Here is a 53,273-nt window from a genome sequence, read left to right on the forward strand (position 1 = left end):
TGTGCGCCAGGGCGGCCTCGCGGCAGATGCGGCTCGATCACCGCCCAAGCCTCGTCACTCAGCCACTCTGATCCGCTCATGCCACCTCCTCCGAAGAAGCACAGCGAATCAGAAGACCTACGACCAATCAAGAAGATGATCAGGTTCTCAGCCTAGGCTCAGGACCTATTAACGCTGCTCTTGCGCTTTGATCCTGTTGTGATTCCATGGTGTCCGGTGGTACTGCCATGGCCAACCTGTTCTGGCTCACGAAGGCACAGATCGAGCGGATCTCGCGCGACTTCCCGCTCTCGCATGGTGTGCCGCGGGTGGACGACCAGCGTGTCGTCAGCGGCATCATCCACGTCATCCGCAATGGCCTTCGCTGGCGCGATGCGCCTGCCGAATACGGCCCGCACAAGACCCTCTACAACCGCTTCGTCCGCTGGAGCCGCATGGGGGTCTTCAACCGCATCTTCGCGGGGCTGGCAGGGCGCAAAGGGCAGCCGGGTCGGCTGATGATCGATGCCACTCATCTCAAAGCTCACCGCACAGCAGCCAGCCTGCTCAAAAAGGGGCTGTTCCCCGCCCTATCGGGCGTACCAAAGGCGGCCTGAACTCCAAACTGCACGTTGTCTCGGATGGGGATGGCCGCCCATTGGTCATGCTGCTGTCCGAAGGCCAGATGAGCGATCACAAAGGGGCCGCGCTGATGCTCGACGCGCTGCCGCCCCCCCGCATCCTGATCGGCGACAAGGGCCATGACAGCAACCGCTTCCGCCAGGCCCTGACCGCTCGCGGCATCGAGCCCTGCATTCCGTCACACCGTGGCCGCAAACAGCGCATCGTGCATGACAGGAAGCTCTACCGCCAGCGGCACCGTATCGAGAACATGTTCGGCAGGCTCAAGGACTGGCGCCGCATCGTCATGCGTCATGACCGATGCGCTCACACCTTCATGTCCGCTATCTGCCTCGCCGCCGCCATCCTCTTCTGGATTAATGAGCCCTGAGCCTAGACGGCCTCGACCTTGAGCGCCTTCATGAAGCTCCCGGCTTTGGCATGATCGTATGGATTGCCCCGCCGGCTCATCGAGCCCGTCAGGCCGTGGGCGGCGAGCAGCTCGCAATACGCCTCGGATGCGGATTGCCACCCACGGTCGGAATGGTGGATGCGGCCCTTGGGTGGCGCGCGGTTCCGGATGGCCGCCTGCAGCGCCGCCACGGCGATCCGGACGTCCATGGAGCGGCTGATGGCGTGGCCGACCACCTTGCGCGACCAGGCGCCCAGGATGACAGCCAGGCAAACAAAGTCACCCGGGAGAGCCCCATCAGCTCGCATCCCCGGGCGGCGGAGATGCCGGGGAGCCGGTGACGACGGAGGTCGTCGCGCTTCTCGGCCGGGGACCATGCTTCAAAGCCCCCCTTAGCAGCTCGAGCTCCAGCGCCTGCCGTCCGGCCATCCGCTTCAGCGCCGCGATCTTGGCCTCGTACTCCTGGATCAGATCGGCCGCCTGCGCGTCCTCATCCAGGGCACCAGCCTCGAACTTGCCGACCCAGATCCGGATCAGCTGGCGCGAGATGTCGTGCCGCTTGGACAGGGCGTGCCGGGTCTCGCCCGCGATGAGCGCCTCGGCCATCTGCCGCTTGAACGCAACGCTGTGGGAACGGTGCCTTGCCATGACTTCCATCCTCCGGAAGCCCAGCCAGGAGGGGCAATGCATTTCGCCGAATCTGTCCACATACCGGGGCGCACTCCAAAACCGGGGCAGTTCTCAGCGGCAATCAACAGAGGCGGCGGAAGGCCCCTCCGGCATTGCCTAAGGCCCGGTCAGGACGGCAGCGGAAATTCCTGGAGGAAGGGCTGGTAGTCAGGCTCGACGTCCACCTCCAGCGTCGCCAGCAGCCGCACGACGCCGCAATAGAAAGCCACCACGACCGTCAGCTCCGTCAGCAGTTCTGCATCCAGATGCGGCCGCAGCGCGTCGAAGGTGGCGGCCGACATGCCGGGCCCATCCCACATCTCGCGGGCGCCACGCAGCACCAGGCGGGCGAGCGGGTCCAGCCCGGTCTCCTGGCCTTCGCTCTCTGGTCCGATGGCCGCGATGTCGCTGTCCGGCAGGCCGAAATCGCGGCTGATGCGGACATGGTGCGACCACTCATAGGGGCTGCGCGCCAGCCATCCCACCTGCAGGATGGCAAGCTGCCGCAGCCGCGGATCGAGCCGGCTGCGATGGCGGATGAACATGCCAAGGTTGTCGAAGGCGCGCGCGGCGCCGGGACTGTTCGCCAGGACGCGGTTCAGGGTGATATCGCGCGCCAGGATGTCCTTGTGCTCGGCCGGCAGGTCGTCGCGGCGCAGAAGCGGAACCCGTGCCATGGTGGCTCTCCCTGCTCAGTCCGCTTCGCCGAGGCGATAGAAGCGGGTGGCGTTGTCATGGAACAAGGCCGCGCGCTCTGCGGCCGGCCAGCCGGTGGTGATGCGCTTGAAGGCGTTCCACAGCGCGGTGTAGCCGCAACTCGCCTTGTCCACGGGGAAGTTGCTCTCGAACATGCAGCGCTCCGGGCCGAAAGCCTCGACGCAGGTTTCGATATAGGGGCGCCATGCCTCGGCGAGCCGGACGGAATCCGGCGGCTGATCGCCCTCGTGAAAGCCGAAGCCGAAGAGGCGCATGCCCAGGCCGCCAAGCTTCACGTGCAGGTTGGGGCAATGCGAGAGCTCGCGGATGGCGGCGCTCCAGGCCGCGAAGACATGGCGCCGCCGGCTGGCATAGGGGCCGATGCCGATGGCACCGCCCACATGGTTCAGCACGATGCGGGTGTCCGGGAAGGCGTCGGCGAGGTCGCGCAACTCGGCGAGCTGGGTGTGATAGGCCCAGGCATCGAAGCTCAGGCCGAGCGGCGCGAGCGGCGCGAAGCCTTCCCGGAAGGCGGGGTCCAGCAGCAGCATGGGCGGCGGCGTCGCCACGGAGCCGCGGGCCGCCGGGTCCGGGTGCCAGGCGGCGATCTGCCGGATGCCCCGGAAATGCCCGGCACCGGCCTCGACCTGCGCCTCCAGCACCGCGCGGATGGCCGCGCCGGCGCGGAGGTCCGCGAAGCCGACGATGCCGTCCGCGACGCGCGTGCCACCTGGCCGCGCCGCCGCGCGCATCGCGGCCCTGGCGACGAATTCGGTTTCGCCGAGCGGCTGGAACAGCGGATCGCCGCCGGGGCGGTAATGCGTGTGGCACTCGATGAAGACACTCGCCCGCACGTCGTGGCCGGTGCCGGCATCGGCGAGGAAGTCGTCAAGCAGATAGGAATCGTCCGGGCGTTCCCAGAGATGGTGGTGCGCGTCCACGATCGGCAGGTCCGGCTCCAGTGCCGGCTCCGCGTTGCGGGCAAGCCAGTCAGGACGGATGACGGGATGCCGCGCAGGCGCGGCCGCAGTCGTGCTCAGGATGTGTCCTCCGGCTTCTCTTGGGGCGGAGCTCGTCGACACTCGGCCCGCCGGCATCCTAGACCCTTGCTCCCGAGGCCGTCGACACCCGTTGCGGCGGCGACGCAAAATTTCCTGATCAGCACTCGATCGTCTTGCATGGCGGCGGGAATGGCGCCATCCACAAGCCGTCGGCACTAGGATGAAAGCGGAAGAAGTGTCGACAGCAGGGGAGAACGCCAGCATGAGCTGCCTGCCGGATGCCAGCCCGCGCCTGATGCGGCCAACCCGGCCGGGCCGGGGAGCTTGTTCATGACCGGCCTCGTCCTGGAGGGCCAGTTGGAGGGCGAAGGGCCGCCCGTCATCCTGCTGCATGCCGTCGGGCTCGACGGCCGCTTCTGGGGACCGCTGCCAGCGGCCCTGGCGGGGTCGCGCCGCGTGCTCAGCCTCGATCTCGCGGGCCATGGCCGCTCGCCGGCGGTTTCCCGCCCCCGCCCGATCGCCGACTATGCGGAGGACGTCGCCGCGACGATCCGCCAGCTCGGGGCGGGGCCGGCCGCCGTGCTGGGGTTGAGCTTCGGCGGCATGGTGGCGCAGGAGCTGACCCTGCGCCATCCGGAACTGGTTTCCGCCCTGATCGCCTGTGGCTGCGGCGGCGACTTCCCGGCGGAGCTGCGTCCCGTGCTGCGCGAGCGCGGCCATGCCGCCGAGAACGGCGGCATGGCGGCCGTGCTGCAACCGACCCTCGAACGCTGGTTCACGCCCGGCTTCCGCGCCGATCCGGCGGTGCAGAGGGTGCGCAACCGCCTGCTCTCCACCGATGCCGCGGGATGGTCGTGCGGGTGGCACGCCATCGCCGGCTTCTCGGCCACGCCACGGCTGGGCGGCGTGGCGGTCCCCACCCTGGTGATCGCCGGCGAGCAGGACGCCGCCGCCCCGCCCACGCTGGCGGAGAGGACCATCGTCCGCGCCGTGCCAGGCGCGCGGCTGGCGGTGTTGCCCGGCGCGCCGCACATGATGCAGATCGAGTGCGGCGAGGCCTTCACGGCGGCGGTCGCCGGCTTCCTGCGCGACGGCCCGACGTGAGGCGGCGATGGAACCCCTGCTGCACCACCGCCTGACCGGACGGCCTGCCGATGGGCGGCCGGCCCTGTTGCTGATCCATCCGCTCGGCGCCGCGCTGGACTTCTGGGACGCCTGCCTGCCCGACTGGCAGGCCACCCTGCCCTGCCTCGCGGTGGATCTCCGCTCCGCCGGCGCCTCGCCGCGCGCGGCGCAGCCGCCGGGCCTCGACCGCCATGTGGCGGATGTCGAGGCGCTGCGTGCCGCGCTGGGCCTGTCCGCCGTCATTCCGGTGGGCTGCGCCATGGGCAGCATGGTCGCCGCCGCCTATGCGGCGCGCCATCCTGAGCGCGTGCCGGCGCTGGTGCTCTCAAATCCCACGCCCCGCTGCGACGAAGCGGCCCGGGCGATGCTCCAGGCCCGCGCCCGAGCCGTCCAGGCCGGCGGCATGGCGGCCATCCTGCCCGACGCGGTGGAGCGCCCCTTCGCCGCGCAGCCACGCGGCGCTGCCTATGAACGCTACCGCGCCGCCTTCGCCGCGCAGGATGCGATGGCCTATGCCGATGCCGTGCTGGGCTTCGCCACGGCGGATGTCAGTGCCGAGTTGCCGCGCATCCAATGCCCGGTGCTCCTGGTCGCCGGCCGCCACGACCTGCTGCTGCCGCCGGCCCTGGCGGAGGAGGTGCGGCATCTGCTGCCCGGCGGCACGGCGCGGCTGGAGGTGGATGAGGAGGGCGCGCATTTCCTGCCGTTCCAGCAGCCGCGGCGCTTCGCCGCCCGGGTGCTGGACTTCCTCGGTTCGGCTTGCGGCAAGCCCCCGGAACAGAAAGGCCCGACGGCATGAGCAAGAAAGGCTTCCTCCTGGTGCTGATGCACCCGCCACCCGCCTTCGAGGAGGAGTTCAACGCCTGGTACGACGCCGAGCACGTTCCCGAGCGGCTGGCCGTGCCGGGCTTCGAGAGCGGCCTGCGCTTCCACAGCCTCGCCGGCGCGGCGCCGCGCTACCTCGCGCTCTACGACCTCGCTTCGCCGGCAGTGATCGAGGCGCCGGAATACCTGCGCGTGGCGCATGACCAGGCGAGCCCCTGGACCAGGCGGGTCACGGCCCGGGCGCGGGTGCAGCGCTTCACGGGCGAGCAGGTCTATCCCGGCGACCGCCTCACAAGCCGCGCCGCGCGCCTGCTGCTGCTGCGCTTCCGCGGGCTTTCTTCCGGTGACGCGCCGCGGGTGGTATCCGGGATGCGCGCCAGTTTCGAGGACCGGCCGGAGGTACGGCAGGTCCGCATCCTGGCGCATGATGCCGGGGCGGCCGGCACCGATTTCCTCGGCGTCGTCGAGGCGCGCGTGCCGTTGCCCGAGCATTTCGACCCCGCCCCCTTCGGCGCGGCGGCCGATGCGCTGGACCTCGTCGGGAGCTACACGCCCTTCTGACGGGGAGTGGCCACCCGGCTGCGGCATGACAAGGAGACAAGCATGAAGATCACCTGGTTCGGCCACTCGGCGTATCGGCTGGATTTCGGCGCCGCGGCGGTGCTGATCGATCCCTTCCTGAGCGGCAACGGCAGCTTCAGGGGCGACCCGGAAGCGGCCACCGCGGGTGCCACGCATATCGTGCTGACGCATGGCCATGCGGACCATGTCGGCGACACCGTGGCGATCGCGCAGCGCACCGGCGCCAAGCTGGTGGCGACCTTTGAGCTCTGTCAGTATCTCGGCGCCAAGGGCGTGGCCGCCACGGACCCCATGAACACCGGCGGCACCACCGACCAGGGCGAGTTCGCCCTCTCCCTGACCATCGCCTTCCACTCTTCCTCGGCCATGGACGAGAACGGCGTGCTGCACAATCTCGGCCTTCCGAACGGGGTGGTGATCAGCCCGAAGGACAAGGCGGAGCCGGTCGTCTACCACATGGGCGACACCGACATCTTCGCGGACATGGCGCTGATCGCCGAGATCTATCGGCCCAGCGTGGTCATGGTCCCGATCGGCGACCGCTTCACCATGGGCCCGCGCAGCGCCGCGCTGGCCGTCCGCCGCTTCCTGCCCGCTGCGAAGACCGTGCTGCCCTGCCACTACGCGACCTTCCCGCCCCTGCTGCAGACGCCCGAGCCCTTCCTGCGCGAGATGGGCGAGCAAGCCGGCCGTGTGCGCGTTCCCGTGGTGGGCGAAGCCTTCACCCCGTGAACGCGCCGCGTACGCGGCGCGGGACGGTGGGACGGGACGGCGCCGTCAGCCGCCCCGCCAGCGGGCGGAAGGCGCCGCCGCCGGCGAACCTGGAACGGTTCCGCGCGGTCATCCACCGTGTGCTGTCGCGCGGCGAGGAGCATCCCTCCCTGGTCACGGAGATCGCCTGCACGCTGGGCGCCGAAATCCTGGAGGGTCTCCTGCCGCCTGGCTGCGACCTGAACTCGGTGGAGCTGGCGCGCCGCTTCCGCACCAGCCGGACGCCGACGCGCGAGGCGCTGGCCATCCTGGAAAAGGAAGGGCTGGTGGAGATCCCGCCCCGGCGCCGCCCGCGGGTCGCCCGGCATGGGCGCGCCGAGATCCGCGAGATCTACCATGTGCGCGCCGCCATGCTGGCCCTGGTTGCGACGGAGGCGGGCGAGCACGCCGCGCCGGCGGAGATCGCGGAGCTGCGCGAGATCGCCGTGCGCATGGCCGCCGCCGCAGCGAAGGGCGACGCGAACGACTACTTCTGGAACAACGTCCGCTTCCACGAGCGCCTGGCCGAGCTGTCGCGCAACCGCACGCTGCAGCGCCTGCTCGACTCACTGATGCTGCGCAGCCTGCGCTTCCGCCGGCGCACCCTGTCACAGCCCGAGCGCATCCAGCGCTCGATCGCGGACCATGCCCGCCTGGTCGGCGCGCTGGAGGACCGCGACCTCGGCCTCGCCGCCGCTCTGGTGCGCTCCAACGTTCTAGGTGCGCTTCGCAGTCTCGAGGCCCTGCTGGAGGCCGAGGGCGGGGCGCGCGGCGCGGCGGGGTGACTTGCCGCCGGCGCCGGCCGCTTCCGCCGGGTGCTCCGCATGCAGCCCGGCCCAGCCGCTCTCGATGTGCTCGACCAGCGCCTGCACGGCGCCCTCCTTGTCGCCCGCCTCCAGCAGCGTGAGGAAGCGTTCGTGCTCGGCGATCTGCTTCTTGCGCCGCCCGGCATATTCCTGGCCGATGAAGGGATACTTCGCCCAGAGCACGCGCACGAATTGCAGCGTCTGCGGCCGCTTGGCCAGCTCGTAGAGGCGGAAGTGGAAGCGGTAGTTCTCCGCGCGCATGGCCTGGGGCGTGCCCTTGCGCGTCAACGCGACGATGCGCGCCTGGCTTTCCCTGAGTTCCACGAGGTCCTGGGACGTCATGAGCGCGATGGCGCGCGCCGTCAGCTCGCGTTCCAGCAGCACGCGCAGCTCGAAGACTTCCTGGGCGGCGCCGGGCACCACCTCGGGCACCACCAGCCCCTTGTGCGAGACCCCGGCGACATAGCCCTCCGCCTCCAGCGTGTGCAGCGCCTCGCGCACCGGGGTGATGGAGACGCCCAGTTCCTCCGCGATCTGGGACTGCTTCAGCTTGGTGCCGCGCGGATAGGTGCCGGCGATGATGCGCTCCCGAATGATCTCCGCCACTTGATCCTGTTTGGTCCTGAACGCCATCGTCGCAATATCCTCACCGGGGCCTGTCCGGCATTACGGCTTCAGAGTACCCGGCCGGTCCTGCCGAAGTAAACGAGGGGGCGAAAAGCCCCCCGCCCGGCCGCCGGAGGAAGGGCTCAGTGCTGGAAGTTCAGCCGCAGCCCCGGCTCGTCCCAGCGCATCCGGGCCAGTTCGCCCTTGGCGGAGAGCGTGACGTAGGCCGTCCGCATGTCGGCCCCGCCGAAGCAGATGTTGGTGGGATGCGTGTCCGGCATCTTCACCTCCCGGAGCAGCCGGCCATCGGGCGCGAAGACCGTGATGAAGCCGGTGCCCAGCGTCGTCACGGCGATGTTGCCGGCTGCCGTCACCGCCAGACTGTCGAAGCGCGTCGGGCCGGGCAGGCCGGCGATGCAGTGCCCGCCATGCGGCGCGGGGAAGGTTCCGGCCCGCACCACGCCCGGCGCCTCCACCTCGAAACACCACAGCCGCGCCCCCTCGGTATCGGCCACATAGACCCTGCTCTCGTCCGGCGAGAGCCCGACGCCATTGGGGCTGAGGATGGGATAGGCGAGCTGGCGGATCGCGGAGCCGTCCGGCAGCGCGTAGTAGAGCCCGCCATGGTCGCGCGAGCGCGCGTAGCGCTTGCCCATGTCGGTGAAGTAGAAGCCGCCCTGCCGGTCGAAGACGAGGTCGTTGGGCGCCGAGAGCCGGTGCCCCTCGCATTCGGTGTAGAGCACGCGCCGCTCGCCGCTGCGCGGATCGACCCGCTGGATGGAGCCGCCCGCGTAGTCCGACGCGGGGCCCATGCCCATGAAGTGGCCGGGCAGGTACAGGCTACCGCCGTTGTCGCAGAGGTAGAGCGCCCCGTCCGGCCCCATGGCCAGGCCGTTCGGCCCGCCCTTCGGTGCGCCGAGCCGGGTGACGGCCCCATCCGCCGCGACGCGCGTGATCCGGCCCCCGTTGATCTCGGTGAGGAGGACGGCGCCGTCCTCCAGCACCACCGGGCCTTCCGGGAAGCCCAGCCCGCGCGCGATGATCTCGATCTCCTCCATGGCACGTCCTTTTCCCCTGTCGTTGCGGTTCCGATGCGTTCCCGGGCGGCGCCCGTCAGGCGCCCGCGGGCAGGTAGCGCCAGCCCGGCGGCGAGGGGCCGAGCCAGCGCGGCGCCTCGCCGGGCCAAAGCACCCGACCATCGGCGGCCACGCCCCAGCCCGCCGCCACCCCCAGCACCTGCAGCCCGCCCTCCGCGGCCGCCGAGAGGGCGTTGACGTGGTGGTGGCCGCACCACCAGCCCAGCCCCCATGGCCCGCGCCAGCCCCTCCAGCGCCGCCGCGCCGGCGGGGTGGCTGGAGGGGGCCTCGTGCGTCACCAGCACGTCGGCACGCTGGCCCCGCAGCGCCTCCCAGTCCTCCGGCCAGATCGCCATCGCGGCCAGCGCCTCGCCCAGGGCCTGGCGCTGCGCAGGGCTCCAGCTCGCGTCCAGCGTGTCGAGATCGGCGGCCAGATCGGCGCGGCGGCGCAGGCGCGGCGCGGCGGGCGGCTCCCAGACGCGGCGGCGGAACACCCCGCCCAGCCCGGCGACCCGCAGCCCGCCGATCTCCGCCACGCGGCCATGCAGCGCGCCGGGGGCGGTCAGCGGGTTGCGCTCGGGCGCGGCGAGGTTGGCCCACATTTCCGGCCCGCCGTCATAGTCGTGGTTGCCGAAGATCCAGTGCACGGCGACGCTCCGCCGCAGCAGCGGCGCCGCCAGCAGGTCCAGCGGCGCGTGGCACTCCATGTCGCCCAGCAGCACCGCCGCCGCGGGCGGCCGCTCCAGCGCGGCGAGGCCCGCTTCCAGATAGTCCCAGCGCCGGTGCAGGTCGCCCACGAAGACGATGTCTCCGGCGCCGGGCACGGGGTCAGATCACCCCTTCGGCGGCCAGTTCGGCCACCTCTTGCGCGGAATAGCCGAGCAGGTCGCGCAGCAGCCGCGCGTTGTCCTCGCCATAGCCGGGGGCACCCCGGTCGATGATGCCGCCGCTATAGGCCGGGGTGGCGGACAGCTTCGCCGGCAGTTCGGTGACGGGCCAGCGGCCGATCCTGGTGCCCGTCACCTCGGTCATCCAGTCCAGCGCCGCCAGTTGCGGGTCGCGGTCGCAGCGGTCCTCGGCGTCCTGGCAGACGCCCGCCGGCACGCCGGCCGCCTGCAGCGCCGCCATGCAGGCATGCGCCTCCTGCTCCCGCGTCCAGGAGGTGACGGCAGCGTCCAGCGCATCCTGGTGGGCCAGGCGCGCCTCCAGCGTCGCGAAGCGCGGATCGCCGGTCCAGGCCGGATGCCCGGCGGCCCGGCAAAGCCCGCGCCACTCCGCCTCGGTGAAGCAGGCGATGGCGATCCAGCGATCCGCCCCGGCACAGCGATAGGCGCCGTGCGGCGCCGCCGGCTTGTAGGGCGAGCGGTTGCCGATGCGCGTCCAGGCGCGGCCATTCACCTGATGGTCGAGGATCGGCACGCCGCAATGGAAGATGCCGGCCTCGCACTGGGAGCTGTCGATCCACTGCCCGCGCCCGGTGCGGTCGCGGTGGAACAGCGCGCCGAGGATGGCCGTGGCAAAGCCATAGGCGCCGATCCAGTCGAGATAGGAATAGCCCCAGCCGGCGGGCATGGCGGGTTCCGGCAGGCCCGACATCTCGGCGGTGCCGGCGAAGGCCGCCGCCACGGGGCCGATGGTGCGGAAGCGCCCATAGGTGCCCACGCCGCCCATGCCGGACTGCTGCACGTAGATGATGTCGGGCCGGATCTCGCGCAGCACCTCGTAGCCGAGGCCGAGGCGCTTCAGCACGCCGGGCGAGAAGCCTTCCGCCACCACATCGGATTGCGCGATCATGCGGCGCGCGATCTCCAGCCCCTTGGGGTGGCGGATGTTCAGCGAGAGCCCGCTCTTGCCGGCGTTCTTGTTGTTGAACTGCCCGCCCATGTCGGAATCGGTGACGCCCTTCAGCGGCGCCGTCGCGGCGCGGCGGGCTTCCCGCCCGCCCACCGGCGCCATGGCGGCGAGGCGGGTGTCCGGGTTCTCCTTCCACTCCACCTTGATGACGTCGGCGCCGAGGGCCGCGCAGAGCCGCGTGCCGCCCGCCGAGGCGAGGAACCAGGAGAAGTCGAAGATCCGCACGCCCTGCAGCGGGAAGGCCTTGCCGCGTGCCGAGAGGCGCGGCGGGTCGCCGCGCGGCCGCGCGGGCACCGAGGGCCGGCGCTCCGGCATCGCGGTGCCGAGCACGGCCTCCGTGTGCTCACCCAGGCGCGGCGCGCGCGCGCCGGGCTGCCAGCGCGTCTCGGTGCTCAGCCATCGGCTGGCGGGATAGGGCAGCGTGCGGCCCAGCTCCGGGTGTTCCACCGCGGCGAAGGTGCCGCGCGCCTGCCAGTGGGCATCCTCCACATTCTCATGCGGCTTGCGCAGCGGCGCCCAGAGCAGGCCGGCGGCCTGCGCGTCGCGCCAGGGCAGGTCCTCATAGGTATAGGCGCGCATGAAGCGCTGGATCACCTCGGTGATATGCGCCTTGCCCTCGTCGCCGGCGGCGGAGCCGGGGATGTTGCGGGCGCGCGCATCCGTGCCTTGCTCCGGGGTAACCAGATCCGCCTGCATGCCGTATTTCGAGAGGAAGGGCACGAGGCTGGTCTGGTCCCGCACCGAGAGGCCGAGCGCGATGAACCAGCGCCCGTCCTTGGTGTGGCCGATATTCGGCACATGGTTCGGATGCTCGCCGGCATGGCGGCAGGTCATGCGGTAGAGCGGCGCCCGGCGCATCACCCAGGACATCACGTCCAGCTCGGTGTTCTTCGAGACGGCGTCGTGTACGGCGAGGGAGACGTCCTGCCCCTCCCCCGTGTGCAGCCGGTGCAACAGCGCCGCGAGGATGCCGACCACGAGCTGCTCGCCCGCGATGTGATAGGCGTGCCAGAGCTGCGGCGCGATCGGCGGCAGGTCGTAGTGCCAGCCCGGTGTGGCGTCGTAGCCGCAGTTCATCATCACCCCGCCCAGGGCGAGATGGATGAGGTCGCTGGCGCGGTAGTCCTTCCAGGGACCGGTGTCGCCGAAGGGCGTCATCCGCGCCACCACCAAGCCGGGGAAGCGGCGCGGCAGGCTCTCCAGGCTTTCGCCGAGCGCGCTGTGCAGACCGCCGCGCGTGGACTCCAGCACGATATCGGCCGAGCGGATCAGCGCCTCCAGCGCTGGCCGCTGCTCCGGGTCGGCGATGTCGAGCCGCACCGAGCGCTTGCCGCGGTTGTAGGTCCAGAAATGCAGCGACTTCTCAGGGTCCGGCGTGTCGCCGGCAAAGGGGCCGATTGTCCGGGTGGGCGAACCCTCCGGCGGCTCGACCTTGATGACCTCCGCGCCGAGCCCGGCCAGGATGAGCCCGGCATATTCCGCCAGCTCGTCGGCGAACTCCACGACGCGCAGCCCGGCCAGCATGCCGGGAGCCTCCGCATCGAGCTTTCCCGGTTCCGGGGCCGCGCCTGTCCGATCCTGCTGCACCGTCACTCCACCCATTCCCTGGCTGTTTCCGGCCACTGCGTTGCTGGCGAGAGTCCCGCTCCCCCGCTCATGCGGCGCCCGTGGCCGGGGCGCGCAGATGGCAGGCGACGGCATGACCTTCCGCATCCATCACGAGCGGCGGCTCCGCCTCCCGGCAGGCCTGCACCGCGATGGGGCAGCGGGTGTGGAAGCGGCAGCCCGGCGGCGGGCGCAACGGGCTCGGCACGTCGCCGCGCAGCAGCGGGCGCGCGGGCCGTGGCGGCCGGCGCCCGCCGACCCGCGGCAGCGGGCGCGAGGGCGGCACCGCGGCGAGCAGCGCTTCCGTATAGGGATGGCGCGGCGCGGCGAAGAGCGCGGCCCGCGACGCCAGCTCGACGATCTTGCCGAGATACATCACCGCGACGCGGTGGCTGATATGCTCGACCACGCCAAGGTCATGCGCGATGAACAGGTAGCTCAGACCCAGCTCCTCCTGCAGGTCCATCAGCAGGTTGATGACCTGCGCCTGCACGGAGACGTCGAGGGCGGAAACCGGCTCGTCGCCGATGATCAGCTCCGGCCCCAGCGCCAGGGCGCGGGCGATGCCGAGGCGCTGGCGCTGGCCGCCGGAGAACTCGTGCGGGTAGCGCGCCATCTGGTCCGGCCGCAGCCCGGTGCGGCGGAACAGCGCCTCGACGCGGTCCCGCTGCTCGGTGCGGTTGCCGATGCCGTAGTTGACGAAAGGCTCGCCGACGATCTCACCCGCCGTCATGCGCGGGTTGAGGGAGGAATAGGGGTCTTGGAAGATCACCTGCATGCGCCGGCGGTGCCGGTGCATCTCCGATGGGCGGAGATGCGTAATGTCCTCCCCGCCCAGGCGGATGGTGCCGGCGCTCGGCTCCACCAGCTTGAGGATCGCCTTGCCGGCGGTGGACTTGCCGCAGCCGCTCTCGCCGACCAGCCCGAGCGTCTCGCCGGGGGCGATGGCGAAGCTGATGCCGTCGACCGCCCGCACCTCCCCTCCCCCGCGGCCGAACAGCCCGCGACCGACCGGGTAATGCTTGACCAGCCCCTCGACGGAGAGCAGCGGCGGCGTGGAAACCTTATTCATCGCCCGGCTCCTCCGGGTGCCAGCAGGCGACAAGGTGGCGCGGGCGCTCCTCGACCAGCGGCGGCATGGTCTCCCGGCACGGGTCGGTGGCGCGGTCGCAGCGTGTGGCGAAGGGACAGCCGGGCGGCATGGCGGTCAGCGCCGGCACCACGCCGGGGATCTCCGCGAGGCGCCGCCGCCGGGCCCCCACACCGCCAAGATGCGGCATGGCCGCCATCAGGCCGCGCGTATAGGGGTGCAGCGGCGCGTCGAAGAGTTCGTCCACCGCCGCCTCCTCGACCTTGCGGCCGGCATACATGACCACCACCCGGTCCGCCATTTCGGCGACCACGCCGAGATCGTGGGTGATCAGGATGACCGCCGCGCCGGTCTCCTCCTGCAGGTCGCGGATGAGGTCGAGGATCTGCGCCTGGATGGTGACATCGAGCGCCGTGGTCGGCTCGTCCGCCAGCAGCAGCCGGGGACGGCAGGCCAGCGCCATGGCGATCATCACGCGCTGGCGCATGCCGCCGGAGAGCTGGTGCGGATACTCGTGCAGCCGCCGCTCGGGCTCAGGCATGCGGACCTGTCGCAGCATGGCGAGCGCACGGTCCATGCAGCGGTCCCAGGGCAGGCGCTCATGCACCATCACGGTCTCGGCGATCTGCCGGCCGATGGTGAGCACCGGATTCAGGCTGGTCATCGGCTCCTGGAAGATCATGGCGATCTCGCCGCCGCGCACCGCGCGTATCGCCGCGTCGGAGAGGGTGAGGAGATCGCGCCCGCCCATCACCGCGCTGCCCGCCGCGATGCGGCCCGAAGGCTTCGGCACCAGCCGCAGCAGGGAGAGGGCGGTCATGCTCTTGCCACAGCCGGATTCGCCGACGATGCAAAGCGTCTCGCCCTGATGCACGGCGAAGGAGAGGTCGTTGACAGCGACAGCGGGCGGCCCCTCGCCGCAAAATTCGGTGCGCAGGCCGCGCACTTCGAGCAGCACCCCACCCTGCTCCGGCGAGGCGACGGGCGCCGTCGCCACGGCCGTGGCGGCGCTCACAGCCGCCTCGCCAGGCGCGGATCGAGCGCGTCGCGCAGCCCGTCGCCGAGGACGTTGATGGAGAAGACCATGAGGGCGAGCGCGATGCCGGGAAACAGGATGTTCCAGAAGGCGAGCTGCACGTAGAGCCGTCCCTCCGCGATGATGTTGCCCCAGCTCGGGATCTCGGGCGGCGTGCCGACGCCGAGGAAGCTGAGATAGGATTCGGTGAGCACCGCGGACGCGCAGATATAGGTCGCCTGCACGATCAGCGGCGCGAAGGTGTTGGGCAGGATGTGGCGGCGCATCAGCCGGGGAAAGCGCGTGCCGATGGCGGCGGCGGCCTGGATGTAGGTCTGCTCGCGCACCGAGAGCACCACCGCGCGCACCAGCCGCACGACGCGCGGGATCTCGGGGATGGTGATGGCGACCACCACCACCCAGAGGCTGGCGCGGGTGAGCGACATCAGCGCGATGGCGAGCAGGATGCCGGGGATGGCCATCAGACCGTCCATTACCCGCATGATGATGGCGTCGGCCAGGCGGAAATAGCCGGCGATGACGCCCAGGGCCAGGCCGAGAACGGTGCTCGCCAGCGCCACGGCGAGGCCGATCAGCAGCGAGACGCGGCCGCCATGGACCACGCGGGAGAACAGGTCCCGCCCATAGGCGTCCGTGCCGAACAGGTAGTCGCCGCCCGGCGGAAGCATCCGGTCGATAACGTTCATCTCGATCGGGTCGTGCGTGGCGATCCAGGGGGCGCCGAGCGCGCTCAGCACCAGCAGCAGCAGCACCAGCCCGCCCAGCGCGGCGCCAGGGTGGCGGCGCAGCAGGCGGGCCGGACGGAAGCGGCGCGGCGCGGCCGGGGCGGAGGCGTTCAGCGATACGCTCATGCGGCGGCCCTCCGCTCAGTACCGGATGCGCGGATCGAGCGCGGAATAGGTGAGGTCGATGGCCAGGTTCACCAGCACATAGACGCCGGCGACGGTCAGGATCACACCCTGGATGATCGGGTAGTCGCGCTGCAGCACCGCCTCGATGGTGAGCCGCCCGATGCCCGGAATGGCGAAGACGCTTTCGGTGACGACCACGCCGCCGATCAGCATCGCGATGCCCACGCCGATGGTGGTGACGATCGGCACGGAGGCGTTCTTGAGCGCGTGCAGGATCAGCACGCGCGGCTCGGCCAGGCCCTTGGCACGGGCGGTGCGGATGAAATCCTCGTTCAGCACTTCCAGCATGGTCGCGCGGGTGATGCGCGCCAGCAGCGCCATGTAGACGAGGCCGAGGGTAAGTGTCGGCAGCACGAGGTGCCGCGCGAAGGCCAGCGGGTCCTCGCTCAGGCTGACGAAGCCCTGCACCGGCAACAGGTCGAGCTGGAGGGCGAAGCCGATCACCAGCCCGTAGCCGATCAGGAAGACGGGCAGCGAGAAGGCCAGCACGGAGAGCGCCATGATCGCCTGGTCCACCCAGGATCCGGCCCGCCAGGCCGCGAGCACGCCCAGCGGCACCGCCAGAAGAACGGCGAAGGCCATGGTGCTGACCGAAAGGGCCAGTGTCGGCTCCACCCGCTCCAGGATCAGGCCGAGCACGGGCCGGTTGAGATAGATGGAGCTGCCGAGATCGCCGCGCAGCAACTGCCCGACCCATAGGACGAACTGTTGCAGCAGCGGCTGATCCAGGCCGAGCCGCTCGCGGATGAGGGCGATATCCTCGGCGGTGGCCTGGTCGCCGGCGAGGATCGCCGCGGGGTCACCGGGGCTGAGCCGCAGCATCAGGAAGACGATCACCGCCACCACCGCCATCACCGGAATGGTCGCGAGAACGCGGAGAAGGATGTAGCTGCCCATGATGCGCCCCCTCCCCTCAGCGCTTCTCGATGTTCCAGTAGACCGGCTGCCCCGCCGGCACGACGCCGTGGATGTTCTTGCGCACCGCGATGGGCTGCGTGAACTGGCCGATCGTCAGATAGGGGAAGGTCTCCCAGGCACGGCGATGCAGCTTCTCCAGCAGCGGACGGCGCTCCTCGGGGTCGCTCTCGCGCGCCCAGTCGGCGACCATGGCATCCAGTTCCATGTCGCAGGCCCAGCCGGGATTCGCGCGCTCGCAGCGGCTGTTGAACCAGGTGTTGGCGCTCGGGTTTGCGGTGTCGGGGCCACCCTGCCCGGTGATGAAGAGATGGTAGCCACCGGCGTTGGGCGGGTCCTTGCGGGCGCGGCGGGATAGCAGGGTGGACCAGTCCATCGCCTGCACATCCACCTTCACCCCGGCGCGCCGCAGGCCCTGGATGAGCACCATGGTGGCGGCATTGTATTGCGGCCGGTCGCTGGGTTGCAGCACGGTGATCGGCTCGCCCTTGTAGCCCGCCTCCTGCAGGAGTTCCTTGGCGCGGGCGAGGTCCGGCTGGCGATAGGGCTCGCTGCCGGCATCCGTCTCGTTGCCCGAACCGCACTGAAAGAAGGCGCCGCACCAGGCGGTGTAGAGGCGGGGATTGCCCACCACCACGCGCATGTAGTCTTCCTGCTTCGCCAGCAGCGCCAGGGCCTGCCGCGCCCGCACGTCGTTGAAGGGCGGGTAGAGCCAGTTGGCGCGCACCAGAAGCTGCGTGCCAAGCGGGTCGATGATCTCCAGCTTGACGTTGGGGTTGCGCTCCAGCAGCGGGATGAAATCCAGCGGCGGCGCCTCGTAATAGTCGATCTCGCCGGCGTTCAGCGCCGCGAGCGCGGTATTCTGATCCGGGATGTAGCGCCACTCCACACGGTCCAGGAGCGCCCGCTTGCCGCCGGAGAGAAAGTCGGCCGGCTCCTCCCGCGGCTTGTAGGCGGGGTTGCGGCGGTAGGCCACCAGGCTGCCGGGGCGCCACTCATCGCGCTCGAAGATGAAGGGGCCGGAGCCGATGGTCTCGGTGATCTGCGTGTTGGCCGGCGTGCTGGCGATGCGCTCGGGCATGACGAAGGTGCCGCTGCCCTTGGCCAGGGTCTCCAGCACCAGGCCGTAGCGCTCCTTCAGCTTGATGGAGAAGGTGCGGTCGTCCACGGCTTCGAGCGCCGCGGTGAACTGCCCGAGGCGCTGGCCCATCGGGTCGCGCTGCATCCAGCGGCGCAGCGAGGCCACCACATCCGCCGCCCGCACCGGCTGCCCATCATGGAAGGCGAGCCCGTCGCGCAGGGTGAAGGTCCAGAGCAGCTTGTCATCGGAGACGGTGTGGTGGTCCACCATCTGCGGCTTCGGCTCGAACTTGGAGTTCATGCCGTAGAGCGTGTCGTAGATGAGATAGCCGTGCCGCAGGGTGATGAGACCGGTGGTCCAGACCGGGTCCAGGATCTGCAGGTTGGCATGGATGGCGACACGCAGCGTGCCGCGGTCCTGCGCCATCGCGGGCATGGCCGCCGACGTCATCGCGGCAAGGGTCAGCATCAGCAATCGTCGTTTCATCGTCGCTCTTCCTCCCCTGATCGCCGGCGCGCCCTCTGCCGGGGCGCATCACGGCCGCCGCCTCAGCTGGTCAGGCGGAACTTCGGCAGCGTCAGCTCATCGTCCACCTTGTCGAAGGCCACTTCCACGGCGCTGCCGATCGGCGGATCATCCGGCGCCTCCCCGGCGAAGTTGCTCAACATCAGCGGCCCTTCCTGCAGCCGCACGAGGCAGACCAGGTAGGGCAGGTCGGCGCGGAAGCTGTCCCAATAGGCCTGGTGGAAGCGCACCCAGGACACCAGCGTGCCCCTGCCGGAGACTGGCGCCCAGGATTGCCGCGAGGAAAGGCAGGCCGGACAGACCGGCGTGCCGGGGTAATGTGTATTCCCGCATTCCTCGCAGCGCTGCACGGACAGGATGCCACGGTGGCAGTTTTCCCAGAAGCCGCGGCTGACCGGGTCGATCTTGGGGCAGGGCTTGGCAGGCAGCGGCGTTTCCATGGTTTGCCTCCTCAGCCGCGGGTGTAGATGATGGAGCGCGAGCAGGGCGTGATGGCGCAGAACTGCGCCACCTCGGCCCCTTGCACCTGGCGCGCGCCGCACTCGCCGCGCAGCTGCCGCACGGCCTCCACGTTGAGCGCCCAGCCCTGCATGTAGGAATTCGACAGGTGGCCGCCATCGGTGTTGGTGGGCAGCCGGCCGCCGACCTTCAGCGCGCCCCCCTCGACGAAGCCGCCGGCCTCGCCGCGCTCGCAGAAGCCAAGCCCTTCCAGGCTGAACAACACTGTCGGGCTGAAGTTGTCGTAGCACATCAGCGTGTCGATGTCGGAGGGGCCGACACCCGCCATGCCATAGGCCTGCCGCCCGACATCGCGCGCCTGATGGTACCAGCAATCGGGATCGTAATTGGCGATGGAGGCGGTCTCATAAGCCTCCCGCGCGCCGATGCCGGAGATCAGCACCGGCGGCTTCTTCAGGTCACGCGCCCGCTCCTTCGTCGTCAGGATGATGCAGACGGCGCCGTCATTGATCAGGCAGTAGTCCAGCAGCCGCAGCGGCTCGACGATCGGGCGCGCCGCCTCGTGATCGTCGATGCTGATCGGCTGCTTCATCACTGCATCGGGGTTGAGGCAGGCATGGTGGCGGAAGGCGACGGAGACCTCGGCGAGCTGTCGCGTCGTGGTGCCGTACTTCGCCCGGTGCTGCTGGAACATCAGCGCATGGGCGGCGCCCGGCGACGTGAAGCCGAAGGGGTCCCAGACCCCCGGGCTTTCCTCCCCGCCATAATTCACGCGGCGGGAGCGGCCGATATTGGCGTAGATAAGGGCGGCATAGTCGCAGAGCCCGGCCTCCAGCGCCGCCGCGGCCTCGATGATGCCCATGGCGGACATGCGGCCATGCGGCGGCAGCGGCATTGTCCAGCGCGGGGAGAGGCCCAGGATCTCGCCCATGCGGGCGTAATATGGGATGCGGCAGACCAGGAGCCCGTCCACCTTGCTTTTTTCGAGCCCGCAATCCTCCAGCGCGTTGCGGAACGCCTCGGCGCCGAGCCCGTAATCATCCCTGTCAGGGAAATTGCCGTAGGCCGTGTTGCCGACGCCGACCACCGCGATGCGGTCCTTCAGATGCGCGTAGTCGCTCATGGCGCGGTCCGCTCCCGACGCGCTCCATCCGGCGCTGCGCGAAGCCGGCCTGCCAGGGCCAACCGAGGTTTCACTCCCATCGTCGCCTCCTCCTGCAGCCCGGCCTTCGCGGCTCGTGCGGCTATTAAATATAAAATGCCTTTTATGAGTGGTGCCCGCAAGGCCCTTCAGCAATCCTGTCCATGCCGGGTGCGGTGAGACCGCCATCAACGGGGGAAGCAATGCCTGAAACCGGAAGTCGCCTGAGAATTCCTGACCTGGAGGGAAAGGCGGTGCTTGTCACCGGCTCCTCCACGGGTATCGGCGCCGCCGTCGCGCGCGCCTTAGGCGCGCAAGGAATGCGGGTCGCCGTGCACGGCTTCTCGCATGGAGAGGAGGCCGCGGCCGTGGCGGCGGGTATCGAGCGCAGCGGCGGGACCGCCGTCGTGCTGCGCGGCAATCTCCGTTCGCGCGGGGAGTGCACTGCCCTTGTCCGGCAGGCGCATGCCGCTTTCGGACGACTCGACATCCTCGTCAACAATGCCGGCGGCGTGGTGGAACGCCGGCCCATCCGCGACGTGGAGGATGATCTCTATGATGCCGTGACGGAGCTGAACGCGCGCTCCGTCTTCGCCTGCTCGCGCGCGGCCCTGCCCTTCATGGAGGCACAGGGCGGCGGGGCCATCATTTCCACCAGCTCGTTGGCAGCGCGCAGCGGCGGCGGCGGGCGCTCCGTGCTCTACGCGGCCTCGAAGGCGTTCGTCTCCACCTTCACGCGCGGCCTGGCGAAGGAGGTGGCGCGCTTCAACATCCGCGTGAATGCCGTCGCGCCCGGCGTCATCGACAAGCCGGGCAAGGGCTCGACGACACCGCCGCACCAGCTCGAAGCCTCGTTGCGGCAGACGCCGATGCGGCGCATGGGCACGGTAGAGGAATGCACCGGCGCCTATCTCTACCTGGCCTCGCAGGAACTCTCCGGCTTCGTCACCGGACAGATCCTGGAGGTGAATGGCGGGCTTCTGATGCCCTAGGTGGTGGGGCGCGACAGCTTTCGCCGCCGCGCCCCCTTCCACAACGCTACGCCTGCAGGGCGAACCGCGGCAGCACCGCGCCGTCCGGCATCTCGGCATAGACGAGGCGGACTTGCCGGCCGATCCAGCTTCCCTCCGGTGGATCGCCTTCCAGATTGCTGATCATCACCGGGCCTTCCGCCAGCCGCACCGCGATCGCATTATAGGGCGCGGGATAGGCGGCCAGGTACTGCCGGTGGAAGACCACCCAGGAGATGATGGTTGCCTTGCCCGAGACGGGTCTCCATTCGAGATTCTCGGAAAGGCAGGCGGTGCAGCCGGGGCCGGGCGGATACTGCCAGGTGCCGCAGCCGCAGCAACGCTGCAGCCGCATGGCACGGTCCCGGATGCTGTCCCACATCGGCCTGTCGTCGAGGCCAAGAACGGGGCTCGGAGTGCGGGCGATGTCGGCGTCCATGGCGTCCCTCAACGGCCGTAGATGAGCGAGACGGCTTTGCCGGCGACGTCCGAGGTGTAGTGGACGCGCCGGCAGTCCTGCACCTGCCGCTCGCCGCATGTCCCGCGAAGCTGGCGGACGCATTCGATCTGGTGTGCCCAGCCCTGCATGTAGGTTTCGGAAAGGTGCCCGCCGCCGGTGTTGGTCGGCAGCCGGCCGCCGGGGCCGATGCCCTGCTCACGCAGGAACTTCCCGGCCTCGCCCACCGGGCAGTAGCCATAGCCTTCAAGCGCCAAGGGCACGTGGACGGAGAAGCTGTCATAGACCTGGAAGACGTCCATGTCCTCCGGCCCGGCGCCGGCCATGGCATAGGAGCGGGCCGCCGCCTGCTGCTGCGCCGGCAGATAGAACTCGGTGAGGCGCGGCTCCAGGCTGGTGGCCCCGCGGTTCAGGTCGGAGCGGCCGATGCCCTCGATGAAGACGGGATTTGCGCAGATCTGCTTCGCCCGCTCCGCCTCGGCGATGATCATCGCCACGCCGCCGTCGTTGATCAGGCAGTAGTCGAAGAGGTGCAGCGGCTCGCAGACATAGGTCGAGGCCATGTAGTCCTCGACGGTGATCCGCTTGCGCATGATGGCGTTGGGGTTCATCGAGGACCAGCCGCGCTGCGCGACCGCCACCTCCCCCAGCTCGGCCTCGGTCATCCCGCGCGCATGCTTGTAGGCCTGGAAGGTGAGCGCGTAGAGCGCGCCCTGCGAGGTGAGGCCCCAGGGCGAATGATAGACATAGGAAAGGAAGGCATCGCCTCCCATCGCCTGCGGGCCGCCATACTGCGTCCCCGCCGTGCGCTGGTCGTTGCCGTAGACGATCGCCACCACCTCGGCCAGGCCCGCCTCGATGGCGGTGCAGGCCTGCACGACGGAGAGCACGGCATCCGCCTGGTCGCCCCAGCGCGGGTCGATGCCCAGCACCTCGCCGAGCCGCTCATAGGCGGTGGTCGGGCCGGCGATCAGCCCGTCGATTGCCTCGCGTTGCAGGCCCGAATCCCGCAGCGCGGCCGAGAAGGCCTGCATGGCGTAGCCGTAGGAATCCGCCGGCTTCTCCCCGGCGCGTGCCCGCCCCCAGTCGCGCACCCAATCGGTATGGCCGATGCCAACCACGGCAGCGGCCCGGCGGAGGCGCGGCGCGCCCCCGGAGGTTGCCGCCCCTGCTGTCACACTCATGCGCAAGCTCCTTGCTGTGCCAGGGACCGGTGCGCCGGCGCCGTCATGCCGACAGCCAGATGTCGCCGAGGTCCTGGTAGATCATGTGGGTCGGCGACATGGACCAGCCGTTCACCCGGCGGTTCATCACCACGATGCGCTGCCACCAGAGGATCGGCACCGCGTAGCTCTGCTCGAAGAGGCGTGCCTCGAACTGGCGGACCAGCTTCTTCCGCGCGCCCTCGTCCACGGTCTTTGCCTGCTCGTCGAAAAGGCGGTCCAGCTCGCGATCGGTGGCGCGCGCGACGGCGACTTCCGCCTTGTCGTAAGAGACGTACTTGATCAGGACGTTGGTCGGGTCGTCGCTGAATTGCGTGAAGGAATCCACCAGCGCGTCGAAATTGCCGCTGCCCTGCGCGGCGTACCAGGAGGACAGCTCCGCCTGCTGATGCTCGGCGCGGACGCCGATCTGGCGCCACTGGTCGATGAGGAAGATGCCGGCGGTGACATAGGGCTGGATGTTGCGGTCGAGCAAGGTGAAGGTGAGGTTCTCCGCCCCGGCCTCCTTCAGCAGGCGCTTCGCCTCGGTCCGGTTGGCCTCCATGTCGCGGCCATAGCCCGGCCACTTCTCCATCTCCGCCGGGGTTGCCGACCAGTCGCTTCCCGGGCGCACCAGCCCGCCGACCTGGCCGAGCTGCGAGATGCGTGACAGGGACTGCGATCCCCCCCAGCGGTCCAGCGCAAGGGAGAGCGCCCGCCGCACCCGCGGGTCGTCGAAGGGTTTCTTCTGGCAATTGAAGGTCAGGATCATGTGGAGCATCCAGCTCGACTCCTGAACCCTCGCGTCCTCGCCCAGGGCGCGGACGATGCGGTCGCGCTCGTTGGGCGTGAAGCCACGGAACTCCGCCAGGATCTGCCGCCCGGAGAGGGCGTTCACCATCGCCGCCGGCGACATGGTGATGGCGCGGAAGCCGTCGAGATAGGGCTTGCCCTCGCGGAAGTAGCCGTCGAACCGCTCGCCGACCCAGTGCGAACCGGCGACATGCTCGACAAACTTGAACGGCCCGCTGCCCATGACGTTGCGGGCCGGGAAGTTCGGGTCCTTCGCCAGCCGGGCGGCGCTGTAGATCGCGTTCCAGGGCGAGGCGAAGGTGTCCATGATGGAGGCGTCCACCGCCTTCATCCGGATGACGACGGTGCGTGGATCGGGCGCCTCGACCGCGGCAATCTGCTGGAAGGATGGCAGGCGGTTGGAAACCACGCCCTCCGGCGGCGCCCGCAGCCGGTCATAGGTTGCCTTCACATCCTCCGAAGTCAGCGGCGTGCCGTCATGGAAGCGGATTTCAGGGTGCAGCTTGAAGGTGAAGGTGAGCTTGTCGTCGGCCGCAGTCCAGCTCTCCGCCACGTCACCGACGATCTTCGGATAGTTGCCGGGCGCGTAGCGCAGCAACGTCGAGTAGTGCGGCGCCAGTCGGTGCATCACGGCGAAGGTGCTGGTCGCGTGCAGGTCGTAGGTCGGCGGCTCGGCGGCCACCGCATAGGTGAGGATGCCGCCGCGGCGCGGCTCGCCGTCCTGCGCGCGGGCGAGACCCGGGCAGGCCAGCGCGAGCGCGGGCAGCGCCAGCGCGGCGCGCCGGCTGATGCGGGGGCCGTCGAAAGCATTCGTCATGGTGTTTCCTCCCCTTGTGGGCCGGCGCTTCGGCGAGCGCCTGGCCGGTCTTCGGTTGGGCCGGTCACATCCTGAACTTCGGGTCGAGCCAGTCGCGCAGGGAATCGCCGAACAGGTTGAAGGCGAAGACCGCGAGCGAGATCGCGAGGCCCGGGAACAGGATCATCCACGGGGCCTCCTGGTAGAAATTGGCGGAATCCCCTGCCAGCATTAGGCCCCAGGCCGGCTTCGGCTCGGAGACACCGAGGCCGAGGAACGAGAGCGACGCCTCCAGCAGGATGGCCTGGGCGATGTAGGCGGTGAGCAGGATCAGGTAGGGCGCCAGCACGTTCGGCGCCATGTGCCGCAGGATGATGTGGCTGTGGCGGTAGCCGCCGGCGCGCGCCGCGTCGATATAGGGCATGGCGCGCACCGCCAGCGCCGCCGAGCGGATGACGCGCGCCGCGCGCGGCACGATCGGGATGGCGATGGCGGCGATCAGGTTGAGGTCGATCCCCGCGATAGGCTGCCGCCCCACCACCGCGACCACCACCAGGGCGAGCACGATGATCGGGAAGGAAAGCACGATATCCACGAAGCGCTGCAGGATGAGATCCACCTTGCCGCCGAAATAGGCCGAGGTCACGCCCAGCAGGCCGCCCGCGGTGCAGCCCAGCAGGGAGGACAGGAAGCCGATGCTCAGCGCCGTGCGCGCGCCATGGATGATGCGCGACAGAATGTCGCGCCCAAAGGCGTCGGTGCCCAGTGGATGGTCGAAGGATGGCGCCGCCAGCATCGCCATGAAGTCCACCGCCTCGGGGTCGTAGGGCGCGACGCGGTTCGCCAGGATCGCGGCGCCTGCCATGATCAGGATGACCAGCAGCCCGGCCGCGCCGAGCGGCTGGGCCAGCACGAACCGCAGCACCGGGCTCGACCGCCAGGCCCGCCGCCGGGTCGGCGGCACCATCTCGTCCGAGGTGGAAACGCTCATGGCCTTGCCTCCCTCAGCCGTGCCGCACGCGCGGGTCGAGCACGCCGTAGAGCATGTCGATGACCAGGTTCATGGTGACGAAGACCAGCGCCAGCAGCATCACCAGCGCCTGGATCAGGATGAAGTCGCTGCGCGATACGGCCTCGACGAAAAGCCGCCCGATGCCGTTCAGGTTGAACACCTGCTCCGTGACCACCAGCCCGCCGATCAGGAAGGCGAATTCCAGCCCCGCCACGGTGATGGCCGGCAGCAGGGCGTTGCGCATGGCGTGTCGCATGACCACAAGGCGCTCGAACACGCCCTTCGCGCGTGCGGTGCGGATGTAGTCCTCCTTCATCACCTCGATGATCGAGGAGCGCACCATCCGCGCGACCACGGCAGCGTACCGGTAGCCCACCGCCAGAGCCGGCCAGATGAGCTGCGAAAGGTTCTCCAGCGGCGACTGCCAGAAGGGCGTGTAGGTGACCGGCGGCGACCAGTGGAACAGGGCGAGCAGGCCGAGGATGATCAGCATGCCCAGCCAGAAGGCGGGCACCGCCAGACCCGCGATGGTGAAGACGCGCACGAGGTAGTCCACCCAGGTGTCGCGGAAGATGGCCGAGAGCGTGCCGAGCGGAATGGCGATCAGCACGGAGATGATGGCCGCCATCACCGAGACCTGCAGGGTCAGGCCGAACCGCGTGCCGATCTCCTCGGCCACCGGGCGGCCGGTCCACATGGAGGTGCCGAGATCGAGCGTCACCAGCCCCTGCATCCATTCGGCGAACTGCGTCACCAGCGGACGGTCGAGGCCGAGCCGCGCCCGCTCGGTCGCGATCAGCTCCTGCGTCACATAGCCGCCGTCGCTTCGCAGCTTCATCTCGACGATGTCGCCCGGCACGACGCGGAGCATGAAGAAGGTGATGAGGGCGACGCCCAGCAGCGTCGGCACCATCAGCGCGATGCGGCGTGCCAGATAGCTGAGCATGGTCTTTGCCTCCCCTCAGATGCGGATGCAGGCGGCGAGATGCCCCGGCCGCACCTCGCGCAGCGGCGGCACCGTGGCCGCGCATTCGGCCACCGCCATCGGGCAGCGCGTGCGGAAGACGCAGCCCGAGGGCGGCGCCAGGGGCGAGGGCAACTCGCCGCTCAGCGCCCGCGGCGCGCGGGCGCGCTCCACCTCCGGGTCGGGGACCGGAGCGGCGTCGAGCAGGGCGCGCGTGTAGGGGTGCAGCGGGGCGCCGTAGAGCGCATCGCGCTCCGCCGTCTCCATGACGCGGCCGAGATACATCACCACGACGCGCTGCGAGAGATGGCGCACCACCGCCAGGTCATGCGCGATGAAGAGGTAGGAGAGGCCGAGCTCCGCCTGCAGCTCCGCCAGCAGGTTGATGATCTGCCCCTGCACGGAGACGTCGAGCGCCGAGACCGCCTCGTCGCAAACGATGAACTCCGGCTCCATGGCGAGCGCGCGCGCGATGCCGACGCGCTGGCGCTGGCCGCCGGACATCTGGTGCGGGTAGCGCCCCGCCATCTCGGCCGGCAGCCCGACCTGGCGCAGCAGCGCCGCGCAGCGCTCCCGCGCGGCGGCGCGGCTCATGCGCAGCCGGTGGATCAGCGGCTCGCAGATGGTGTCGCCGATGGTCATGCGCGGGTTCAGCGAACTGTAGGGATCCTGGAAGATCACCTGAATGCGCGTGCGCAGGGTACGCATCTCGCGCTCGGAGGCGGCGGCGATGTTCTGCCCATCGAACAGGATCTCGCCCTGCGTCGGCTCCTCCAGGCGCAGCACGAGCCGCCCCACCGTGGTCTTGCCGCAGCCGGATTCACCGACGAGGCCCAGCGTCTCGCCGCGGCCGATGGAGAAGGACACATCCTCCGCCGCCCGCACCACCGCCTTTCTGCCGAGCAGGCCGCGCGCCGGCACCATGAAGTGCTTGGTCAGGCCGCGCACCTGCAACAGGCGCGCGGCGCCCGGCTGCGGCCGCCGCCGCGCCTCCCGCGGCGGCGCCGGCGTGGTGGGCAGGGCAGCGGGCATGTCCTCGGCGCGATGGCAGGCGGCGCGGCGCCCCGGCGCCACCGTCCGCAGCGGCGGGTCACGGTCGCAGGTGGGAATGCGGGCGGCGCAGCGCGGCGCGAAGCGGCATCCGGAGGGTGGCCGGAGCAGGTTCGGCGGCAACCCCTCGATGGTCTCCAGCGCCTGCCGGCGTGGATGGTCCAGCCGCGGCACGGAGCGCAACAGGCCGGCGGTATAGGGGTGGCGCGGCGCGCGGAACACCTGCTCCGCCGGCCCGTCCTCCACCACCCGGCCGGCATACATCACCGCCAGCTTGTCGGCATAGCGCGCGACGATGCCGAGATTGTGGGTGATCAGCACCAGGGTGATGCCGAGCCGCCGCGAGAGATCCTTCATCAGTTCCAGGATCTGCGCCTGGATGGTGACGTCGAGCGCGGTGGTCGGCTCGTCGGCGATGATGACCTTCGGATTGCAGGCGAGGCCGATGGCGATCATCACGCGCTGCCGCATTCCGCCGGAGAACTGGTGCGGATACTGCCCGAGCCGCCGCTCGGCGTCGGAGATGCCGACCAGGCCGAGCAGTTCGATGGAGCGCGCCCGCGCCTCGACCTCGTTCATGCCGAGGTGGATGGTGAGCGGCTCGGCGAGCTGCGCGCCGATGGTGAGCACCGGGTTCAGGCTCGTCATCGGCTCCTGAAAGATCATTGCGACGTCGCGGCCGCGGATCGCGCGCATCTCGCCTTCCGGCAGGGCCAGCAGGTCCCGGCCGCCGAACAGGACGCGCCCGCCGGTGATGCGCCCCGCCGGCCGGGCCAGCAGGCGCATGATGGAGAGTGCCGTGACCGACTTGCCGCAGCCCGATTCACCCACAAGCGCGAGCGTCTCCCCCGCGCCGACCGACCAGCTCACCCCATCCACGGCGCGCACGGTGCCTGCGGCGGTCGAGAACTCCACGGCAAGCCCTTCAACCGCAAGGACAGGAGCTGCTTCTTCGGCACGGAGATCGGCATCCGGCATCAGCTCGCGTGCGGACAGCGTGGCAACCACGGTCTCCGTCCCCTCCCTGTTTTCTTACAACATATAAAATGCCCAATTGCAGATGCGCGCAAGGCTTTCGGCCGCCGTCCGCTCATTTCGAAGGAAGATCGTCGAAGCCGGCGCCGTCTCAGGCCCCGGACGGCCGAAGGATACTTGCCCCGGTCGTCCGTCGTCCCTGCAGGTCGCGATGCGCCTCGGCCGCATCGGCAAGGTCGTAGATCTTTCCGAGGGAAACGCGGAGCGTTCCGGCGGCGAGCGCGGCGAAGAGGTCGCGCGCGCGGCCGAGCAGCTCGGCCCGCTCCTGCGTGTGGGTTACGTAGGCGGGGCTGGTGACATAGAGCGAGCCGAGGGTGTTCAGCCGGAACAGGTCGAAGGGCGGAATCGGGCCAGAGGCCGTGCCGAAGCTCACCAGCGTGCCGCGCGGGCGAAGGCAGCGCAGCGAGGCCTCGAAACTGTCCCGCCCGACGGAGTCATAGACGACCGGCACGCCCGCCCCGGCGGTCAGGGCGCGGACCCGTTCCGCGAGGTCCTCCTGCGGGTGGATCACCACCGCCGCGCAGCCATTCTCCTGTGCGATGTGCGCCTTCTCCGTGCTGCCGACGACGCCGATCACCCGCGCGCCCCGCGCCGAGGCCCACTGGCACAGGAGCGACCCGACGCCGCCCGCCGCCGCATGCACGACGATCGTCTCGCCGGATTGCACGGGATAGGTCGTGTGCAGCAGGTAGTGCGCGGTCAGGCCCTTGTTGAAGGCCGCCGCGGCGAGGTCGTCGCCGATGCCCTCAGGGATGGGCACCAGGTGCCCGGCCTCCATGCGGCGAAGATCGGCATAGGAGCCGACCGGCGGGAAGGAATAGACCACCCGCTGGCCCGGCCGCACCGTGTCCACGCCCGGCCCCACCTCCAGCACCAAGCCCGCGCCCTCGATGCCGAGCGGCGCGGGGTAGGCCGGCAGCGGATAGCGGCCGGTGCGGTGCTGGATGTCGATGAAGTTCACGCCGATCGCGGTATGGCGGAGCAGCACTTCGCCCGCACCGGGCGCCCCGACCTCTACCTCCTCCACCCGCAGCACCTCCGGCCCGCCGGGATGGTCGATCAGCACCCGGCGCGAGAGCCTTCCCGCCATGGCTCAGCGCCCCCCGGAAACGGTGACGTTGACGCCCAGCATGTAGGAGGCCGCGTCGGACAGCAGGAAGAGGATCACCCGCGCCACCTCCTCCGGCGCCGCCACGCGGCCGATCGGCACCGTCGGTACCAGGCGCGCGAGCCGATCGGGCGGGTTCATCTCCGTCTCGGTGAGGCCGGGACTGACGGCATTCACCCGGATGCCGCTGCGCGCCACCTCCTGCGCCAGGCCGATGGTCATGCTCACCACCGCGCCCTTGGAGGCGGCATAGTGCACGCGCTCGCCCGCGCTGCCGCGCACGGCGGCCACGGAGGCGAGGTTGACGATGGCGCCCCCCGGCCCGCCACGGTCCGTCGCCATGCGGCGCACCGCCTCGCGCGCGCAGAGGAAGGTGCCGGTCACGTTGATGTCGATCAGCCGGCGCAGCTCGGCCGTGGAGAGGTCCGCTACAGTCGTCGGGCCGCCATTCATGCCGGCATTGTTGACCAGGCCAGTGACCTTGCCGAAGCGCGCCTCCGCTTCGTCGAAAATGCGGGCCACGTCCGCCTCGGCCGTGGTGTCGGCCTGCAGCATCAGCACCGCGCCGCCGGCGGCGCGGATCTCCGCCGCGACCGCCTCCGCCGGCGCGCGCCGCTCCAGATAGGTGCCCACCACGCGCCAGCCCTGCGCCGCGGCGAGGCGGGCCGTGGCGGCGCCGATGCCACGGCTTGCGCCGGTGATGACAAGGACGCCTGCCATGCCTCCCTCCCCGCCTTCAGGTGTTCGGCCAGATCGGCTCGGCGGTCGCGATCGCCGGCGGATAGACAGCGACCGGCTTGCCCGACTGCCACTGGATGATCACCAGCTCGGCGCCGACGCGCCGCCCCCGGTCGTCGAACTTCAGCCGCCCGCCTGGCGAGAGCTTCGCCACGCCGTCGGTCATGTCGAAGCCGTGGATCACCTCGTTGACCTTGCGGCGGTCGGCGACGCCGGCCCGCTCCAGCGCCTCGCGCAGGATCATCATGTCGACATAGGTCATCAGCGAATCCTGGTTCAGCCAGGGCTCGCCGGTGCGTTCGACGAAGCGCTTCGAGATCTCCTCCGAGCCCTTGCCGCCCCAGTTGGCGACGATGCCCATCAGTCCGTCGATGACCTGCGGGCCGACAACCTTGCCCAGTTCGGGCGCGCCCAGCGCGCCGCCATTGCCGATCTTGGGCAGGCGGTCGCCACCCAGCCGGTACTCGGCGAACTTGTCGAGCAGCAGCTTGGTGTCGGGCACGTTGGAGGTGATGCAGAGCAGGAACTGCGGCCGCGCGCCGCGCACCCGCTGCACGATCGAGGTCGCATCCGACAGCGGCGGCGTGTAGGTCTCGTCCACCACCGGCTTCAGGCCGTTGCGCTCCAGCTCCGTGGCTCGCATCGGCCGCATGAAACTCACCGCCGAGGCGTCGTTGCCCGAGATCAGGCCGACCGTTGTTGGCTTCTTCCCCGTGGCGCGCTGCGCCATGTCGAGGATGGTGGGCAGCGCCTTGGTCGCCTGGTCGTCGGCCGTGGGCGACATCTGGAAGACGTAGCGGAAGCCGCGGCTGGTGATGGCATCCGAATAGGAGAGCGTCAGCCAGGGGATCTCCGCCCGCTCGGTCACCTCCGTGACGGCCAGCGTGAAGCTGGAAAGCCAGGCGCCCGAGCCGCCGATCAGGTCCGGGTGCTGGGCGACCATGCGCTGCGCGGCGTTCTTGGCCTTCTCGGCGGAATCGCCGGCGTCGAAGATCACCAGCTCCACCTTGCGGCCGCCCAGCGCCTTGATGCCGCCGGACTGGTTGATCTCGTCCACCGCCATCTCGGCGCCGAGCTGCTTGAGCTGGCCCTGGCGCGCCCAGGGGCCGGAGAGCGGCGCCAGCAGCGCGAACTTGATGGTGCTCTCCTGGGCCTGGGCGCGCAGCCCACCCATGCCGAACACCGCCGCCCCGGCGCCAAGGCCGAGCCCCAGCGCGGCGCGGCGCGGCATCGCCGGAACGGAAGCAGCACGGGCCGGACTGGCGGCCCTTTCGCGATCCTCGGTCATTCCTGGTATCTCCCTCGGGCTTTTGTTGCTTGTCACGCGTCCAGGCCGAGATAGGACCGGCGCACCCGGTCATCCCCGGCCAGGGTCTCATAGGGGCCTTCCAGCACGATCCGGCCGGTCTCCAGCACGTAGCCGCGGTCGCAGAGTTCCAGCGCCTCGGCGACGCGCTGCTCCACCAGCAGGATGGTGAGCCCGTCCTCTCGGTGGATCTGCGAGATACGGTCGAAGATCAGATCGGCGATGGCCGGGGCGAGGCCCATCGAGGGCTCGTCCAGCATCAGCAGCTTGGGCGCGCCGGCCAGGCCCCGGCCGATCGCCAGCATCTGCTGCTCGCCCCCCGAGAGCGTGCCGGCGAGTTGTGTGGCGCGCTCCGCGAGGATCGGGAAGAGGGCGTGGATGCGGTCCAGCACGCGCGCCCAGTCCCGCTGCCCCGCCTCGGGATAGGCGCCCATCTCCAGGTTCTCGCGCACGGTCATCGCCTTGAAGACCTGCCGCCCCTCCGGAACATGCGCGATGCCGAGATGGGCGCGCTTCGAGGGCTTCATCGCCAGCAGGTCCTGGCCCTGGAAGCGGATGCTGCCGCTGCCCGGCTGGACGACGCCGCTGATGGTCTTGAACAGCGTGGACTTGCCGGCGCCGTTCGGCCCGACCACGGTGACGAACTGCCCGGCGCCCACGGTGACCGTGACGTCGGTGAGCGCACGCAGCCCGCCATAGGAAACGGAAACGCCGGTCACGTCGAGCATTGTGTCTGTGCCATCCATTTGCGGCCGAGATAGGCCTCGATCACGCTGCGGTTCTCCACCACGCCGCGCGGCTGCCCCTGCGCCAGCACGCGGCCGCGGTCGATCACCAGCAGCTCGTCGGCGAGGCGCAGCATGGCGTGCATGGTGTGCTCGATGATGATGGTCGTCATGCCCTCGGCGCGCAGGCCGCCGAGCACGTCGAGCACCGCGTCGCATTCGTCGCGGCCGAGGCCCGCCAGCGTCTCGTCGAGCAGCAGCAGGCGCGGCCGCCCGGCCAGGGCGCGGGCCAGCTCCATCAGGCGCAGCTCCTTGCTGGTCAGGCCGCCGGCGGGCACGTCCGTCAGGCGGGAGAGGCCGGTGCGGGCAATCGCCTCCCGCGCCGCCATCACCGCCTCCTCGTCCGGCAGGCCGGCGCCGTAGGCACCCACCAGCACGTTGTCGAGCAGTGGCAGGCGCGGGAAGCTGCGCACCACCTGAAAGGTGCGGCCGACGCCCATATGGTTGATCTGGTGCAGCTTGCGGCCGACCATCTGCTCGCCGTCCAGCAGCGCCTCGCCCCGATCGGCCGGCAGCACGCCGTTGAGGACGTTGAACATCGTCGTCTTGCCGGCGCCGTTCGGGCCGATGATGCCGAGGATGCTGCCCTCGGGCACGGAGAAGCTGACGTCGTCCACCGCCTTCAGCCCGCCGAAGGACTTCGACAGGCCGCGCACCTCCAGCAGCGTGCGGCCGGGGCGCGGCGCGGCAGTGTGCTCCGCCGGCATCGCGGGCACGCGCATGTCCGGAACCGGCGCGGCTTCCGCGACCGGGATGCTGCCCGGTGCCAGCGTCGCGGCACGGCGTCCCTGCCGGTCACGGATCGACCAGTAGAGCCCTTCCGGCGCCAGCAGCATGATCAGGATGATCGCCGCGCCATAGACCACGCCCTGGATGCCCGGGATGATCTCGCCCAGCTCGGCATGCAGCGTCTCGGAAAGCGGGATCAGGATGGCGGCGCCGATCAGCGGACCCCAGTATGAGCCGACGCCGCCGAACAGCGCGACCACGAGCGCCTGGGCGGAAACCAGCATGCCGAACACCGCCTCCGGCGTCACCACCAGCAGCACGCAGGCATAGAAGCCGCCTGCCGTGCCCGCCATGGCGCCGCTGAGCATCAGCGCGCGCGTCTTCCAGCGGCGGGCGTTGATGCCCGCGGCCTCCGCCGCCAGCTCGTTCTGGCGGATCGCCATCAGCGAGAGGCCGAAGCGCGAGTTCTCCACCACCATGCTGATGACCATCGCGACCACCAGCAGCGCGACCGCCAGCAGCGTATAGATCCGCGGGTCCGAGAACTGCAGGAAGGCCGCCGGCGCCTCGCGCCGCATAGGCATCGAGACCTCGTGGTAGCCGAGATACTGCACGAGATAGGTCATCAGCAGCGGATAGGCGAGCATCGCGAGCGCGAAGTAGTGGCCGCGCAGGCGGAAGGTCGGCAGGCCGATGAGCAGCGCCGCCAGTGCGCCGAGCAGCGCCGCCAATGGAATGCCGATCCAGGGCGTCAGGTTCAGCATGGTCAGCAGCAGCGCCACGGTATAGGCGCCGAGGCCGAAGAAGGCCGCATGGCCAAAGGAGATCAGCCCGGTATAGCCGGAGAAGACGTTCCAGGAGAGGCCCAGCACCGCCCAGATCGGCACCAGGGTGAGCATCAACTGGTAGTAGCTGTTGGTCACCACCGCGCAGACGGCGAGATAGGCAACGAGCAGCGCGGCCAGGACCAGGCCGTGGCGCCGCAGGCGGGAGGGGGCGCCGGGTCTCATGCGCGTTCCGCCGAGCGGCCGAAGAAGCCCTGCGGACGCAGGAGCAGGATCAGCAGGAAGACGACGAAGATGGCTGCGTTCTGCAGTTGCGGCGGCAGGACAAGGCCGGAGAACTGCTGCACGAAGCCGACCGTCAGCCCGCCCCAGAAGGCGCCGAGAATGCTGCCCATGCCGCCCAGCACGACGCCGGCATACATGATGATGACGAAGTCCAGCCCGACGAACGGCGAGTAGGACAGGAAGGTGGCGATCAGCCCGCCAGCGACGGCGGTGATGCCGCTGCCCAGCCCGAAGGCGATGCGGTGCGCGCGGTCCACGTCCACGCCGACATAAGTCGCCGCCGTGGGATTGTCGGCGGCGGCGCGCAGCGAACGGCCGAGGCGGGTGCGTTCCAGCAGGACATACAGCGCGATGGCGGCGAGGATGGCCAGCAGACTGGAGATCAGGCGCGCCTTGTTGAGGAAGACCAGGGAATCGAAGATATGCGTCTCGATCACCCAGGCGGAGGAGGACATCGGCGTGTTCACCGTGCGCGGCGTGGAGCCGAACACGATCAGCCCGGCATTCTGCAGCACCAGCGAGACGCCCAGCGTGACGATGAGCTGGCCGAAATGCCCCTCGTCCAGACTGCCCGTGGTGCGCAGCCCGGAGACGCGCGAGATCAGGAAGCGGTGCAGCAGCATCCCGCCGGCGAAGATCACCGGCCCCGCCAGGATGGCCGAGAGCAACGGCCCCGCATAGGGGCCGAGGAAGGCGAGCAGCCCCCAGCCGGTGAAGAAGTAGTAGCCGGCGTACATGCCGAGCATCAGGAAATCGCCCTGCGCGAAATTCACCACTCGCATGACACCGAAGATGAGCCCGAGGCCGACGCACATCAGCCCGTAGATGCAGCCGACCAGGATTCCGGCGGTCAGCGCGTTGAGGAAATTCTCGACAAGGATCTGAGGGTCGCTCATCGCTCGCGCCCTCCCCGCGCGCCGCACGCGGCGGCGCCCTCGGCTTCCATGGGCCTGTCCAACGCTTCCTCCCTGTGGCGTCGTGCCTTTTCCGCCGGCGCCTTGCTTTGTTTTCTGATCGCCCACCCCTGCGGGCGGCCGGTCTCACACCTCGATCGTCCCGGCCGCGCGGAGTGCGGCGATCCGGGCGGCATCGTAGCCAAGGATGTCGCTCAGCACGGCATCCGTGTGCTCGCCGATCAGCGGCGGCCGCGACAGCGCCACGCGCTCGCCATCCAGCCGGAAGGGCGGCGAGGTATAGGTTGCCTCCTTCAGCTCGGGATGGTCCAGGCGCTGCCAGTAACCCCGATGGCGGAGTTGCGGATCGCGCTCCATCAGGCTGCGCGGGTCATGCACCACGCCGGCCGGAATGCCCTGGGCCTGCAGGGTCTCCATCACCGTTTCGGCATCGCGCTCCGCCGTCCATCGCGCGACCGCCGCCTCGACCTCGTCAACCCGCGCGAGACGGCCGGCAGCGGTGGCCAGGCCCGGATCGGCCGCCAGCTCCGTGGCGCCGATGACGCGCGCCAGGCTCTCCCACTGCGCGTCGTTCAGCACGGTCACGGCGCACCAGCGGTCCTCGCCCTGGCAACGGAAGACGTTGTGCGGCGCGTGCTCCAGCGAGCGGTTGCCCACCCGCGCCGGCTCCTGCCCGGTGATCGCCTGTTCCAGCACGGCGGGGCCCACGCAGTTGATGGTGGACTCCACCTGCGCCAGGTCGATCTTCATGCCGCGCCCGGTGCGGCGCCGATGTCGCAACGCCGCCAGTACCGCGAAGGCGGCATGATAGGGATTGGCGGCATGGTCGGGGAAATGCGTGCCCGGGCCGAGCGGTGGGCCGTCGTGATAGCCGGTGAGCGACATCAGCCCGGTGACGGCGCTGATCGTCATGCCGACGCCGAGCAGGTTCTTCAGCGGCCCGTCCTCGCCATACATCGGCATGGAGAGGTAGATGACGTCGGGCCGGATGCGGCGCACCTCCTCGTAGCCCAGGCCGAGCCGGTCCATGGCGCCCGGGCCGAAATTGTTGCTGACCACGTCCGCGGTGCGGATGAGGTCGTGCACCACCGCGCGCCCCTCATCCGACTTCAGGTTCAGCGCCACGCTGCGCTTTCCCGTATTGCGCGAGGCGAAGTAGCCGCTGCGGTTCAGGCCGGGGATGCCGTCGCGGAAGGGGCCGCCCAACCGCACCGGATCGGCGCGGCTGGCGCTCTCCACCTTGATCACGTCGGCACCGAAATCGGCGAAGATCTTGGTGGAGAACGGTCCGGCGCCGGCCCAGGTCAGGTCGGCGAAGCGGATGCCCTTGAGGAACTGTGCCTTCATGCCTCTGCTCCTCGGCTCAGCCGGCGGCCGCGCGCGGCGTGACACGGCCGGAGAGTTCGCCATTGTGCTCGCCCGGCAGCGGCGCCGGCCGGTCCAGTTTCCAGACCGGCTCCGAAAGCCGGTAGGGCGCGCCGGGCATGCGCAGCGAACGGCCGGCGGCGGGATGCGGCAATTCGGAGAAGTAGCGGCGGAAGACGAGTTGCGGATCCGCCGGCAGGTCGGCGATGCCGCTCACCGGTGCCATGATGAGGCGCCGCTTCAGCGCCTCCGCGCGCATCTCGGCCTTGGTCTTGTCGGCGGCGAAGGACTCGAACAGGGTGCGGAACTCGTCGCGCAGCGCACGCGTCGTGCGCTTGCGGCGGTCCATCCAGTCGGGCGCTTTCAGGCGTTCGCCGCCGGGGTGGCCCTCCTCGGCCATCCAGTCCACCAGCGCCTTCCAGGAGAGCGGCATGCCAAGCGGGCTGGCGAGGAAGACATGCCCGTCCTTGCAGGCCAGCACCTGCTCGGTCGCGTCGCGCGTGCCCTCGCCGCCGCGCATGGAGATACGGCCTTCCAGATCCCAGACCTGCAGTGCGTTCTGCAGCGAATGGGCGATCGCCTCCTGTGCGGAGATGTCGATCAGGTGCGGACCGCCGCCGTTCACCTCGACGTCGTAGAGCGCGAGCGCGGTGGCCGTCGCGGCGTAGAGCGAGGCCACGAAGCCCGCCTGGCCGCCGGCGATGCGCAGCGGCGGCGCGCCCGGCTCGCCCGACATCCAGGTGATGCCGCCGAGCGACTGCGTCACCAGGTCCGAGCCGAGATAGCCGGCATAGGGGCCGTCCAGGCCGAAATGCGAGACCATGGTGACCACGCGCGCGCCCGGGACGGAGAGCACCAGCGGCAGCAGCGCCGCCTCCTCGCCCTCCAGCACGACCACCTGGGCGCTGGCGACCAGATCGGCCAGCACTTCGCGCCCGGTCTCGCCCGCCAGGTCCAGGCCAACACTCTTCTTGTTGGCGTTCAGGAAGCTGAAGCAAACATCCCCGCCCAGGCCCGGCAGGGCCGGGCTGCCCCGGTCCCCCCGCCCCCGCGGCGGCTCGACGCGGATCACCTCGGCACCGAGATCGGCGAAAAGCCGCGTCGCATAGGCGCTCAGGCGATGCGTGAGGTCGATGACCCGCAGGCCATCATAGGGACGTTCGGTGGCATTCGGCATGGAGTCCTCCCTCCGGCCGGGCGCGGGGCGCATGGCCCGCGGGCTCCGGCAGCAATTCGTTCAGCGCCGCGTGGACGGCCTCGGGCGCCTCGTAGGCCACCCAGTGGCCGGCGCCTGGAATGATCCTCACCCGCGCATCCGGCCGCACCCGCCGCAGCGCAGCGACGCGGCCGGGCAGGTCCGGCGCGGCCGGCGCATCGCACTCGCCCCAGATGGCGCCGACCGGCACGGGCACCCGCGCCAGCGCTTCGCCCAGCGAGGTGGTCGTGGCGAAGGGCACACTGGTCAGTCGGGCGTGCCGGCTGTTCCACTCCTGGATCTCCAGAGCCAGCGCGTCGATCCGCGCTGGATCGGCGATCATCAGCCGGGCCAGATTGGTCCGGTGCGCCGCCACCCGTTCCGCACCGGCCTTGTCGCGCACACGTTCGAGCCGGATAGCGGCGCGCGGCGTGCCGAGCGCGCCAGCGCCCAGCAACGTCAGCGAGCGTACGTGCGCAGGCGCGGCCGCCGCAGTGTGACTGGCGATCAACGCGCCGAATGAAAAGCCGATCAGGTCGCAGGCCACGCCCTCCGGCAGCAGCCGCTGCAGGCCGCCAGCGACAACCGCGCTCACCTCTTCCGGTGTCGGCGGCCCGGAGGGCATGGCGGATTCGCCAAGGCCAGGTAAATCGGCCGCGAGCACCGTCCGGTTGCGCGACAGCACAGCGATGTTCCGAGCCCAGTGCCGCCAGGAGCCTGAACCGCCATGCAGCAGCACCAGCGGCGGTCCCTCGCCCCAGAGATGCCAGACCATCGCGCCCGCGCCGCAGGGCGTCGTCCGCCGCCGCGCGGCAGCCGATAGCTGCTCAAGCGGCGCCAGGGACGCGTCCGACACGTCTTCGCCGGAGCTCGAGGCCTTCAGGCCCATGCGACGCAGGCCTGCAGGGTGCGCCGTCCGGTCATGGAAAGATCGGAGATCTTGCCGGCCGGCACAGCAGGAAATGCGCTGGCGCGCATCCGGCTTGGTTGGGCATGGGCGGCACGCGGCGGCTGGCAACGCGACACGCGGACGGTCGGAAATGCAATTTGCATGATTCTGGACGCCTCCGTTCCATAATTGTGCAGAATGCATTCTACCCGTCAAGCGCCGGCAAGCCGCGGTCGAGCGGGCGGGCAGGGAAGGAGAGGAACGGGGCAGCCGTGCGGGCAAGGCGCGCACAACCCTTCGGCGGCGGGAAGCGGTGCGCACGGGCTAAAGGAGGCCGGGCGCGCGGGTTATCCCGCACCCGGATAGCAGGCTGAAGGCAGCAGCTTACTTCCGGGGTGGAAGCGCGCCGCCTGCGACAGGGCAGAGGTGATCCGTTCGCCCGTCTGGCGCTTCTGCTTCCTGGCCCCCCCCTCAGGGGGTCACCGTGCCCGAAAGACCTGCGCCCCGAGTGGACCAGCCTCGTGGGTCAAGGCCACCTATTGTTGCCCCCGAATGCTCGAACAGGGCCAGACTGCCAGCGCGGCACGGATGAACTGGCGCGGGGAGCGATACCCGAGCGCGCTGTCAGGCGTCATCTCCAGCCTGCTGCTGCTGGTGCTCGACCAGCTGCTGATCGACGCGGCGCTGGCGCGGCCCGCCGGCAACCTGGTCGGCCTCGCCAGCTCGCGCGCCACCACCGCGCTCCGCTGCGAGGTGGCGCGCCGGCAGCACCAGGCCTGACCGCTGACTGAGGCGCGCGAAGCAACGCCAAGGCCGCTGGCCAGCAGCATGGGGATGACGGGGCGAGAGGGTCCTGCTCGCTCCCCACCATTCTCCCTTTTGCGCCTCAAAGCACGCCCGCGAACACACCCTTGGGCCCCGGTGCCCACCATTTGGTGCGGCCGGGGCTCATTCCCCACTTCTCGCGGCCGGATGAAAGGCGGCCTGGCATGGCCACCGAGCTGATCACCCGCGCCCTCACCAAGGCACCGCCGCCGGTGCCGCCGGGGGCGCGGAAACTCCGCATCTTCGACACCCGTCTCCGCGGCTTCATCATGGAGGTCAGAGCCAGCGGCCAGATCACCTTTTGGCTGCACTACGCCGACGAGCGCGGCCGCGCCCGGGAGGTCCGGCTCGGCCGCCTCGGCGACATCACCCTCGACCAGGCGCGCCAGAAGGCCGAGCAGCTCCGCGCCGCCCTCCCCTCCGCGTCTGCGCTTTTTTTCTGACCACACCCAGAGGACACCCCATGGAACAGCCGAAGCTGGCCATTCGTGCCGCCGTGCCCGCGCCGCACCATCCTCCCCTGCTGACACCCGAGGACGTGGCCGCCCAGCTCGGCGTCAGCCGCAAGGCGCTGGAGCGCTGGCGCTGCACGGGCGACGGGCCGCGCTTCGTGCGCCTCGGCCACAAGACCGTCCGCTACCGCATGGAGGATGTGGAGGCTTTCGTGACCGGACGCCTCCACGCCAGCACGGCGGCCTGACCTAACGCTGCGCCGGACACTGCCTCTGACGCCCGTCGCGGCGTCAGGGCACCTCCGAGCCGGGCCGCAGGCTGGCCGCGTCGGATCTCACGCAAAAGGGCAATTTCGTGGGACCTGCGCGGGACGCCCGAACGCGAAAAAGCCCGGCGCAAGGGCCAGGCTTTTTCGGGTTCCCCTTGTTTTCCAAGGAGAAGATCTGGCGCGCTCGAGAGGATTCGAACCCCTAACCCCCAGATCCGTAGGTCAAAGAAGTACCGCGTCGAAGGAGGAGATTAGAGGCATTTGGTTGATTTCTGAGCTCTTTCTGCGCCTCCGATCATGTCTCTCTGCCCCACAATCTCCCGCCGCACCCCTCATTTCCCCGTGGGACGAGCGTGGGACAGGGTGACGCTCGCCATGCGCAGAGGCTGCCACAGCAGAGGCTGCTACATCGGATGCCCTCGTGCACGCGGGGACGAGATGCTGATCCGCATGCCTTTCTGCCAGCCGAGCGGATGACCCCCGCGCATGCGGGGACGAGGCTACCGTCCACCGCTTCAAGCCGCGCTTAATCGGATGACCCCCGCGCATGCGGGGACGAGGTCGGCTTGTGCCAGGCGCCGTAGGTGTCGTTCGGATGACCCCCGCGCATGCGGGGACGAGTCCTCGGTCCACTCGTCGAGGGTGCCTTCGACCGGATGACCCCCGCGCATGCGGGGACGAGGCGGCCGAGGACCGCGACCGCTGGATGGCCCGCGGATGACCCCCGCGCATGCGGGGACGAGACGGTGCTGTTGATGATCGTCGAGGCGCGGATCGGATGACCCCCGCGCATGCGGGGACGAGGCTGTGCAGCCGCAGACGCGCGAACGGCGCTGCGGATGACCCCCGCGCATGCGGGGACGAGGTCGCGGCCCTCAGCATGATCGCCGCGGTCGGCGGATGACCCCCGCGCATGCGGGGACGAGTGTTCCTGGAAGCATATGTAATCAAGAGCGAATTTTGGTGGCTGCGGAGCCACCGACGTTTCGTCACAGATTCGGATTTCAATGAGTCGCCTCGAGAGTACCCTATCCCCGCGCTTTAGTCCGGGCTCTCCCCGCCCACTACCTCCCATTCCAAGCCCGCGAAGCAGGTGACGCGGAACCCGGTGCCGATCCCATCCGGGGGCAGCGCCACCACTTTCGCGTGCCGGGCCAAACGGGCCAGTCGGTCCGGTAGCACCGCCCCGTCCAGCGCCGGCAGCCGGGCGGCCAGGTTCGCCCGGAGGCGGAGGTTCCCGGAGGACCAGGTGCCTCCCTGCAGGTAGGGCCGCACCCTGCCGCCCTCGCCCGCACGGACCAGGATGACCTCGACGCTGTCCCCCAACCTCGTTGGGACGCGCTCATCGTCCCAGGAGATACCCCCGTGGATATAGCCGCGGTCGGCGTTCCATTCGTTGATGGTGGTCTTCGCAATGCCCGCATCCGCGTAACCCTCGCCGACGGCCCGCTCCGAGGCGCTCGCGAAGCAGTCCGGCGTGACGATGCCGTACGCCTCGGGGTCCCGCACTTCCTCCACCAGCCTGCGCGCCTCGGCGTAGCGCACCCACCCGGAGCGGGCCAGGGCATCGGCCGTGCGCCACAGCACGCCGGTGTCCCGGTGGACGAAATCGGCATGCCCCAGCGCCTGACGGTACCAGGACTCCTCCAGTTCCCCGCGGTGGTCCGGCGAGAGCACCAGCATGGGGCGGTGAGGGCGCTGGTCCGGCGCGCCGTCGGGCAGTGGGTTCCCCCGCGCGTCGCGCGCGTGGCGCCGGGCGCGGCCGAGAGTCTGGACAATGCCCTCGACCGGCTTCAGGTCCACCACGATCAGGTCGAAGTCGAGGTCCAGGCTCTGCTCAATGACCGCCGTGGCGACGACGACCCCGCCGCACCGCTCCCCGCCGCCCGAGGCGCGCCCGAAGCGCCGCAGGATCTCCCCGGTGACGCGACCCCGGTCGCTCTCCGGGAACCGCGAATGCAGCACCGTGACATCGGGGTGGCGCGCCAGCAGGGCTCGTCCACTGGCGATCGCTTGGTCCACCGTGTTCCGGACCCAGGCGACGCAGAGGCCCTCCCGCACCGCCGCCAGGATAGCCTCCTCCGCCTCCGCCTCCGAGCGCACGAAGGCGATTTCTTTGTCGGGTGGTGCGCGCGGCGCCGGATCCGGTTCCTCCGCGCGGGTGCCGTCGCCCGATACCACGGTGACCAGCGGGAAGGCCGGGCGGGCGAGGACTTCCTCCTCCGGCCCCGGCAGCCCCGCCCCGCGGGCGAAGGCGGCGCACAAGGCGGCCTTGGTTTCCCGCGGCAGTGTTGCGCTGAGCAGGACCGCCGATCCGCCGAGCGCGGCGTGCAGTTCCAACAGCGCCGCCAGAAGCGTCCCAGTGTAGCTGTCGTAGGCGTGCGCCTCGTCGATGACGAGCACCTTCCCCACCAGGCCCAGGATGCGGACGGCGGCGAACTTGGAAGGCAGGGCCGCCAGCAGCGCCTGATCGACCGTCCCGACGCAGAGGTCGGAGAGCAGGCGGCGGCGGCGGTCGTCGGAGAGCCAGGCCAGCCGCTCCCGGTCGCTCTCCGCCAGGACGCCGTCGGTGGCCGCGGAATGGGCCAGCATCACGGAGGGCGGGGCATTCCCCTCCTCGTACAACAGGGAGGCGATCTCGGCCTGGCGCACCGCCTGCGCGTCCGCGGTCGCCGTGGTGGGCAGGGCCATGTAGACGCCGCTGCCCTTCCCCGCGGCGAGCATGCGCGAGGCGAGCGCCATGGCGGCCTCGGTCTTCCCCCCGCCGGCGGCCTCCTCGACCACGACCAGGATCGGTCCCGCAGGCAGTTCCAGGGTGTCGGCGGTCATCTGCAGCGGCGTCGGCGCCTTGCCCGGGTAGAGCTGCCGGAAGCCCCCCTCCGGCCGTGGGCTCGCCGCGACGAGGCCCGCGCGCCGTACGGCCCGGCGCGCCGACCTGCGGGCGTACCGCCAGTAACGCTCGGGCGCGTGGCGCGGCGAGGCGTAGGGCGCGCCGGAGCCGAGCCAGTCCGCCACGTTGACGATCCCGGCGAGGATCATCGATGCCCTGGCCGCCTGGCGGCCGTCCCCGGGCAGGAGGGGCGCGCCGCCGACGAGCGCGGAGGAGGCAAGGAGAAACGCGCGGGCGTCCTCCCAGGAGCGGCCGAGCAGGCGCGACGGTCCGCGGGCGTCCTCGATCCGGCTGACATCGGTCGGGCGGCCGTGGTGGCAGGCCGCGGCGGAGGCCAACAGCGGCAGGACGTCGAAGGGATCCGCCTCGCCCCCAAACAGGTCCTGCGTCAGTCCTTCGCAGAGGCTGTCGCCCAGCAGGGCGAGGAGGCCGACATTGTCGTGCCGCCACTCGCCCCGGGATGGACCGGCCGCCGGGGCGGTGCCGATCGCCTCGCAGGCGTCTGGCGATACGCTCTGAAAGCCGTCCGGGAACTTGCCGACGTCATGCCCGACGCCGAGCCGGACGGCCAGCGCGGTGGCGGCGGCCTCGGTGGCGGGGGAAGGTTCTTGTCCGAGCGCCCGCACGAGCGCCGCCCGGAGCGAAGGCCTCGCCTCCAGCAGCGCCTCGACGCAGGCGGCGACGTCGAGGCTGTGCCAGGCGAGCGGGTGCCAGCCGTGGGGGGCCCCTTCGGCTGGGCGGGCCTTGCCCCAGTAGCGCACAACCCAGGGCAGGCCGCCCTTCCCGCTTGCTAACTTCCCCGAATTTGCCAATGGTTCCTCCTTGTCGCGCCGCCAGGCGCGGTCGCCCGTGTTTCTAGCGCACCCCGGTGCCAGTCGCGGCACCGTCCCCGCGAAGGCGGGGGACCCCTTCCTGCCCCCAGTTGACATATTTCGAAATCGAAATATGAAGTGTTTGTAGCGCCTGCCGATAGACTCGGTGGGCGGCTTCCTGCGGTGTCGTACTGGAGGGACTTCCATGGCTAACGGCAACTACCTGCTATCGCGCTACCTGCCCGCTGTTCTCGCGGGCGGCGGCAGGGCCATGATCGCGCCGTGGGAGATAGCGGGGACGGAGGACGGTCGCATGCCCGTCTCCCTGGCGCTCGCCGATAACCTGCTGAACGCGGTAGGCCTGGAGATGCTGGCCGGCTTTCTGCAGGTCTTCGCGGCCCCCGCGGACGAAGCCGAATGGGCAACGGTGTGGCGCGACCCGCCCTCCCCCGCGGCATTGAGGGCTCGCTTCGAGGCTGCGGCACCGATGTTCGGCCTGCGCGGCGAAAGGCCCGCCTTCCAGGACCGCCGCCTTGCCGACGCGGAGTTGCGGCCAATGGCAAAGCTATTCCACGCCGTTCCAAGCAGCGGCGCCCTGGCGATGTCCGAGGCGGGGGCAATGGTCGCGCTTTACGCAATGCAGGCGCACGCGCACGGCGGCGGACGCGGCTACCGCACCTCGCTTTCGGGCGGGGGGCCGCTGCGAACCGTCCCGGTCGCGGGGGACACGCTGTTCCGCCGCGCCTGGGCGCTGGTCCTGCCGGCCGGCGAGTTCCGCGCCCTCGGCGCCGAACGGGACGCGCCGGAACTGCGCTACCCCTGGACGGCGGACCACCAGCCCTCGGACGTTATCGGGCGCGCCTCCCACCCCGCGACGACCCTCTATTGGGCGGTGCCCCGCCGCTTCCTCCTGCCGGACGCAACGGCGCGTGGAACCTGCCCGCTCACCGGCGAGCGGGACGCGGCGCTGATCGAAGGGGTACGGGAGAAGGACGGTGGCCCGTCCTATCCCAGCGAGCTGTGGACGCACCCGCTGACGCCCTACCGGAAGGGCGGCGCCAACAAGGCGCCCCTCACCCCGCTCCGCGCCATCGGCTTCCCGGACGGCATCGGCTGGCGCCACCGCGCTGGGCTGGTCGCCGATCCGGGCGAGGACGGCCAGGCCGCGCGGATCGTCCGGGCCTGGACAGACCCCGGCGGCCGGGCACGACGCCTCGGCGGGGAGCGGCTCGTCCGCCTGCACGCCTACGGGGCGCGCTGCGACAATGCCAAGGTCCTCGGCTACCTGGATTCGGTGCAGCCCTACCGCTTGGCCCCGGAGAAGTGCGAGGCGGTGGTCGAGAGGGAGATGCGGGGCGCGGCGGGCGCCGCCGAGCAGGCGCGGCTCGGGCTCCGATTCCAGCTCGGCCTCGCACTGCGGCGCTCCCCCTCGCAGGACGACTGGAAGGCGATGGGGGACGTCCTGGACGAGGCCGCCTCTACCTTCTGGGCGGGGACCGAGCGCGCGGCGGACGCGCTGTTCGACGCAGCCTCGGAGGCGTTCTCGGAACCCGACGGCGGCGAGGCGGCGATGCCCGGGGCGCGGGAGCGCTTCGCGGCCGAGCTGCGGCGCGCCGCCGTCGAGGTCTTCGACCGGCTGACGGAGAGCTCCGTCGACCAGGACCCGGCGCACTTCGCGGGGCGCCGCGACGCGCTGCACGGGATCCCGTTCTGGCCAACCGTGCGGACGCCGCTGCAGCTGCCGGTGCCGGAGCGCAAGGCCGGGAAGACGAAGGGCAAGGCGGGCAAGGAGAAGCGGAATTGAGCGACACGGCACCGCGGCGCGGCGAGACCGCCCGCAGGATCAACGAGTGGCACGCCTGGCTTCGCGGGTCGCAGGCCGAGGGCAAGGAGAGGAAGGCCAACGCCGCGGCGCTCGCGGAGATGCGGCGCTGCTCCACGCCAGGCGAGGTGATGCTGACCTGGCCCTTCGGGCGCCTGCTGCGCATGGTCTTCCCGCAGGTCGCGGCGGCCGGGGTCGAGGCGGCCCACGGAAAGGACATCGAGGCGCTCGCCCGGACAGCCCTCGTCATGTCGCGGGCGTCGCGGGCGGGGGCCGAACCACCGACCCTGGGGCGTGTCCCGCGCCTCATGGCGCAGGTCCCGGAGGGGGGACGCGCGCCCGCCGTCGGCAGGGTCCGCGCCAACATCCTGCTTGCCTCGCCCGACGAGGACGAGGCGTGCCGCACGCTGCTCTCCCTGTTGCCGCTGCTCGGCGGCGGCGAACCCGTGCTCGACCCCGGGCACGTCCTGCGTGCCATGCGCCGGTGGGACGAGGCGAAAACGGACTGGGCGATGGAGTATTACGCGGCGCTCCCGCCGGACGAGAAGGCCGACGCCGCCTGAGGCGGCACCCGGCAGGCACCCGCGAACCGAAATCCGAACGGAGGACCAGCACGATGGCCGACAACCTGCAGATCCACTTCCTCGCCGCCTACCCCGCCTCCTGCCTGGTGCGCGGCCGCGACGGGCGCCCGAAGACCATGCGCTACGGCGGCGCCGTCCGCGCGCGCGTCTCGAGCGCCTCGCTCAAGCGCGCGGTGCGCACCTCCGACCTGTTCCTCGACCGCTTCGCCGCGGGCGGCCAGCTGGGCGTGCGCACCCGGCGCATCGGCGAGATGATCGTGGAGCGCCTGTGCGCGGGCGAGGACCTGGACGAGGCGAAGGTCTCCGCGGCGATGGCGCCCGCCGTCGCCGGGTTCGGCAAGCTCGACCCGGAGAAGCCGGGAAACATCCGCCAGCTCGCCTTCATCTCGCCCGAGGAGCTCCACCAAGCCGTTGACGCCGTCCGCAAGGCCGTCGCCTCGGGCACCGCGATCGAACGCGAGATCCTGCTCCAGCCGACCGTGCGCGCCGTAGACGTCGGGCTGTTCGGCCGCATGCTGGCGGACGAGGCCGAGACTGTACGGATGACCGCCGCGGCCGACGTGGCGCACCCCTTCACGGTCGGGAAGGCGGAGGTGGAGGCGGACTTCTACGTTGCCGTGGACGACCGCGGCGTCGATGCCGAGGAGGTCGCCAGCGGCTTCATGGGCGACGCCTTCTTCACCTCCGGCCTCTTCTACGGCTACGCGCGCGTCGACATGGAGCAGCTCGCGCGGAACCTCGGCGGCGACACGGATCTGGCCGCACAGGCCGCGGCGGCCCTGGTGGAGGCACTCGGCACGGTGTCCCCCGCGGGCAAGCGCGCAGGCTTCGGCTCGCACAGCCGGGCCGCCTGGATGATGGTCGAGCGCGGCGCCTCCACCCCGGTCAGCCTCGCCACCGCCTTCCTGAACCCCATCACCAAAGAGGACCAGCTCGCCGAGGCGTCCAAGCGCGCCACGCAGCTGGCCGAGGGGTTCGACCGGGCCTACGGCACGAAGTGGGAGCGCCGAACGATGGACGTGCTCGGCGGCCAGGGCTCCATGGCCGACCTAGCCGCGCTGGCTGCGGCCGGGGCCGCCTGAGGCCATGGACGACGCCGTCCTCTGTTTCCGGCTGCACGGCGCCATGGCCGCCTGGGGGAACCCGTCGGCCTCCGGCGGCGAGCGGCCCTCCGACACGCGGCCGGGGCGCGGCGCGGTGATCGGCATCCTCAGCGCCGCACTCGGCTACGGGCACGCCCGCGCGGCGGACATCGCCCGGCTCTCCGAGGGAGTTTGGGTGGCCTCGGCGTCGCACGGCGAGCTCCGCCTCGCAGCCGACTTCAGAACTGCGCAGACCAACCCCAAGCCGCCCCGCGGCACCGGCCCGTGGGCGACGCGGCGCGATGCGCTGCAGGCCGGGGTCGGCACCACCCGCATCGGCGTGCGCCAGCACGTCGAGGACGCGCTATGGCGCGTGTTCGTCGCTGCCCGGCCCGGCGGCGGCATCGACCTGGGCGGGCTGCTCGAGGCGCTGCGCGCGCCGCGCTACCTGCTCTCCCTGGGCAGGCGGGAGTTCCCGCTGGCGCTGCCGCCCTCGCCCGAGATCCTGGCGGGCGGCCTGATGGGGGCGGCGGACGGCTACGCGGCGGTGCCGGACCTGGACCCGCGCGGGCCGCTCCGCTGGGCGCTGGACGACCTGCGCCGGATGCTGGCCCGGGCGGACCGCGGCGGCTATCGGCTGTGCTGGGACGTGGGCTTCCCCGGCGCTCCCGCGGATGGCCAGGCGCGGCCGGTGGTGGACGACCCCGCCTCGCGCGACGCCTGGCGCTTCCGCCCGCGGCTGGAGGCGTGGAAAACCGTGAGGCCCGCCCCGGCCACCGCGGCCGGGGCGGAGGCGCTCGGCTTCTTCGAAAGCGCGGACGAGGAGTGAAGCGCATGTTCCTCACCAAGGCTTCCCTGAGGTCCTCCGAGCGCGGCGGGACCGGCGCGCTCGCGGCTTTCCTGGCCGGGGCCTCCGCCTCCATCGGGCAGGGGCACCACCTCGTCTGGTCCCTGTTCGGCGACCGCGGGGGCGAGCGCCGCTTCCTGTATCGGATGACCGGGCCCACCGCGGCCGCCCCCATCCTCGTCGCCTCCGCCGAGGAACCGCGGGACGACCACAACCTGTGGGACCTGGACATCAAGCCGCTGCGGCTGCTCGGCGCGCTCGCCGCGGGTGACCGGGTCGAGTGGTCCATCCGCGTCAACGCGACGGTGAAGAGCCGTGCGGGGACCGGGAAGGCGCGCAGCTCCGCCCACTGCATCGTGGACCGCGCGCGCCGGGAGGGCATGGAGGGCACCTCGGCGCAGGTTGCCGCCCAGGTCGTGCCGCCCTGGCTGGAGGCGCGGCTCGCCCGCGCGGGGCTGGACGCCACGGCCGAGGCGATGACCGTCCAAGCGTACGACAAGCGCCGCTTCGGGCACTCGCCGAACGGCTACAGCCAGCCCGTCGTCATCGCCACGACGGACGTGGTCGGAACGGGCACCGTGCGCGACCCAGACATCCTCCGTGCGGCGATGCTCGATGGCATCGGCGGCGGCAAGGCATACGGGTGCGGCCTTCTCCTCGTGCGGCGGGCCGCGTGACCGTACTCCCGGGAAGCACACCCGCTCGTCCCATCCCCATCAAAGCCAGATCCTCCTACGTCTGGCTGTCAATGGGGCGGCTGGACGTCGAAGACGGTGCTTTCGTGCTGGTGGACGGCGAGGGTATTCGGGTCCAGATCCCGATTGGCTCCCTGACCTGTCTGTTCCTCGAACCCGGAACGGTCGTTACCCATGCGGCGGTCAGGCTTGCCGCGCAGGTCGGGTGCCTGTTGATCTGGACCGGCGACGGCGGAGTCCGCTTCTACGCCGCCGGTCAGCCTGGCGGTGCCAGGTCCGAGCGGCTGCTCCACCAGGCTCGGCTCGCCCTCGACGACGGGCTGCGCCTCGCGGTCGTGCGCAAGATGTATGCGCTGCGCTTTGGCGAGGATCCGCCTGCCAAGAGGAGCCTCGACCAGCTGCGCGGAATCGAGGCGTCCAGGGTCAAGCGCATCTACGAGAACCTGGCCGCCAAGCACCATGTCAGGTGGCATGGCAGGGATTATGATCCCCGCCGGGGTGGGAGCCTCGGCAAGGACCTGCCCAACATCTGCCTGAGCGCGGCGAACGCCTGCCTCTACGGCGTGTGCGAGGCGGCCATCCTCGCGGCGGGCTATGCGCCCAGCATCGGCTTCCTCCACACCGGAAAGGCGCGTTCCTTCGTCTTCGACATCGGCGATCTGCTGAAGTTCGAGACGGTGGCGCCGCTGGCGTTCAGAGTTGCCGCGGAAAAGCCGGAAAATCCCGAACGCGCGGTCAGGCTCGCGTGCCGCGATGCGTTCCGCGCAGGGCGCATCCTTCAGCGCCTGGTCCCGTTGATCGAAGATGTCCTGAGCGTCGAGGGCCTTGTTCCTCCCGCCCCCGCACCGGAAGCCATGCCCATCGCCTTCGACGACGAGGAGGCGACGGGCGATGCTGGTCATCGTTCTTGAGAATGCCCCGGATCGCCTACGGGGCAGGCTGTCGCTTTGGTTTCTGGAGGTCCGGGCCGGCGTGTTCGTGGGCAAGGCATCACCGAGGCTCCGCGACCGCATCTGGAGCGAGATCGCATCGGACCTCGGCCAGGGGAATGCGGTGATGGTCGAAGCCATGCCCTCCGAAGAGGCTGGCTTCAGGTTCCGGACCGCAGGGGGGAACAGGCGCCTTCCACTCGACTTCGACGGCTTCCCGCTCGTCGGATTCCGGCCGCCCTTGGCCTCCAATTAGGCCACCTCCGCAGCTCATTGACAGCCACATCAGATGTGAACAACATTCGGTGATGCTGAATGTCTCTGAAAAGCCGCGCTTTTTCAGAAGGTTCCAGGAATACCCGTCCCCGCACACGCGGGGGTCACCCGCAGGCTGCGTATCAGGCGGAGTTTGCGGCCAGCCCGTCCCCGCACACGCGGGGGTCACCCGATGCCGAGCGACTTCTCCTTTGCCGTACACTCCCCGTCCCCGCACACGCGGGGGTCACCCGTCAGTGGCGTGACCCGATACAAGGGGTACGAGCCCGTCCCCGCACACGCGGGGGTCACCCGCGGCTGGAGATCATCCTGGGTAGCTCACCGCCCCCGTCCCCGCACACGCGGGGGTCACCCGAGTATGACGACCTGGAGATCCTGACCCGTGGACCCGTCCCCGCACACGCGGGGGTCACCCGCGATCCGGCACCGCGACGGCGCTCGTGATCTCCCCGTCCCCGCACACGCGGGGGTCACCCGGAGTATTTCGAGGCCGTCGACAAGCTGGTCTCCCCGTCCCCGCACACGCGGGGGTCACCCGCGGATATCACTGGGTCGCCAGCAAGTGCAGCCCCCGTCCCCGCACACGCGGGGGTCACCCGACTGATACTGAACGACTGAACTGGCTGGAGCACCCGTCCCCGCACACGCGGGGGTCACCCGCGTGCCTCTGGAATCTGTGCGCGCCGACAATGCCCGTCCCCGCACACGCGGGGGTCACCCGACGGTGGCCGAGTTGTCCAAGGGCGCGGCCCCCCCGTCCCCGCACACGCGGGGGTCACCCGACAGCGAGTGCGAGGCGAGGTGGAACCACTGGCCCGTCCCCGCACACGCGGGGGTCACCCGATCCGTGGGCGCGAGATACTGGTCTCTTTTCTCCCGTCCCCGCACACGCGGGGGTCACCCGCTGCCCTGTCCGCGCTGGGCGTATTCACCCACCCCGTCCCCGCACACGCGGGGGTCACCCGGACTGGAACGAGTTTGCCGCGCGCATTCCGTTCCCGTCCCCGCACACGCGGGGGTCACCCGCATCCGGCGGCCTGGAAGGCGACCGCTACAGCCCCGTCCCCGCACACGCGGGGGTCACCCGGATCGCGGCAGCCATCAAAGCCTCGTCAGTACCCCGTCCCCGCACACGCGGGGGTCACCCGTGCCGAGTCTTTGTTAAGGTTACTAAGACAAACCCGTCCCCGCACACGCGGGGGTCACCCGGATAAAAAGGCGGTCGCCTTCACGGCTTCCCCCCCGTCCCCGCACACGCGGGGGTCACCCGACTGGGGAAGTGGTAGTAGTTGGGGGAGTCCGCCCGTCCCCGCACACGCGGGGGTCACCCGGCGGATCATCTCTGCGAGGTGATCCAGGCGGTCCCGTCCCCGCACACGCGGGGGTCACCCGTGAGGAAGAACGGCTTGCCTCCATGGCGTGGCCCCGTCCCCGCACACGCGGGGGTCACCCGGTCGATGCCTCGCGTGAGGCGCTCCACGTCGGCCCGTCCCCGCACACGCGGGGGTCACCCGCCTTCCTGGAAACCGACGACGACTTCGCCGCCCCCGTCCCCGCACACGCGGGGGTCACCCGGGCGCCCCCTGCAATTTCCGGGGCCTCAAGCACCCGTCCCCGCACACGCGGGGGTCACCCGCAGTTGGGCCGAGTTCGCCTCGGCGCTGGCGGCCCGTCCCCGCACACGCGGGGGTCACCCGGACAGAAGCTCAACACGCCGCTTCGTCCTGAGCCCGTCCCCGCACACGCGGGGGTCACCCGGCTCGCGCCCATTGCAGCGCAGCAGGCGCGGCCCCGTCCCCGCACACGCGGGGGTCACCCAGGCGTCGGAGCGCTACGGCGTGGACAAAAAGACCCGTCCCCGCACACGCGGGGGTCACCCTGCCGAGATGGGCGCGCTTCGAGGGCTTCATCGCCCCGTCCCCGCACACGCGGGGGTCACCCGGATCGCGGAGTTGGAGGAGACCCCGCGAGGCACCCGTCCCCGCACACGCGGGGGTCACCCGCCGCTCCGGTCGGGCAGCGGCGCCATCTCGCCCCCGTCCCCGCACACGCGGGGGTCACCCGGCGTCGCCATCGAGCGCGTCGCCCAGGTCGAACCCGTCCCCGCACACGCGGGGGTCACCCGGCCGCGACGGATGACCTAGAGCGTCTGGCGCACCCGTCCCCGCACACGCGGGGGTCACCCGGCATCCGAACTGGAATCCCTCTTCGAGCAGGTCCCGTCCCCGCACACGCGGGGGTCACCCGATGTGGAATGAGGACCGGGCGATCCTGCGGGACCCGTCCCCGCACACGCGGGGGTCACCCGCTTCGACGCCGCCGTGCTTTCTCTTGGCGGAACCTGTCCCCGCACACGCGGGGGTCACCCGCTGTTCTGGAGTCATGCCACGGTTCTGAGCAACCCGTCCCCGCACACGCGGGGGTCACCCGGTCCACGCGAAGATTGCTCGCATCCGCAAGCACCCGTCCCCGCACACGCGGGGGTCACCCGAGCGACGTGTACTGCCTGACTGTCCCTGAGACCCCGTCCCCGCACACGCGGGGGTCACCCGCCTTCTGGACGAGGCCGGCCGCACCAGCACCGCCCGTCCCCGCACACGCGGGGGTCACCCGGTTCAGCATCAAGAGGCATACCCAGTGATCTGCCCGTCCCCGCACACGCGGGGGTCACCCGCTGATCGACGGCCACCGGCCCGGCCTGGTGATCCCGTCCCCGCACACGCGGGGGTCACCCGCACCTACCTGCCGGAGGGCTCGGCCCGGCCGCCCCGTCCCCGCACACGCGGGGGTCACCCGATCGGTTGTCGGGAGGGGACGGCGGTGCGGTCCCCGTCCCCGCACACGCGGGGGTCACCCGTCATCGTTGCTGGCGCCAGCCTTGCTCATATGCCCGTCCCCGCACACGCGGGGGTCACCCGACATTCGTGCTGCGGCTGCCCGTTCCGACCTGCCCGTCCCCGCACACGCGGGGGTCACCCGTCATAGACGAATTCGCGCAGCTTCTTGCCGCTCCCGTCCCCGCACACGCGGGGGTCACCCGACCAGCACGCCAACCAGGGGCTGCATCTCGCCCCCGTCCCCGCACACGCGGGGGTCACCCGCTGCCGAGGCGTACTCGGCTGACGTGCCGCGCCCCCGTCCCCGCACAGGCGGGGGTCACCCGCCGGCTGGCGGCGGCGGGACTGCGCCCGACGCCCCGTCCCCGCACACGCGGGGGTCACCCGTACCTCAGCGACGTCAGGAGCCAGCCGCAAGGCCCGTCCCCGCACACGCGGAGGTCAATCGGCCACGCCTGCGGCGATCGCTGATGCCATGGTCCCGTCCTTACGCCCGGCCGCCATCGAAGCGCGCCCCGTCAGGGCGACGCCCGCCAGCGCCTCCGCCCCGTTGCCTTCTCCCGTACGCCGCCAGTGCCCGATAGATCATCGCCGCGCTCATCCTTAGCAGGCCGGACTGGACCTCCGGCGCCTGGCGCCCGGCGATTACGATGAGCGGTAATCGGCAATTATGATGAGCGCCCGGCGGTGCGGCGGAGGGTGGGCGTAGCCCGCCCGGAGCCGTTCCGCCGGGCGAGCGCGCCTGCGGAT

48 protein-coding genes, 1 pseudogene and 2 CRISPR repeat arrays are annotated in these 53,273 nt (G+C 70.7%); of the genes and pseudogenes, 17 read left to right on the forward strand and 32 right to left on the reverse strand.

The features are described from left to right. Positions 1–227 precede the first annotated feature (227 nt). A protein-coding gene (locus tag QMO56_RS22355) for an IS5 family transposase (RefSeq protein ID WP_283529453.1) occupies positions 228–991 on the forward strand; the annotation gives its coding sequence in 2 pieces (ribosomal slippage) (positions 228–561 and positions 561–991; 765 coding nt in all). Between the two features lie 2 nt (positions 992–993). Here QMO56_RS22355 and QMO56_RS22360 read toward each other — a convergent pair. From QMO56_RS22360 to QMO56_RS22375, 4 genes are all read right to left on the reverse strand, one after another. Then, a complete protein-coding gene (locus QMO56_RS22360; RefSeq protein ID WP_349362379.1) occupies positions 994–1,389 on the reverse strand; it encodes a DDE-type integrase/transposase/recombinase in 396 nt (131 codons plus the stop codon). Then, positions 1,310–1,702: a transposase gene (locus tag QMO56_RS22365; protein ID WP_349362380.1), complete on the reverse strand. Its 393-nt coding sequence runs from the start codon at positions 1,700–1,702 to the stop codon at positions 1,310–1,312. Before QMO56_RS22365 ends, QMO56_RS22360 begins: the two co-directional genes overlap by 80 nt. A 107-nt stretch (positions 1,703–1,809) precedes the next feature. Continuing rightward, entirely contained in the window at positions 1,810–2,358 is a 549-nt protein-coding gene (locus QMO56_RS22370) for a carboxymuconolactone decarboxylase family protein (RefSeq protein ID WP_283529456.1), read from the reverse strand. A 15-nt stretch (positions 2,359–2,373) separates the two neighbouring features. After that, entirely contained in the window at positions 2,374–3,459 is a 1,086-nt protein-coding gene (locus QMO56_RS22375) for an amidohydrolase (protein WP_283529457.1), read from the reverse strand. 249 nt (positions 3,460–3,708) lie between these two features. Between QMO56_RS22375 and QMO56_RS22380 the strand changes: the two genes are divergently transcribed. From QMO56_RS22380 to QMO56_RS22400, 5 genes are read left to right on the forward strand one after another with little or no spacing between them, the layout of a single operon-like run. Beyond that, on the forward strand, positions 3,709–4,482 hold the full coding sequence (locus tag QMO56_RS22380) for an alpha/beta fold hydrolase (RefSeq protein WP_283529458.1): 774 nt from the start codon (positions 3,709–3,711) through the stop codon (positions 4,480–4,482). Positions 4,483–4,489: 7 nt separating this feature from the next. Next, positions 4,490–5,302, forward strand: a complete 813-nt coding sequence (locus QMO56_RS22385) for an alpha/beta fold hydrolase (protein ID WP_283529459.1) — start codon at positions 4,490–4,492, stop codon at positions 5,300–5,302. After that, entirely contained in the window at positions 5,299–5,889 is a 591-nt protein-coding gene (locus tag QMO56_RS22390) for a DUF4286 family protein (RefSeq protein WP_283529460.1), read from the forward strand. Before QMO56_RS22385 ends, QMO56_RS22390 begins: the two co-directional genes overlap by 4 nt. Before the next feature lie 42 nt (positions 5,890–5,931). Continuing rightward, positions 5,932–6,642: a metal-dependent hydrolase gene (locus QMO56_RS22395; RefSeq protein WP_283529461.1), complete on the forward strand. Its 711-nt coding sequence runs from the start codon at positions 5,932–5,934 to the stop codon at positions 6,640–6,642. Continuing rightward, the gene (locus tag QMO56_RS22400) at positions 6,639–7,445 is read left to right on the forward strand and encodes a GntR family transcriptional regulator (protein ID WP_283529462.1); all 807 of its coding nucleotides are present in this window, start codon (positions 6,639–6,641) and stop codon (positions 7,443–7,445) included. The genes QMO56_RS22395 and QMO56_RS22400 overlap by 4 nt, the downstream gene beginning before the upstream one ends. Here QMO56_RS22400 and QMO56_RS22405 read toward each other — a convergent pair. From QMO56_RS22405 to QMO56_RS22455, 12 genes and pseudogenes are all read right to left on the reverse strand, one after another. Then, complete coding sequence (locus QMO56_RS22405) at positions 7,377–8,099, reverse strand: GntR family transcriptional regulator (protein ID WP_283529463.1); 723 nt, start codon at positions 8,097–8,099, stop codon at positions 7,377–7,379. The two genes, QMO56_RS22400 and QMO56_RS22405, sit on opposite strands and share 69 nt — an antisense overlap. 116 nt (positions 8,100–8,215) lie before the next feature. Next, positions 8,216–9,130: an SMP-30/gluconolactonase/LRE family protein gene (locus tag QMO56_RS22410; RefSeq protein WP_283529464.1), complete on the reverse strand. Its 915-nt coding sequence runs from the start codon at positions 9,128–9,130 to the stop codon at positions 8,216–8,218. A gap of 55 nt (positions 9,131–9,185) precedes the next feature. Then, positions 9,186–9,308 carry a hypothetical protein gene (locus tag QMO56_RS22415; RefSeq protein WP_283529465.1) on the reverse strand — a complete coding sequence of 41 codons (123 nt, stop codon included), beginning with the start codon at positions 9,306–9,308 and terminating at the stop codon, positions 9,186–9,188. A 64-nt stretch (positions 9,309–9,372) separates the two neighbouring features. Beyond that, positions 9,373–9,972, reverse strand: a pseudogene (locus tag QMO56_RS27025) (metallophosphoesterase); the annotation flags it as partial. Between the two features lie 4 nt (positions 9,973–9,976). Next, complete coding sequence (locus QMO56_RS22420; protein ID WP_283529466.1) at positions 9,977–12,604, reverse strand: CaiB/BaiF CoA-transferase family protein; 2,628 nt, start codon at positions 12,602–12,604, stop codon at positions 9,977–9,979. A 52-nt stretch (positions 12,605–12,656) separates the two neighbouring features. Next, complete coding sequence (locus QMO56_RS22425; protein WP_283529467.1) at positions 12,657–13,679, reverse strand: ABC transporter ATP-binding protein; 1,023 nt, start codon at positions 13,677–13,679, stop codon at positions 12,657–12,659. Next, positions 13,672–14,712, reverse strand: a complete 1,041-nt coding sequence (locus QMO56_RS22430; RefSeq protein WP_283529469.1) for an ABC transporter ATP-binding protein — start codon at positions 14,710–14,712, stop codon at positions 13,672–13,674. The genes QMO56_RS22425 and QMO56_RS22430 overlap by 8 nt, the downstream gene beginning before the upstream one ends. Further along, a complete protein-coding gene (locus tag QMO56_RS22435; RefSeq protein WP_283529470.1) occupies positions 14,709–15,584 on the reverse strand; it encodes an ABC transporter permease in 876 nt (291 codons plus the stop codon). Before QMO56_RS22435 ends, QMO56_RS22430 begins: the two co-directional genes overlap by 4 nt. A 15-nt stretch (positions 15,585–15,599) precedes the next feature. Next, entirely contained in the window at positions 15,600–16,541 is a 942-nt protein-coding gene (locus QMO56_RS22440; RefSeq protein WP_283529471.1) for an ABC transporter permease, read from the reverse strand. Between the two features lie 16 nt (positions 16,542–16,557). Further along, positions 16,558–18,126 (reverse strand): ABC transporter substrate-binding protein, encoded by a 1,569-nt coding sequence (locus tag QMO56_RS22445; protein WP_283529472.1) that lies wholly within the window; start codon positions 18,124–18,126, stop codon positions 16,558–16,560. A gap of 62 nt (positions 18,127–18,188) precedes the next feature. Then, on the reverse strand, positions 18,189–18,605 hold the full coding sequence (locus tag QMO56_RS22450) for a Zn-ribbon domain-containing OB-fold protein (RefSeq protein WP_283529473.1): 417 nt from the start codon (positions 18,603–18,605) through the stop codon (positions 18,189–18,191). Positions 18,606–18,616: 11 nt separating this feature from the next. Beyond that, the gene (locus QMO56_RS22455; RefSeq protein ID WP_283529474.1) at positions 18,617–19,747 is read right to left on the reverse strand and encodes a thiolase family protein; all 1,131 of its coding nucleotides are present in this window, start codon (positions 19,745–19,747) and stop codon (positions 18,617–18,619) included. Between the two features lie 221 nt (positions 19,748–19,968). Here QMO56_RS22455 and QMO56_RS22460 point away from each other — a divergent pair, with 221 nt between their 5' ends. Continuing rightward, positions 19,969–20,757 carry an SDR family NAD(P)-dependent oxidoreductase gene (locus tag QMO56_RS22460; protein ID WP_283529475.1) on the forward strand — a complete coding sequence of 263 codons (789 nt, stop codon included), beginning with the start codon at positions 19,969–19,971 and terminating at the stop codon, positions 20,755–20,757. A 46-nt stretch (positions 20,758–20,803) separates the two neighbouring features. On the opposite strand, the gene QMO56_RS22465 is transcribed toward QMO56_RS22460, so the two are convergent. The 15 genes from QMO56_RS22465 to QMO56_RS22535 all read right to left on the reverse strand — a co-directional run bounded on the left by QMO56_RS22465 (position 20,804) and on the right by QMO56_RS22535 (position 38,203). After that, complete coding sequence (locus tag QMO56_RS22465) at positions 20,804–21,214, reverse strand: Zn-ribbon domain-containing OB-fold protein (protein ID WP_283529476.1); 411 nt, start codon at positions 21,212–21,214, stop codon at positions 20,804–20,806. 8 nt (positions 21,215–21,222) lie between these two features. Then, on the reverse strand, positions 21,223–22,416 hold the full coding sequence (locus QMO56_RS22470) for a thiolase family protein (RefSeq protein ID WP_283529477.1): 1,194 nt from the start codon (positions 22,414–22,416) through the stop codon (positions 21,223–21,225). Between the two features lie 43 nt (positions 22,417–22,459). Continuing rightward, complete coding sequence (locus tag QMO56_RS22475) at positions 22,460–24,064, reverse strand: ABC transporter substrate-binding protein (RefSeq protein WP_283529478.1); 1,605 nt, start codon at positions 24,062–24,064, stop codon at positions 22,460–22,462. A 64-nt stretch (positions 24,065–24,128) separates the two neighbouring features. Beyond that, positions 24,129–25,034, reverse strand: a complete 906-nt coding sequence (locus QMO56_RS22480; RefSeq protein ID WP_283529479.1) for an ABC transporter permease — start codon at positions 25,032–25,034, stop codon at positions 24,129–24,131. 13 nt (positions 25,035–25,047) lie between these two features. Continuing rightward, positions 25,048–26,001: an ABC transporter permease gene (locus QMO56_RS22485; protein ID WP_283529480.1), complete on the reverse strand. Its 954-nt coding sequence runs from the start codon at positions 25,999–26,001 to the stop codon at positions 25,048–25,050. 15 nt (positions 26,002–26,016) lie between these two features. Further along, complete coding sequence (locus QMO56_RS22490) at positions 26,017–28,077, reverse strand: ABC transporter ATP-binding protein (protein ID WP_283529481.1); 2,061 nt, start codon at positions 28,075–28,077, stop codon at positions 26,017–26,019. Positions 28,078–28,195: 118 nt separating this feature from the next. Then, entirely contained in the window at positions 28,196–29,194 is a 999-nt protein-coding gene (locus tag QMO56_RS22495) for a quinone oxidoreductase (protein ID WP_283529482.1), read from the reverse strand. Positions 29,195–29,197: 3 nt separating this feature from the next. Continuing rightward, complete coding sequence (locus QMO56_RS22500; protein ID WP_283529483.1) at positions 29,198–29,932, reverse strand: SDR family oxidoreductase; 735 nt, start codon at positions 29,930–29,932, stop codon at positions 29,198–29,200. A 16-nt stretch (positions 29,933–29,948) separates the two neighbouring features. Beyond that, entirely contained in the window at positions 29,949–31,238 is a 1,290-nt protein-coding gene (locus QMO56_RS22505; RefSeq protein ID WP_283529484.1) for an ABC transporter substrate-binding protein, read from the reverse strand. 32 nt (positions 31,239–31,270) lie between these two features. Next, positions 31,271–31,984, reverse strand: a complete 714-nt coding sequence (locus tag QMO56_RS22510; protein WP_283529486.1) for an ABC transporter ATP-binding protein — start codon at positions 31,982–31,984, stop codon at positions 31,271–31,273. Then, complete coding sequence (locus QMO56_RS22515) at positions 31,972–33,780, reverse strand: branched-chain amino acid ABC transporter ATP-binding protein/permease (protein ID WP_283529487.1); 1,809 nt, start codon at positions 33,778–33,780, stop codon at positions 31,972–31,974. Before QMO56_RS22515 ends, QMO56_RS22510 begins: the two co-directional genes overlap by 13 nt. Further along, complete coding sequence (locus QMO56_RS22520; RefSeq protein WP_283529488.1) at positions 33,777–34,736, reverse strand: branched-chain amino acid ABC transporter permease; 960 nt, start codon at positions 34,734–34,736, stop codon at positions 33,777–33,779. The genes QMO56_RS22515 and QMO56_RS22520 overlap by 4 nt, the downstream gene beginning before the upstream one ends. A gap of 144 nt (positions 34,737–34,880) precedes the next feature. Continuing rightward, on the reverse strand, positions 34,881–36,101 hold the full coding sequence (locus QMO56_RS22525; RefSeq protein ID WP_283529489.1) for a CaiB/BaiF CoA-transferase family protein: 1,221 nt from the start codon (positions 36,099–36,101) through the stop codon (positions 34,881–34,883). A 16-nt stretch (positions 36,102–36,117) separates the two neighbouring features. Next, on the reverse strand, positions 36,118–37,296 hold the full coding sequence (locus QMO56_RS22530; protein ID WP_283529490.1) for a CoA transferase: 1,179 nt from the start codon (positions 37,294–37,296) through the stop codon (positions 36,118–36,120). Continuing rightward, complete coding sequence (locus QMO56_RS22535; RefSeq protein WP_283529491.1) at positions 37,268–38,203, reverse strand: alpha/beta fold hydrolase; 936 nt, start codon at positions 38,201–38,203, stop codon at positions 37,268–37,270. Before QMO56_RS22535 ends, QMO56_RS22530 begins: the two co-directional genes overlap by 29 nt. A gap of 552 nt (positions 38,204–38,755) precedes the next feature. Between QMO56_RS22535 and QMO56_RS22540 the strand changes: the two genes are divergently transcribed. The 3 genes from QMO56_RS22540 to QMO56_RS22550 all read left to right on the forward strand — a co-directional run bounded on the left by QMO56_RS22540 (position 38,756) and on the right by QMO56_RS22550 (position 39,728). Further along, positions 38,756–38,983, forward strand: coding sequence for a hypothetical protein (locus QMO56_RS22540; protein ID WP_283529492.1), 228 nt, complete (start codon positions 38,756–38,758; stop codon positions 38,981–38,983). A gap of 209 nt (positions 38,984–39,192) precedes the next feature. Then, entirely contained in the window at positions 39,193–39,471 is a 279-nt protein-coding gene (locus QMO56_RS22545; RefSeq protein WP_283529493.1) for an Arm DNA-binding domain-containing protein, read from the forward strand. A gap of 20 nt (positions 39,472–39,491) precedes the next feature. Further along, on the forward strand, positions 39,492–39,728 hold the full coding sequence (locus tag QMO56_RS22550) for an AlpA family transcriptional regulator (protein WP_283529494.1): 237 nt from the start codon (positions 39,492–39,494) through the stop codon (positions 39,726–39,728). A gap of 491 nt (positions 39,729–40,219) precedes the next feature. Continuing rightward, a CRISPR array of direct repeats spans positions 40,220–40,675; the repeat unit is 29 nt; unit sequence CGGATGACCCCCGCGCATGCGGGGACGAG. Positions 40,676–40,790: 115 nt separating this feature from the next. Here the strand turns inward: QMO56_RS22550 and cas3 are convergent. After that, the gene (gene cas3 / locus QMO56_RS22555; protein WP_283529495.1) at positions 40,791–43,451 is read right to left on the reverse strand and encodes a CRISPR-associated helicase Cas3'; all 2,661 of its coding nucleotides are present in this window, start codon (positions 43,449–43,451) and stop codon (positions 40,791–40,793) included. Positions 43,452–43,656: 205 nt separating this feature from the next. Here cas3 and casA point away from each other — a divergent pair, with 205 nt between their 5' ends. Genes casA through cas2e form a run of 7 tightly spaced genes read left to right on the forward strand, consistent with a single transcriptional unit; the run spans position 43,657 to position 49,666 of the window. Further along, on the forward strand, positions 43,657–45,255 hold the full coding sequence (gene casA / locus QMO56_RS22560; protein WP_283529496.1) for a type I-E CRISPR-associated protein Cse1/CasA: 1,599 nt from the start codon (positions 43,657–43,659) through the stop codon (positions 45,253–45,255). Next, positions 45,252–45,836: a type I-E CRISPR-associated protein Cse2/CasB gene (gene casB, locus QMO56_RS22565; RefSeq protein WP_283529497.1), complete on the forward strand. Its 585-nt coding sequence runs from the start codon at positions 45,252–45,254 to the stop codon at positions 45,834–45,836. Before casA ends, casB begins: the two co-directional genes overlap by 4 nt. A 53-nt stretch (positions 45,837–45,889) precedes the next feature. Next, positions 45,890–46,939, forward strand: coding sequence for a type I-E CRISPR-associated protein Cas7/Cse4/CasC (cas7e, locus tag QMO56_RS22570; RefSeq protein WP_283529498.1), 1,050 nt, complete (start codon positions 45,890–45,892; stop codon positions 46,937–46,939). Between the two features lie 4 nt (positions 46,940–46,943). Next, positions 46,944–47,768 (forward strand): type I-E CRISPR-associated protein Cas5/CasD, encoded by an 825-nt coding sequence (cas5e, locus tag QMO56_RS22575; protein ID WP_283529499.1) that lies wholly within the window; start codon positions 46,944–46,946, stop codon positions 47,766–47,768. Positions 47,769–47,773: 5 nt separating this feature from the next. Then, positions 47,774–48,463 carry a type I-E CRISPR-associated protein Cas6/Cse3/CasE gene (cas6e, locus tag QMO56_RS22580; protein ID WP_283529500.1) on the forward strand — a complete coding sequence of 230 codons (690 nt, stop codon included), beginning with the start codon at positions 47,774–47,776 and terminating at the stop codon, positions 48,461–48,463. Next, positions 48,460–49,392, forward strand: a complete 933-nt coding sequence (cas1e, locus tag QMO56_RS22585) for a type I-E CRISPR-associated endonuclease Cas1e (protein WP_283529501.1) — start codon at positions 48,460–48,462, stop codon at positions 49,390–49,392. Before cas6e ends, cas1e begins: the two co-directional genes overlap by 4 nt. Further along, entirely contained in the window at positions 49,373–49,666 is a 294-nt protein-coding gene (cas2e, locus tag QMO56_RS22590) for a type I-E CRISPR-associated endoribonuclease Cas2e (RefSeq protein WP_283529503.1), read from the forward strand. The genes cas1e and cas2e overlap by 20 nt, the downstream gene beginning before the upstream one ends. A gap of 102 nt (positions 49,667–49,768) precedes the next feature. Continuing rightward, positions 49,769–52,971: direct repeats of the CRISPR family, unit length 29 nt; unit sequence CCCGTCCCCGCACACGCGGGGGTCACCCG. The last annotated feature ends 302 nt before the right edge of the window (positions 52,972–53,273 follow it).

Source organism: Roseomonas sp. E05 (genome assembly GCF_030063475.1).
Taxonomy (GTDB): Bacteria; Pseudomonadota; Alphaproteobacteria; order Acetobacterales; family Acetobacteraceae; genus Pseudoroseomonas.

What these genes read in the sequence shown, in the direction of transcription:
- QMO56_RS22505 (WP_283529484.1), bottom strand. Translation starts at nt 31,238, where the DNA reads ATGACCGAGGATCGCGAAAGGGCCGCCAGTCCGGCCCGTGCTGCTTCC.
- QMO56_RS22485 (WP_283529480.1), bottom strand. Translation starts at nt 26,001, where the DNA reads ATGCTCAGCTATCTGGCACGCCGCATCGCGCTGATGGTGCCGACGCTG.
- QMO56_RS22510 (WP_283529486.1), bottom strand. Translation starts at nt 31,984, where the DNA reads ATGCTCGACGTGACCGGCGTTTCCGTTTCCTATGGCGGGCTGCGTGCG.
- cas7e (WP_283529498.1), top strand. Translation starts at nt 45,890, where the DNA reads ATGGCCGACAACCTGCAGATCCACTTCCTCGCCGCCTACCCCGCCTCC.
- QMO56_RS22480 (WP_283529479.1), bottom strand. Translation starts at nt 25,034, where the DNA reads ATGAGCGTTTCCACCTCGGACGAGATGGTGCCGCCGACCCGGCGGCGG.
- QMO56_RS22545 (WP_283529493.1), top strand. Translation starts at nt 39,193, where the DNA reads ATGGCCACCGAGCTGATCACCCGCGCCCTCACCAAGGCACCGCCGCCG.
- cas5e (WP_283529499.1), top strand. Translation starts at nt 46,944, where the DNA reads ATGGACGACGCCGTCCTCTGTTTCCGGCTGCACGGCGCCATGGCCGCC.
- QMO56_RS22495 (WP_283529482.1), bottom strand. Translation starts at nt 29,194, where the DNA reads ATGGCGGGAAGGCTCTCGCGCCGGGTGCTGATCGACCATCCCGGCGGG.
- QMO56_RS22475 (WP_283529478.1), bottom strand. Translation starts at nt 24,064, where the DNA reads ATGACGAATGCTTTCGACGGCCCCCGCATCAGCCGGCGCGCCGCGCTG.
- QMO56_RS22360 (WP_349362379.1), bottom strand. Translation starts at nt 1,389, where the DNA reads ATGGTCCCCGGCCGAGAAGCGCGACGACCTCCGTCGTCACCGGCTCCC.
- QMO56_RS22440 (WP_283529471.1), bottom strand. Translation starts at nt 16,541, where the DNA reads ATGGGCAGCTACATCCTTCTCCGCGTTCTCGCGACCATTCCGGTGATG.
- cas2e (WP_283529503.1), top strand. Translation starts at nt 49,373, where the DNA reads ATGCTGGTCATCGTTCTTGAGAATGCCCCGGATCGCCTACGGGGCAGG.
- QMO56_RS22540 (WP_283529492.1), top strand. Translation starts at nt 38,756, where the DNA reads ATGCTCGAACAGGGCCAGACTGCCAGCGCGGCACGGATGAACTGGCGC.
- QMO56_RS22380 (WP_283529458.1), top strand. Translation starts at nt 3,709, where the DNA reads ATGACCGGCCTCGTCCTGGAGGGCCAGTTGGAGGGCGAAGGGCCGCCC.
- QMO56_RS22525 (WP_283529489.1), bottom strand. Translation starts at nt 36,101, where the DNA reads ATGAAGGCACAGTTCCTCAAGGGCATCCGCTTCGCCGACCTGACCTGG.
- QMO56_RS22435 (WP_283529470.1), bottom strand. Translation starts at nt 15,584, where the DNA reads ATGAGCGTATCGCTGAACGCCTCCGCCCCGGCCGCGCCGCGCCGCTTC.
- QMO56_RS22470 (WP_283529477.1), bottom strand. Translation starts at nt 22,416, where the DNA reads ATGAGTGTGACAGCAGGGGCGGCAACCTCCGGGGGCGCGCCGCGCCTC.
- QMO56_RS22420 (WP_283529466.1), bottom strand. Translation starts at nt 12,604, where the DNA reads ATGGGTGGAGTGACGGTGCAGCAGGATCGGACAGGCGCGGCCCCGGAA.
- QMO56_RS22445 (WP_283529472.1), bottom strand. Translation starts at nt 18,126, where the DNA reads ATGAAACGACGATTGCTGATGCTGACCCTTGCCGCGATGACGTCGGCG.
- QMO56_RS22500 (WP_283529483.1), bottom strand. Translation starts at nt 29,932, where the DNA reads ATGGCAGGCGTCCTTGTCATCACCGGCGCAAGCCGTGGCATCGGCGCC.
- QMO56_RS22520 (WP_283529488.1), bottom strand. Translation starts at nt 34,736, where the DNA reads ATGAGCGACCCTCAGATCCTTGTCGAGAATTTCCTCAACGCGCTGACC.
- QMO56_RS22385 (WP_283529459.1), top strand. Translation starts at nt 4,490, where the DNA reads ATGGAACCCCTGCTGCACCACCGCCTGACCGGACGGCCTGCCGATGGG.
- QMO56_RS22530 (WP_283529490.1), bottom strand. Translation starts at nt 37,296, where the DNA reads ATGCCGAATGCCACCGAACGTCCCTATGATGGCCTGCGGGTCATCGAC.
- QMO56_RS22405 (WP_283529463.1), bottom strand. Translation starts at nt 8,099, where the DNA reads ATGGCGTTCAGGACCAAACAGGATCAAGTGGCGGAGATCATTCGGGAG.
- QMO56_RS22465 (WP_283529476.1), bottom strand. Translation starts at nt 21,214, where the DNA reads ATGGACGCCGACATCGCCCGCACTCCGAGCCCCGTTCTTGGCCTCGAC.
- QMO56_RS22365 (WP_349362380.1), bottom strand. Translation starts at nt 1,702, where the DNA reads ATGCATTGCCCCTCCTGGCTGGGCTTCCGGAGGATGGAAGTCATGGCA.
- QMO56_RS22410 (WP_283529464.1), bottom strand. Translation starts at nt 9,130, where the DNA reads ATGGAGGAGATCGAGATCATCGCGCGCGGGCTGGGCTTCCCGGAAGGC.
- QMO56_RS22550 (WP_283529494.1), top strand. Translation starts at nt 39,492, where the DNA reads ATGGAACAGCCGAAGCTGGCCATTCGTGCCGCCGTGCCCGCGCCGCAC.
- QMO56_RS22455 (WP_283529474.1), bottom strand. Translation starts at nt 19,747, where the DNA reads ATGAGCGACTACGCGCATCTGAAGGACCGCATCGCGGTGGTCGGCGTC.
- QMO56_RS22425 (WP_283529467.1), bottom strand. Translation starts at nt 13,679, where the DNA reads ATGAATAAGGTTTCCACGCCGCCGCTGCTCTCCGTCGAGGGGCTGGTC.
- casA (WP_283529496.1), top strand. Translation starts at nt 43,657, where the DNA reads ATGGCTAACGGCAACTACCTGCTATCGCGCTACCTGCCCGCTGTTCTC.
- QMO56_RS22395 (WP_283529461.1), top strand. Translation starts at nt 5,932, where the DNA reads ATGAAGATCACCTGGTTCGGCCACTCGGCGTATCGGCTGGATTTCGGC.
- QMO56_RS22390 (WP_283529460.1), top strand. Translation starts at nt 5,299, where the DNA reads ATGAGCAAGAAAGGCTTCCTCCTGGTGCTGATGCACCCGCCACCCGCC.
- QMO56_RS22460 (WP_283529475.1), top strand. Translation starts at nt 19,969, where the DNA reads ATGCCTGAAACCGGAAGTCGCCTGAGAATTCCTGACCTGGAGGGAAAG.
- QMO56_RS22370 (WP_283529456.1), bottom strand. Translation starts at nt 2,358, where the DNA reads ATGGCACGGGTTCCGCTTCTGCGCCGCGACGACCTGCCGGCCGAGCAC.
- cas6e (WP_283529500.1), top strand. Translation starts at nt 47,774, where the DNA reads ATGTTCCTCACCAAGGCTTCCCTGAGGTCCTCCGAGCGCGGCGGGACC.
- QMO56_RS22450 (WP_283529473.1), bottom strand. Translation starts at nt 18,605, where the DNA reads ATGGAAACGCCGCTGCCTGCCAAGCCCTGCCCCAAGATCGACCCGGTC.
- QMO56_RS22535 (WP_283529491.1), bottom strand. Translation starts at nt 38,203, where the DNA reads ATGGGCCTGAAGGCCTCGAGCTCCGGCGAAGACGTGTCGGACGCGTCC.
- QMO56_RS22515 (WP_283529487.1), bottom strand. Translation starts at nt 33,780, where the DNA reads ATGAGACCCGGCGCCCCCTCCCGCCTGCGGCGCCACGGCCTGGTCCTG.